This window comes from Coriobacteriia bacterium (genome assembly GCA_034370385.1).
GTDB lineage: Bacteria > Actinomycetota > Coriobacteriia > Anaerosomatales > PHET01 > JAXMKZ01.
Map to the genome: position 1 here is coordinate 1 of JAXMKZ010000006.1, position 43,006 is coordinate 43,006.

Consider the following 43,006-nt stretch of genomic DNA (forward strand, 5'->3'; position numbering starts at 1 on the left):
TGTGCATCGAGACGATGTCCACCCATTCCTCCAGTCGCAGCAAACTGACCCTCCTCGCACGGCGCCGCCATACGAGGAGCCTACAAGGGTGGTCAGTTTTCGACCGTCACAGGGTGTTCAGTATTGAGCCGTCAGCGACACGTACTGTCGCGTTGGCTATCGGACTGCTTGCGGCCGCCTACCCCGACAAGCTCTACTTCCTCTCGAGGGGTGCGGCCGACAGCATGGCCGTACCGCTGGTGCTTGGTGGACTTGGACTTGGACATAGTACCGCCGCGGCGGGGAGTCGATTGGCTGGGTCCATTGCGGTTACGTCTTTCTTGACGCGGGCAAGCCGAGACTCGTGCGCAGCAAGGGCACATGCGCGATAGAGCCCGCGATGGAGGCCGCGCACAAGAAGCCTCCGACCGTCAGAAGCAGCCAGTTAAGGTACCAAGTGAATACATCTGATGGGAGTGCTTGCGACAGTGCCTCCAGAACGGGCATGTGCGAAAGATAGACTCCGAGCGGCGCCAAGCAGGACTGCTTCGGGCAGGTGCATTGCGGCGTGTTGAGCGACGACGAGCACCACGGCCGTCAACCTAAGGAGATCAAGACTATCGAGGCGTCGCTTCATTGCGATCGCGATTCCTAGTTGGGGTTAACGAGCGGGCTGCTAGCCGACTATGGCCGTGATCTTGCATCCATCGATGCAGTTCGAGTTCATACAGCATCCGCGACTGCTTTCTGAGCGCATCGAGTACGACTCCTGTTGACAACGAGAGCAGACTACTTGTTCCCAGAGCAACAGCCACAATCAACGAGGGGTACCTGCGAACGTAGCCGGTCATCAGGTACTCATCGAGAGGTGGGATGAAGAGCACGATTGCTCCCACGAGCAGGACAGTGGCGATGATGCTTGAGAAGAGCAGCGGACGATAGTCCTTGAAGAGTGCAAAGACGGTCTTCAGCACCCGCAGGCCGTCTGGAATGGTCCTGAGCTTAGAGACACTTCCTTGGCAGCGATCTCGATACTCCATCGGCATTTGGGCAATGAGGAAATCCTTGTCAAGAGCGTGAATAGTCATTTCGGTTTCAATCTCGAATCCGCGGCTCATGACTGGGAACGTTTGAACGAATAACCTCGAAAAGGCGCGCGCGCCGGTCATGACATCGCCGATCTTTGCCTCGAATATCGTGTTGATGAGCCACCGGACCAGCATGTTTCCAGCTCCGTGTAGCGCTCGGCGGTTCTCCTCAAAGTAGGAGGAGCTGAGCCGATCGCCAACCACCATGTCTGCCTCACCATGAGACACCGGTCCCAGTAACGCAACCACACTCTCAGCGGAGTAGGTATCGTCACCATCGACGAGCAGATACATGTCTGCATCGATGCCTCTGAACATCGAGCGAATCACGTGACCCTTGCCCTGCCTACGCTCGCTGACTACAACTGCGCCCGCTCGAACAGCCAGCTCGGCGCTGCGATCTGTTGAGTTGTTGTCGTAGACGTAGACGACGCAATCCGGCAGCAGGCGCCGAAAGTCGGATACGACCTTCTCGATGGTTGCTTCCTCGTTATGGCATGGAACCAGAACTGCAGTGTTCATCTCACACCTCTGTAATCGAGTGTTTCGGGCGCTGATGCAGCTGCACTTCCACTAAGCGGTGAAGATAGTCGCTGCGAGCACCTGGATGTGAGTCGATTCAATGCGCAGGCGATCGCCACGTACAGGAACGGCATGAAGGGGTACACGTACCTGTGTAGGCCCAGGTAGTAGCTCGTCCCCACGGTGACGAGCAGTACACACAAGCCCATGAACACGAACTCGTACCTTGCATCGGATCTAATGGATAGCGCGAGTAGAGCGGCGAGTCCGAGCGCAGACATGACGGCATGAACCCGCAGAACCCAGTAGGAAGACGCGCCGAGCACAGTGTCCCAATAATGGGGCAGGAGCCAGGCCGCCGCTGGCTTCCCCAAGGCATAGGTGAAGACTAGGTCGAGCGGGTCAGTCCTCCATCGCTGCACGAGTCGCTGATGGGCGGCCCTCGCAAACAGGTGGCTCTTCTCTAGCTCGTTCCCCGTGAAGTTGCTAGTCAGTTCATCCATCTGCACAAATGCACCGCCGTGCTCTGGATACGGGTCAAACCTCTGATACGTGCCTTCCAGTAGCGGCGCCCCTTCGAACGAGGTGAACGGAACGAATGCGTCGAAGAGGCAGTAATTGCGAATCCACCAAGGCATCAACACCGCCACGATAACCATGATCGCTGCTGCGGTCTGCCGCCACAGAAGCTTGCGGGGGAATCTCCGCAAGAGCAGATAGATGAGCGCTGGCGGCAGCATCATCAGAGCCGCCTGGCGCAGGTAGATCGCGAGTATGAACACACCTAGCGACAGAGAGAAGTACTTCCACCCCGGTTCATCTCCAAGCCGGATGACGAGAAGGGCAAACGTAGTCACCGCCAAGGAGAAAGGATTCTCACTTAGCGTCAGCAATCCAGTGTAGATGTTCGGCATTGAGAAGGTGAGAAAGGCGGAGGCCACTAGCCCGACCCATAACCCGCCAACTCGACTTCCAAGCAAATAGACCATGTAGATGGTTGCCAACGACAGTAGAAGTAGTGTCGCTTTGACCAGCAAGTGCTCTGTGAACGGGCTCTCTGCTGCGGATAGGAGCAAGGCGAGGAATGCCGAATAGCCAGGCATCTGGTATGCCGACGATTCGGCGCCTGCAAAGGTGAACCTTCCGGACGCCGCAAGTTCACGTGCAGAATCCATGAATCGGACCGCATCGATGTACTGCCCGTCGTACGTGATTCCCACGTCGTAGACCGCTGCGATCCGTAGCACAGAAGCCAAGGCAAGCAGCAGGTAGATGCCCCTGTCAGGGTTTAGTAACCCCTTCATCCGAGAAACGCCTCGCTTTGCTACGACTTCATGGAGGTTCATAGTCCCTCTCAGTTCCAGAGACTGAAGCGCCCCGGGTTCCACGTCGGCTCGATTATGTGGAAGCCACGGTCTCCCGGGCGACTTCCTGATTGTAGCGGTCTAGAGCTTGTTGCGGCGTCAGCCGCCTGACCCTTCCGTCCTGACAGACCTTCAGCGAGCGGTGCTTGCGGCGGGCGTTGTACCAGCCGATGTAGGTCACGAGCGCGAGTTCCAGGTCGAGTCTCGTCCTCCACGTGTAGCGTTTGGTCAGCTCCCTCTTCAGTGTCGACATGATGCTTTCCGCCATCGCGTTGTCCAAAGCGGTGCCCGTGCGACCCCTGCTCGGGACGATGCCGACCCTCTTCAGACGCTCGGTGTACTCGTAGGATGTGTATTGGCTCCCGTTGTCCGTATGCACGATCAAGCCACCCTCGTGATGCAGCCGTGATGCTTCCGCCATGTCGAATGCGTCGGTGAATAGTGATTGCCGCATGTGGCTCGCGAGCTGCCAGCCCACGATGCGTCTCGTGTGCACGTCGACCACGACGGCCAGGTAGCTCCAACCCTCCCAGGTCCTGATGTAGGTGACGGGCCACGGGGATGCCCTCATCGTTGAGTTCATCCCAGATCTTGAGCTGGCCGTAGATGCCGGCGGAGCCAGCGTGCACGCGCTTGATCTGGGCAAGCAGATACTCGTCTCGCACGGTCCTGGCCGACGGTGGTCGGACACGTCGGGCGCGATACGCGCTCGCGGAAACCTCTATCTCCCGGCAGATCGGCTCGACCCCGAAGTGAACGCGATTCTTGTCGATGAATGCGCTCACCGCGGACGGGGTTGGTCGAGCTCCTTGGCGAAAAACACGCTCGCCGCCTTCAGGATCTCGTTGGAGCGCTTCAGGTCGCGGATCTCTTTGCGAAGCGCGGTGAGTTCCTCGCGCTCGGCTGTCGTCAGCCGATCGGTGCGCGTGCCGTCATTGGCCTCGTCCTGGCGCACCCACAGCCGCAAGGTGTCGGGGTGGATGCCCAGATTTCGTGCGACCTGAGTGATCGGCCGCTCGGATTCACGTGCGACTCGGACGGAGCGCTCTCGAAACCCGGGGGAGCACTTCGAACGTCTTGCCATGGGTCTGACTCCTTTCTCCAGGACCAAGTACTCCTGGAAACGGAGCCTCCGTCAAACAAGGGGCGCTTCAAAGCGGCAGTTCGGCTACAGAGGAAGGCGGGCCGAAGTGGGTCGCGGGGCCGCGAAGTGGGGATTCCCATGACAACAACAGGGCTGTCACAGATTCCACCCCGGCGTACTAGGCTGGGATGCCTCCGAAGTCAGCTTCTTTGGACGTCTACCGCCCTAGCGAGTCGGCTTCTAGTGCGCGATACTGTGCGATGGCTCAGCAGGTGACTGTAGGCCTCCTCAGGCGTACTGCCCATCAGAAGAACCGCTTCGCTACGATCAGGATGCCCTGTTTCCACGGCACTCGGTGCGAGACGCCGCTCTCGCCCGCGAAGTCATCGAGGTGCTCGACGTACCACACGTAGTTGCGTACCAGTGCGTCTTGGTTGGAGTACTTGGGCTGCCACCCAAGAACACGCTTCGCCTTGTCGATCGACACGAACGAGTCCTTCGAAGCAGTCTCATAGACCCACTTGTAGAGCGGGGAGAGCTTGAGTGCTTCGAGCACTCGGAGGGTCCAGATCATGGGTGCGGCCGGGAACCCCTTGATCTTCTTGCCGTGGCCCGCCCGGTCGAGCACAGCCTGGTAGTCCGCGCGCATCGTCGCGAACTCCTCGGCACCTATGTTGAACGTGTCGTTGACGACATCTCGCTGAAGCGTGCAGCACAGATAGACCGCGTCACACAGGTCCGCGACGTCGAGCAGCTGGTAGCGGTTGGTGCCGTCGCCGATCATGGGGAAGCCGTGACCCGTGTACGCCCAGTCGTAGAACAGCGCGAACACGCCCAGGCGCTCGGGGCCGATGAATGACTTGGGTCTGACTATAGGGACGCACATGCCGCGCTCTCGGTAGCGTAGGCAGACCTCCTCGGCAGCGATCTTGGCTTCACCGTAGGGGCCAACACCAATGAGGGGGTCGTCTTCGAGTAGCGGGTGATGGTCGGGTATGCCGTACACGGCGGTGGACGAGATCATCACGAAGCGGTCCACGCCCTGGAATTCTGCCGCTTCGAGAAGGATGCATGTGCCATCGACGTCTGTCGAGCGGATGTCCTCGGGGGAGTAGAGGGGCAGCGCAGCAGCGGTGTGCACGACGATGTCGACGTCGGCCATAGCGGCGCGAACCGTCTGCTCATCTCGGATATCGCCCACGATGGCTTCGACCTGGTCGACGCAGTCTGCGTAGTCGAACTCGATCAGGTCGAGGGAGCGGACCTGATGACCGTGGCCGAGCAAGGAGCGAATGAGGTTGATGCCAAGGAATCCGGAGCCACCGGTAACGAGGTAGCGCATGCGCTAGGCCTTTCTAGACGAAATAGAGGGTCGCGCCCACTGCGGCCAGCCACAGCAGGATGTTGATGATGAGGGGCCTGTCGGTGAGCAGGATCTCCTCTGGAGACCCTCCCAGATTGCGCTTGTGCACGAGGTACAGGTAGCGGAACAGGCCGTAGACCACGAATGGGATGCTGAGCATCAGGTAGCCGTGCCGCTGGCCGGTGCTCGAGAAGAAGGTGTAGAGCGCGTACGTCACTATGGTCGAGGCGGTGATGGCCGACAGCATTGAGTCGATCAGCGGTGCCGAGTAGTGCTCGAGGCAGGGCCGGTGGTCGCAGGCGACGTCTTCCGCCAGCGTGAGCTCGTGTCGGCGCTTGGCAAGACCCAGGAACAGCGCGAGTAGAGCAGCGCAGATGTAGAGCCAGGGAGACCCGCTCAGCCCTGTCACGACGGTTCCCGCGAAGGCCCGCAACACGAATCCGGCGGAGATCGCCATGACATCGAGGATCACTTCGTGCTTGAGCCAGAAGGTATACGCCGCCTGAAGCGTTAGGTAACCGGCGGAGACCAGTCCAAACTGCACTCCAAGTGCGAAGGCGCCTGCGAGAGACGTGACCACCAGCGCCGCCGTGGCGGTGACGGCGGTTCGAGGGTTGAGCTGTCCTGCCGCCAGTGGACGGAGACGCTTCGTTTTGTGGGTCCGGTCGCGCTCGAGATCCACCAGGTCGTTCGCGATGTAGACGGCACTCGACAGCGCGCAGAAGACCACGAAAGCCGCAACTGTGCGCAGGTTGTTCGAAGCGACACCAACTTGGCCCGCAAATATGAGCGGGGCGAAGACGATGAGGTTCTTGGTCCACTGGCGTGGACGCATTGTGACAAGCAAGGCGCGCACGGCAGACACTCGACGGTCTCCTTGCTGTTTGGTGCGGCAGAACGCGCATCATCATACCTGTGGGCGTGTTGAGTGTCAGCAGGAACCGGCCGTATGCGATTGCCGGGTCGAGGGTCGAGCTGGGTCAGCCTGTTCTCGTTTGCCCTCTCACGACGTATGCTTCCATGCAGTCGTTCAAGAAGGCGAAAGGGGGCTTGCGTGGGTGTCGTCCGGAGACTGCTCAGGCGTATGCGTGCCCTTCTCAGACGGGAGCCCTATCTGCCAAGCCATCTCGCTGTTGGTGCTAACGCCTACATATCTCGCTACGCCTACATCGACTGGAACCATGCGGCCCACATTGTCATCGAAGACCACGCGGTGCTGGCTCCCCGCTGTGCGATTCTTGCGCATGACTCGTCCAGCGCGATGTCGACTGGCCTGACGTGGGTGGCCCCAGTTCTGCTCAAGAGTTACTGCTACATCGGCTACGGGGCCATCGTTCTGCCCGGAGTCACCGTGGGAGCGCGCGCAGTCGTCGGTGCGGGTTCCGTTGTCACGAGCGATGTTCCGGATGGGGCCGTCGTCGCCGGAGCGCCCGCTCGCATCGTTGGCGAGGTGAACCGGCTGGACGCAGATCGTCTCGCTCTCGCGAAGCAGCAGGGCGGCGTGTTTCCGGCGGATCGTTTCATGAGGGCCGAGCATGATCCCGTACGTCTCGTGATGCTGCGCGAGGCGGTCGAAACGGGTGGCGGTTACTTCACGGGCGGCATCCGCGGGTCGGGCGAGGACCGCAGGTATCCGGTCGAGCTTGTGGAGACGATATGAGCGTGTCTCGCGTGCGCACGTGCTAAAATCCCTCGACTATTCGAGGCGTAAGGAGCACCCGTGAAGTTCACCGGCACCGCCCACAAGTACGGGCGTGACGTCGACACCGACGTCATCATCCCGGCCCGCTATCTCAACACGAGCGATCCGACCGAGCTGGCGAAGCACTGCATGGAAGACCTCGATGCCGGATTCGTGGGCAAGGTCGAGTCGGGGGACATCCTTGTCGCCGCCGAGAACTTCGGCTGCGGCTCCTCTCGCGAGCACGCGCCCATCTCCATCAAGGCTGCGGGCGTCTCGGTGATCATCGCCAAGAGCTTCGCGCGCATCTTCTACCGCAATGCCATCAACACGGGCCTTCCCATCATGGAAGCCCCCGAGGCGGTCGATGGAATCAGCGATGGTGACAGGGTGTCGGTCGACGCTGATGCCGGCGTGATTGTGAACGAAACCACGGGGCAGACCTTTGCCGCTCGGCCTTTTCCTCCGTTCGTGAAGGACATCATCGAGCAGGGCGGCCTGATCGAGTCGGTCAAGCACAAGCTCGGCTCGTAGGTTTCGTGGGCTAAGGTTGGCCTACAAACTGCACTTGCCCGTTTCGGTAAGCGGTGACGACGGGTGGCCGCGTGCCATCGGTCTGTTCTGAGTCGGACGTTCTCCGACGATTGGAGTGCACTTGGTCTCGAAGTCCAAGGGCGACAAGCGCCGCAATAGCCATGGTGGGGAACCGAATCGCCAAGGCACGGCTGTCCCCGGCGGGGGCGGCGTTGCCGCGTCACTCTCGCTGAGCGGCATGAGCGCCCCTCAGCGCATCGCCTGGCTCGCCTTGCTCGCGCTGGTCTTCGTGGTGCCTTTGGCCATGGGCCGTCTTGCGCTTCCCGGCGCTCAGACGCCGATCACCTTCGATCAGTTCGACCTGATCAAGACCTTCGTCATCCGAGTCTGTGTGTCGATAGGACTCGCGGCATGGGCGTGGCACATCCTGATCGAGGGCGGCCGACTGCGCCGATCCAAGGTCGACTACCTCATCGTCGCGCTGCTGGGCTGGGTTGCACTCACCACGATCACCTCAATCCATCCGCAGACCGCGCTCTTTGGCACCTATCGTAGGTACGAAGGGTTTCTCACGTACCTCACGTACGCAGGCACGTTCTTCTTGGCGATTCAGCTGCTCGACCGCGGATCGCGCATCCGCACGCTGGCCAAGACGTTCTTCTGGTCCGCCGCGGTCGTCAACGCGTACGCCGTGCTCCAGTACCTTGGTCTCGACCCGGTGGAGTGGGGCCCTCTGTCGTTCGAGGAGAACCGCGCATTCTCGTTCTTCGGCAACCCTGAGCTGCTGGCAGGCTACGTGGTGATGTCGCTGACCATCGCGCTATCGCTGGCCTTGGCCGAGGAGCGGACCTCATGGCGCGCGGTGTACTGGTCGGGCTTCGTGGTGGCTTTGGTGTCGTGGATAGCCACGTTCACGCGCGGCGCATGGATAGCTGGGGCCGTTGCGCTTCTCGTGATGCTCGTCGTCGTCATCATGACTGGCGTGAAGCTCAGAGGCGTCGACAAGGCATTTCTCGGAGCCGGTGGCGCGGCAGGCGCTGCACTGGTTGCCCTGAGTCTGAGTGCGACGAACGAGGTCATGAACGTGTGGCTGCGACTGAGTTCCATCCTCGACTTCAGCACCGGCAGCGCAGGCAACCGCTTCAGGATCTGGCAGTCAGCACTCGACGCGGTGGCCGATCGGCCGATACTCGGCTTCGGAGCCGACACGTTCAAGCTCGTCTTCCCGAAGTACCGACCTATCGACTATCTAGGGGACGGCTACCTCACCGTCGCCGACAACGTCCACAACTACCCTCTCCAGCTCGCAGTGGCGCTGGGAATCCCGGGCCTGTTGCTGGTGATTGCGGTGTTCGGCTACGCGGCGTACTCATCGGCACCCACCGTGTTTCTCCGCTCCGAGTCGGCCTCGGCAGACCGGCTGGTTCTGGCGGGGTTCTGGGCCGCGTGTGTGGGCTACCTGGCCCACCTGTTCTTCGCGCTGTCTATCACCAGCACTACGGTGCTGCTGTGGGTCGCTACGGCCGCGGTACTCGCGCCCTCCGCTCGCAGCATCCAGGTGGGGGAGCTGAGGTGGGGTCGTGCGGGAGCGGTGTCTGCCGCTGTGCTCGCAGCCGCTGTGGTCGTTGCCAGCTTCGTGCCCCTTCACGCGGACAACCTCTACGTGAAGTCGAAGCTGGCCCAAGGACAGGATCGCGTCGCGCTCGCCGAGAAGGCCGCCCGCGCACTGCCGTATGAAAGCGCCTACCGGTCCGAGATCTCCATTGCTCGCATGGACGTGTTCGTCGAGGCCCTTCTGCAAGTGGATGCCGTGAGAGGCACCGCTAGCGAGCAGGCGGCCCGGTCGGCCCTGCAAGGTGTGTTCGTCGACACGGAACGCGCGATGCTCGATGCCATGGAGCGCTCCCCCTGGGAGTTCGAGAACTACATCTTCTTGGCAAACCTCTACGCCGCAGCGGGCGACTACATCGACCCGACGTACTATGACCGCTCGATTGAAGTGGCTCGCACAGGGATCGAGGATAGAGGGTTCACCTACGATGCGAGGCTTCGCTTCCAGCTTGCCCGCGGCTTGCACGCACGGGGGCAGTCGCAGGAGGCCTTCGAGCACATCAAGCTTGCCGCCCAGCTCGCACCTGACTATCCCGAGGCACAGCTGCTCTTCGCCGAGATAGCGCGTGAACTAGGGGAACCGGCTGGCACTGGCTCAGTGCCGGACGAGACTAGGTGAAAACGGTCAGAGAAGGTTAGAGTGTCTCGCAAACCATCGTCGTGCTTCGGGAGGACATCGTGACCACCAGCTATCGCATCTGTCTGCTGCCCGGAGACGGCATAGGCCCTGAGATCACCGCCGAGGTGGTGAAGGTGCTCGACGCCATCGGCGCCAAGCATGACGTCGCGTTCACCTACGATGAGGCGCTGCTGGGTGGCGCGGCGATCGACGCCACCGGCTCCGCACTTCCCGAGGAGACGCTGGCTGTGGCCCACGCAGCCGACGCCGTGCTCCTCGCCGCGATCGGCGGCCCCAAGTGGGACACCACCGATCCGGCCAAACCCCGTCCTGAGCAGGGTCTTCTCGGCATACGCAAGGCTCTGGGTCTGTACGCGAACCTGCGGCCGGTCAAGATCTTCGACGCGCTGCGCGAGGCCTCATCGCTTAAGCCTGAGTTCCTCGAGGGTGTCGACATGCTCATCGTGCGCGAGCTGACGGGCGGCCTGTACTTCGGTGACCGCGCTCGCGAGACCGGCGTCGACGGCGCGGCGACGGGCGGGGGAGCCGGCATGCGCGCCTACGACACGATGATGTACTCCGAGTACGAGATCGAGCGCATAGCGCGCATCGCATTCGACGCAGCCCGCACGCGTGGCAACAAGGTCCACAGCGTCGACAAGGCCAACGTGCTCGAGTCGAGCCGCCTGTGGCGCGAGGTCGTGCACCGGCTGCACGCTGCAGAGTACTCCGATGTCGAACTCGTAGATCAGCTCGTGGACAACTCGGCGATGCAGCTCATTCGCACACCTAACCAGTTCGATGTCATGGTCACGGAGAACATGTTCGGCGACATCCTCTCAGACGAGGCATCCATGCTCACCGGGTCCCTCGGCATGCTCGCGAGCGCCTCCCTCGGCGACGGTACGGCGCTCTACGAGCCCAGCCATGGCTCGGCGCCGGATATAGCCGGTCAGGGCGTCGCGAACCCGCTTGCGATGCTGCTGTCCGTCGAGCTGATGCTGCGGTACAGCTTCGACATGCACGCGGCGGCCGACGAGCTCGCGGCAGCGATCGAGAAGGTGCTTGCGGATGGATGGCGCACCCGGGACATCGCCAGCGCCGATACCTCTGCAGACAGCATTGTCGGCACAGCTGCTATGGGCGACTTGGTGTTGCGCGCGCTTTCGGCCGCGTAGGCTCTCGATTCGGCACCCGGTCCAGCCCAAGCGTTGTTGCCGCTACGCCCTGTCCCGAGCCATGAAGCCCGGCTCCAACCGCTCGAGCACCTCATCGACGCCTTCGAGTCGACCCTGCTGGGCGTGGGCGATCAGGTCGCGGATGTCTTCGTCGAAGTGCGGCTCAGGAATCACGACGCGGTCGACACGCAGGATCTTCTCGGCTTCGGTGGGAAGCAGCGACTCGCTGTCGGTGATGAGCGCCTCGTGCAGCTTCTCGCCGGGACGAAGCCCGCTGAACACCACATCGGCTGGCACGCCCGAGAGGGCAATCATCTTGCGCGCAAGGTCGACGATCTTGACCGGCTCGCCCATCTCGAGCACGAAGATGTCGCCGGGCTCGCCAATCGCCTGTGCTTGCAGCACGAGGCGAGAGGCCTCCGGGATAGTCATGAAGTAGCGTGTGACGTCCGGGTGTGTGACGGTGAGCGGTCCGCCGTGGCGCAGCTGCTCCTCGAAGATCGGCACCACCGAGCCACGGCTCGCGAGCACGTTGCCGAAGCGCACCGCGACGGCGTGCAGTGTGCCGCGGCGCGTAGCGGCAAGCATCCCGCGCTCGGCAAGCGACTTGGTCAGCCCCATCACGTTTGCGGGCGCGACGGCCTTGTCGGTTGAGATGAGCACGAAGCGCTCGACGCCATGGCTCTCGCATGCCTCGATGACTTGCAGGGTGCCGAGCACGTTGGTCTTGACGGCCTCTTCCGGGGCAATCTCCATCAGTGGCACGTGCTTGTAAGCGGCGGCATGCAGCACCACCTGGGGCTGGTACTCCGAGAACACCGCGTCGAGCTTTCCGGCATCGCGGATGTCGCAGATCGTCATGACCGGCAGCTCAGGATCGATCAGGCGCAGCTCAAGCCAGAGTTCGTAGAGGCGAGTCTCGTCAACCTCGATCAGGACGAGCTTGGCCGGGGACATCGTCATGATCTGGCGGCACAGCTCGCTGCCGATGGAGCCGGCCGCGCCAGTCACCGCGACAACCTTGCCGGCGAGAGTGGCGCGCACCTGCTCGACGTCGATGCGCGTTGGCTCTCGGCCGAGTAGGTCCTCGACATCGACGCCGCGCAGGTCGCGCAGACTCACCGCGCCCTTCGCGATGACAAGCTCGGGCATGATACGCGTCTGGACGTCGGCGTCGGCGGCGGCATTGAGGATGCGCCGCACGGTCTCACGCGGCGCCGAAGGCATCGCGACGATGATCTCCTCGATGTCCCGGATCCCGACGATCCTGATCAGGTCGTCGGGTTGCCCCAAGACGGGGACACCGCCTATCGTGCGCCCTCGCAACTCAGGGCGCCCGTCGAGGAATCCCACGACCATCAGGCCCAGATCCGGGCGGCCTTGGATCTCGCGCAGTAGGAGCGAGCCGGCGCTTCCGGCTCCGACGATCAGCACGCGGCGGCCTGAGCCCGACCGCGATGAGCGGACGTAGGTGAAGACACGTGCCGCAAGCCGCGCAGCCGCTGCGCCGAGGAAGACGAGTGATGCCTGGATGAACACGACCCCATAGGGGACAGGCCGGTAGAGCCCATCGATGCGGACGAGAGTGTCGACCAGCACCAGGGCTCCCGCGCCGATCGCCACCGCCCCGGACAGTTTGAGGAGCGTGTCGACGCCTACGTAGCGCAAGACGAGCCGATAGAGCCCAAAGAGGGCGAACATCGTGATGTAGACGAAGACCGCCAAGGCGGTAAAGGGGGTCTGCCACGGCGCGAAATCGGGCTGGACGAGCCCCTCGAAGCGAGCGTAGTACGCTGCTGCGGTCGCAATCACAATGATGGCCGCGTCCAACGCGACGAGAACCGCGTTCCACAGCCGACCCGTGGCGCGGACCCGATCGAACGTGCTTCGCAGGCTCATCGGCTCGCCGCCTCGAAGACCTTGTGGACGGCGGTGATGGTGTCGTCGATATCGGCATCGCCCATGGTGGGGTGAACCAAGAATGCGAGTGAGGTCTCATGGACTTCGGCCGCGACCGGCAGACGATGAGCCGGGGCCAAGCCCGCCGAGGCGAACGCCTCCTCGCGATAGATTTCGGCGCATCCGCCGTACTGCGCCATTACGCCCTCGGCGGTGATCGCGGTGGCGATGCGGTCGCGACTCCACCCGGGCGCCAGGGCATCGGGTTCAACGTAGGTGTAGAAGCGGTAGAACGCGTGGGCGGTGTCGTCGGGGGGAAGCGGGACGCGCAGTGCAGGAATGCCGCTCAGACCTCGGGCGAGACGGAGTGCGTTGCGTGTGCGCTGTGCGTGCCAGTCCGGCAGCTTCGACAGGCCCACGCGCCCGACGGCTGCCGAGAACTCGTCTAGGCGCCAGTTCGAGCCGAAGCTGTCGACCGTCCACTTGAAGGAGGTTGAACCCGACATGAAATCGGGATCGTGCACCTTGCGATAGGACTTGCCGTGGTCCTTGTAGGACCAGGCGACCTCGTATGCTGCGTCGTCGTCGAGAACGAGCATGCCCCCCTCGCCGACGGGAAGCACCTTGTCCTGGCAGAACGAGAAGGCCGCAGCGTGGCTGCCGAGCGCCCCAACGGGTCGACCTCGGTAGGTAGCACCGTGAGCCTGCGCGCAGTCCTCGATGACGACTAGGTCACGCTCGGCCGCCAGACGCATGATTCCGTCCATGTCGACAGGCCAACCGCCCAAGTGGACAGGGATGATCGCCCGGGTCCTCTCGGTGAGCACGTCGGCCACGGTCTCTGCGGTCAGGTTCGAGCTGTCGCGGTCGATGTCGGCGCAGATGGGGACCGCGCCGACCGCAACCACCGCGCTGGCCGTCGCGATGAAGGTGCGGCTGGGCACGATGACCGCATCACCCGGGCCGATTCCGAAGGCGCGCAGACCGAGTTCGAGCGCGAGTGTTCCGTTCGCCAGCGCGATACCGTGCTGGCGTTCGAGCGATTGAGCGTACTCGGACTCGAAGATCTTGCCCTGTTCGCCTGTCCAGTAGTTGAGGCGACCTGAGCGCGCGACCTCGGCGACCGCCGCGATCTCCTCGGCACCCGGGGCAGGCCAGGTGGGGAGCGGGGCGGTCCTGACGGGTGGGCCGCCGTCGATGGCGAGCGGTGCGGTCACGCTACTCCTCTGAGGCGGTGATCGAGCGGGCAGGGACGCCGGCGTAGCGACCGTCAGCGGGAATGTCGCCGACGACGACCGTGCCGGCGCCGAGCACCGTCCAGTTACCCACCGAACGGGAAGGGATGATCGAGCAGCCTGCGCCGACCAGTGCGCCCTCACCGATGCTCACGCCGCCACACAGGCCCGTCATGGGTCCGATGTGGGCGTGATCGCCGATGACGCAGTCGTGGTCGACGGTCGAGCTGGTGTTCAGAATGGCGTTGCTGCCGATGTGCGCTCCGGTGTTGATCACCACGCCGGCGGCCACGAACGTCCCTTCGCCGATGACGACTCCGGGGGCGATGACCGCTGATGGGTGGATCACGGTGGCGGGTCTCAGTCCTGATGCGGAGTAGTCAGCGAACAGCCCGGCGCGGGTGAGGTTGTCGCCCACCGCGACGATGAACCCATCGGCGTCGGCACCCTTGGCCGAAGGTGAGACGGGCACACCGAGCACGTCGGAACGCCCACCAGGGTCGCCCACGACGCGCACCACGTCGATGCCCGCGAGCTGCGCCGCATCGACAACGACGCTTGCGTGCCCGCCCGCACCGATCACGAGTAGCCTCACGAGTCCTCCTGATCAGATTGGGTCGTCACGTTTCCGCCGAACGGCTCCATGGTCGCGTGCCCGGTTGCTGAGACGCCGTCTCGACGAAACACCGTCGAGACCGTTCTGGCCAGAATGCGGAAGTCGAGCAGGAACGACCTGTTGTCCACGTACCACACATCCATCGCGAAGCGCTCGTCCCACGACACGGCGTTGCGCCCATTCACCTGTGCCCATCCCGTGATTCCCGGCCGCACCTCATGCCTGCGAGCCTGCAAGTCATTGTAGCGCGGCAGGTACTCCACCAGCAGTGGTCGTGGCCCGACGATGCTCATCTGTCCGAGAAGCACGTTGACCAGCTCGGGCAGCTCGTCGAGCGAACTCGAGCGTAGGATGCGACCGAAGCGGGTGAGACGTTGTGCGTCCGACCCCACGGCGCTGACCGCGCTCTCGCCCAAGAGGGCGTCATGCATCGATCGGAACTTGTAGAGCGTGAAGACCCGACCGCCTCTTCCCGGTCTCTGTTGGGTGAACAACACCGGCGAGCCGAGCATCACCCTCACGAGCAGCGCCGTGATCAGGAGAACGGGGCTCAGCACGACGAGGAGCACTGCCGCAGTCAGGACGTCGAGGATTCGCTTCACGACGTCGTAAGCACGATGGGTGCGACTCACGCCGTGCCTCCCGGGAGAAATGCACTATCGGTGGAAAGGCGAGCGTCTCTGATCACGCGGATGGTCACCATTTTCGTCTGAGTGGTCAGCGGAGCACCTAGATACTCGGGCACCATTCTAACGTGCCGATTCTTCGGCCGAATCGCTGAACAGCTTCCTGAAGAGCGAAGGTCTCGTTGCGATCGCGATCCACCCCCAGGTGACCCCCCACCACAGCGTGGCGACACGGGTGATCATGGTAGCGGCACCTGCGCTCAAGGGGTCCATGCCGGAGGCGACCAGGATTCCCACCATCGAGGCCTCGGTCACACCGATCCCACCAGGCAGGAACGTCAAGGCGCCGATGATGGTGGCGATCGCGTGAATGGAGACCGCTCCCACGACGCTCAACTCGTGGTAGCCGAGCGCATTCAGGCACATGCTGAAACCGATGCCCTCAAGCCCCCAAGCGAGCGCGGACGCGGGGATCGACCATAGCATCGTGCGCCATCTCAGGGAGACTCGGATGGTTGCCGAGATGGCCGACGCTGCCGCATGGTGCTTCCTAGACCACTCATGGCGGCAGAGGAACGTGAGCGCGCGCTCGTGAAACCACGCCGAACTCGCCACCCAGGTACCGATGACAATGAGTGAAAGCGCCGCCACCAGTGCCCACACGCTGCCGCCTACCAGTGTCAGCGCGCCAAGTGAGAGAATGCAGACAGCGATGAGATCGGCCAGTCGCTCAGAGAAGACAAGGGCGATGCCGCGCGACATCGGCATGTCAGCCACGGCACTTGCAAGCCACGGCTTGAAGAGTTCGCCGATGCGCCCTGGCGTGACAGCCATCGCTTGACCGGAGAACTGCAGATACATCGCATCTCTTGTCGAGACGGGGAAGCCGATGACCCGCATGAGTGCGCCCCATCGCACTCCCCGAATCACGAAGCCAGCTGCGCTCAGCATGAGCATGACCGCGAATACTGCCGGAGGGAACGCGCGCAGTGCCGCCAGCATCTGGGAGGCGTCGGTGAGAAACGCGAGCACCACATAGAGAAGCGCGCTGGCAAGTGCCGCCAGCATCGTGCCAGCGACGATGCGTTTGAGGTTCATGGTTCCGCTCACGTTGCCCGTTGAATGTCGTGACCCAGACGATGCCGGACCCGTCCGCCGTTGCATGCACACCGAAGCGGATTATCGCACTGATGAACCCGCGCGAGGCACTGCGGCTCAGGCGACCTTGTCGGTGGACCGTCCTGAGAGCCTCGACGTTCGCGAGAGAAGCGCCTCGTCGTAGAGCCCCTCGTATGCCGAGATGATGGATGACAAGGCGAATCGGGACTCCACACGCTGACGAGCAGCTATTCCTCGGGCACGGACGTCATCGGGATTGTCCGCCGCGGCGTCGATGAGCCGGGCCAGTGCGAGCGCATCGTTCTTCGGCGCTATCCAGCCAGAGTCCTCACCAACTGCGTCAGTAATGCCCCGTGTAGCGGTCCCCAGAATCGGCCTCCCTGCGGCCATCGCCTCAAGGACCGCGCGGGGAAGCCCCTCTCTTTCGGACACAAGTATCAGCGCGTTCGAGGCAGCGAGAAGCGCCGGGACATCGTGCCGGTAGCCGGCGAAGCGCACACGCTCCTTGATGTGCCGTGCAACGACCTGTTTGCGGATACGGTCCTGGAGTGGGCCTTCGCCGACGAACACCACGACAACACGTCCGCTGGTGACGCGGGTGAGCGCGTCGACAAGATGAGCGTGACGCTTGACGCGGCCGAACTCCGCGACCATGAGTAAGACGAACGCATCGTCTGAGACATCGAGCTCGCGGCGTAGCTCGCGCGAGGCGTCTGTATCGGACGCCTCAGGCGAGAAGTCCTCAATGTCGACGCCGATGCCAGGTATGAGTCGTACTCGATCCGGCTCGATAGTCCCGAAACGTCGCGCAGCGTCGAAGTCCACCTCGTTGATCGTCACAAGGAGGTCGGTCCATCGTGCTGCGGCCCGCTCCATCGACCGGTACCCTGCGGCGATGACCGGGTTCTGACCCGGATAGAAGTGGAACCCGTGCGCGGTGTAGATGATGGCCGGCCGCGTCTTAGCAGGGAGCTTTCGCAGTGCGAATCGGGTCACGAAGGCGGCGATCGGGGTGTGTACGTGGACGATGTCGTAGCCGTTCTGCTCGACGATCTCCCGCACGCGGCCCGCGGTGCCGATCAGGTTCGATGGACTCAGCGGGTTACGCGACCATGCAGCGTCAAAACGCTCGTCGAACACACCGTTCAGTGCGCGTTCCGTGGTCGCGCCGTTTGACAGCGCATCGATGCGCCACCCCTTCATGCGAAAGTGGCGCGCGAAGGGGGTGAGGAACAGCCTGAGGGTGACCGGCACGGTCGTGACGGAGAGTGCGGATGGGCTCATGGCGCTTCCCTGTATCTCTCCTCGCTATCGGCAGCGAGCAGGTCGGCGATGCGCGTCGCCGCCTTCCCGTCGCCGAACGGGTTCGAAGCACAGGCCATTGACGCGTAGGCAGCCTCGTCCGTCAGCAGTCTGGTCACTTCATCGACGATTCGCGCCGAATCCGTTCCCACGAGCTTCGCGACTCCCGAAGCGATAGCCTCTGGACGCTCGGTCACGTCGCGAAGCACGAGAGTGGGGACACCGAGGGCGGGCGCTTCCTCCTGGATGCCCCCGGAGTCGGAGAGGATCAGCGTGGCTGCGTCCATGAGCTTGACGAAGGCGAGGTACTCCTGAGAGCCGACGAGTAGTACTCGATCGAGCTTGTCCAAAAGCTGGTGTGCGGTGTCGGTGACGATCGGATTGGGGTGTGTCGCGAAGAGCACCTGGACATCATCGAATCGGGTCACGATCTCGGCAATCGCGTCGCAGATTCCCCGGAGCGGGTCCCCCCAATTCTCACGCCGGTGTGCCGTCACCAAGATGATGCGTCGGCCGCTCGCCAGAGCGGTGGACAGGCGTCCCGGAGGGAAGGCGAATGGTCGGCTTCGCGTAGCGAGTAGCGCGTCGACCACGGTGTTCCCGGTCACGTGAACGTCGGAAGGATCGATGCCCTCTGCAAGCAGGTTCTCGCGTGCTCCTGGCGTCGCCGCGAAGTGCCATCGCGTCAGACGCGAGGTCATCTGACGGTTGCCTTCTTCAGGGTACGGCCGCATCAGATCGTGCGTACGGAGCCCGGCCTCGACATGTGCGACAGGAACCCGATGGTAGAACGCCGCCAGAGCCGCAGCGAACGTGGTGGTGGTGTCCCCTTGGACCATTATCACGTCGGGCCGCGATTGGTCTATCACCGGTGACAGCCCGCGCAGTGCGCGAGTTGTGACATCGGTGAGCGATTGCCCTGTCTGCATTATGTCGAGATCGTAGTCCGGCTGGACCTCAAACAGACTCAGAACCTGGTCCAGGATCTCGCGATGCTGCCCGGTGACTGCGACGATCGGGTCGAACGTGCCACGACGACTCAGGAGCTCGCCGACGACCGGCGCGAGCTTGATCGCTTCGGGACGCGTGCCGAACACCGTGAGAACGCGCACCAGACCAGGTCTCCTTTCGCGCGCGGTAATCGCGCTATGCTTGGTCGGTCCGTCTTCGGACGATCCCTCTGACGGGGAGGAACACCAGCGTGGCTGAGTCGTATCTTAGACGAAGACGGGAGGGGGTAGTCGCTGCGCCCGGGGCTGTGGCGTGGCCGGTCATCGTGCTGCTTGCGACGTGCCTGCTTGCTCTTGTCTCGACGCTCGGGGCCAGCCAGCAGCTCGATGCCGTCGACGGCGCCGCGGTGATGCTCGGCGTCGCCGCGCTGGTGGCGGCCTTCGGTCTTTCTTCGCGCCCCGAAGCGCTCGTACCGCGTACGCGGCTCGGATTCGCGTGGACCGCGTTCCTCGGTTGGGCCTTACTGAGTGCCGTGTTGTCGAGCCGGATCTGGGCGGCCCTCATGGGCGAAGTCACTAGCCTGCTCGGGTGGTTCACCCTCATGGCGGTCACGCTCGTTGCCGTTGCTGCCGCCCGCTTCGGGCGCGGTGCCCGGCTTGCGCTTGAGGTCGCCGCACCGGTCGTGGTGTTCGGCGAGGTCGTCGCCACCATCGTGCAACTCACGCTGGGCGATACGCCTCGCGGATCCTTGCCCAACTCCACCTACCTTGGCGAGGCGGTGCTTCTCCTGCTGCCCTTCGTCATGGCGGAAGACAGCGGTGCGCTTCGGCTCGAGCGCAGACACCGCCTATGGCTGGCGGGGTCTGCGGCGATTACGCTGGCGGCCGCTGGGTCTCGGGTCTCGGCGGTCGTGGCCATCGGCTGGTTCCTGTGGGTGCTCGCAAGCAGATCCGGCCTCAGCCGCTCGCTTAAGACCGCGGCGGCGGCAGCAACGATTATCGCTGTGGCCGTGGGCGCAATCACGTTCGCTCGTGCCGAGGTTCTCGGTTCATCAGGTGTCGAGACGCTCGGTCAGCGCCCGCAGATGTGGCGAACGGCGCTGGAGGCGACCACCACTCGCCCGCTCCTTGGCTACGGGCCCGACGGTTTCATGGCCGGGGGTGTAGCCGTCACCACGCCCGAGTGGGCCAGGCAGGGGGCCGCACTTGTGTTTCGCCCCGGCGCGGTCGATCCCCACAGCATCGTGATATGGGTGCTGGTGTCGGCGGGGGCGATTGGTCTCGCCCTGCTCGTGTGGGCGCTGGTCGAGCTTTGTTTCGCGTGGCGAGCGCGCGCACGCTTGGGAGCAGATGTTGCACCGGGGGTGTTCGCTGTCGTCGGAGCGCTTCTCGTGTTCCTGACAGCGCCTGCCGCCCTGCAGGTGCTGCCGCTGTTCGGCTTCGTACTAGGCGTGTCCCTGTGCGGCGACGATGGCGACCTCGATGGCAGCCCGCAGTCGTCGGCGGTTGGCCGGGTGATGCTTGTCCTCGCCACTCTTTCGGTACTGACCATGACCGTGAACGCAGCTACGCGCCTAGCGCTCGAAGAGCACGGCCCTGAGGTCTCACCTGCGAAGGTTCGACTCGCTCAGGCCGCAACCGACTTGTGGCGCTTTGACGCGCACCTGGCTTACCTGGCCTCACTGCACTGGGGCTGGGTGGCGGCTGCCAACCCTGCGGTGGCCTCGGCACAACCCGACTTGGTGGCCATCGAACGCGCGTACGCGGTTGACGGGCGCGACCCGTTCGTAGCGTTCGAGCGAGCGCGAACGCTACGCTTCTACGGCGCTCCGAACGAGACTATTGAGGCGGCGTTCCTCTCCACGTTCGACCGCTGGTCGCTCTTTCCACTCGCGCGCGCCGAGTACGCGGTCTTCCTTGCCCAGAACGGCCGTTTCGACGAAGCGCGGGAGCAGATTGCGATTGCACGGCTCGTTGATGATCCCGATATGCAGGCGACCAAGGCCATCGAGGCGGCGGAGGCCGAGATGGCAGCGGGCAAGTAGGGCGGCGGTTGGGGTTCGGTTGGAGACGGGCAAGGCGCAGCCGCAATCACCCTCGGCATCTTCGATGCGCCGGCCGACGAGGTCCGAGTCATCCGTTCGCACGACCCACGCGCTCGGGTACACTAGCCAGCACCTGTATCCGCCGCCTTCCGAGAGGGGTGCGTGATGTCACTGCCGACTGTGGACTACATCTGGATGGACGGCGAGTTCGTCGAGTGGGAGAAGGCGCAGATCCACGTACTCTCTCACGCGCTGCACTACGGCTCGGGCGTCTTTGAGGGCGAGCGGTGCTACGAGACCGCCGACGGCCCCGCCATCTTTCGCAGTCGCGAGCACGCCGAGCGCCTGCTGCGCAGCGCCAAGATGCTCTACATGGACCCGGGCTACTCGGCCGACGAGATCATGGAGATCAAGCGCGAGCTGATCCGCAAGAACAACCTCAAGAGCTGCTACCTTCGACCCGTCGTGTATCGCGGCTACGGCGTCATGGGTCTCGATCCGATCCCCGCGCCCACCCAGTTCTTCATCGCCGCGTGGCCGTGGGAGAGCTACCTGGGCGAGGACGGCCTCAAGAACGGTGTCGCCGTGGGCATCTCCAGCTGGCGTCAGCGCGGCATAAACGCCACTCCGCCCGCGATCAAGGCATGCGGACAGTATCTGAACAGCTCCTTCGCGCGTATCGAGGCCAACCGCCACGGTTACATGGAGGCCATCCTCTTGAACGAGGAGGGCAAGGTCTGCGAAGGCACCGGCGAGAACCTCTTCGTCGTGCGCGACGGCGTGATCTCCACCCCGCCGGTGTCCGACGGCATCCTTGCGGGCATCACGCGCGACTCGATCATGATCATCGCCGACGACCTGGGCTACCCGGTGCTCGAGGAGTCGATCGTCCGGACGGACCTGTACACCTGTGACGAGTTCTTCATGACCGGGTCCGCAGCCGAGGTTGTCCCGGTTCGCTCGGTCGACGGCTACGACCTGGGCGAACCCGGCCCCATCACCAAGGATCTCCAGGAGACGTACTTCCGCGTCGTGCGCGGCGAGGAGTCCGAGTACGAGGAGTGGCTCGACCGGGTCTAGGGGGAGCCGTGGGCGAACTCAAGCAGCAGCCGAACCGACGCCTCTACATCGAGACGCTTCGTCGCATGACGCCCGAGCAGAAGCTCCTCAAGGTCGATGAGCTGACTGAGACCTCTCGCGAACTGCTTCGGGCGGGTATCGCGGAGCGCCATCCGGAAGCGACCGAGGCCGAGCAGCACGCCATCTACCTCGAGAGGCTTGAGCGGTGTCGCAAACGCAGCTGCTGATAGACGCCGTCGATACTTTGGAGCGAGCACGCGTCGGATACCTCATGACGGGCTCTTTCGCCTCGAGCCTGCAAGGCGAGCCTCGGTCCACCCACGATGTGGATCTCGTGGTCGAAGTCGAGCCACGGATGGTCAGCGCGTTGGCCGAGGCCTTCGGCGCTCCCAGGTATTACTTCGATCAAGATGCTGCCCTGGACGCTCTGCGGCATCGAAGTATGTTCCAGTTGCTCGACACAAGTACGGGTGACAAGGTCGACTTCTGGGCCCTGACGGATGGGGACTTCGATGCAAGCAGATTCGCGCGTCGCGTCAGCGTTCAAGCGTTCGGCAGAAGCATGTGCGTATCCTCGCCAGAGGACACGATTCTGCAGAAGCTCAAGTGGGCCCAGGCTAGCGGGGGCAGCGAGCGTCACGTGCGCGACGCGACCGGGGTCTACGAGTTCCAGTCTCCCGATCTCGACGAGACGTACCTCAGTCTCTGGGCGGGCGCGCTCGGAGTCGAGAAACTGCTGGCCACCGTGCGCGAGCGAGCCACATCCGACGACGAGCGGGTAGAATGACCCCCATGGTCACCCTCTACGACACCACACTGCGCGACGGCACCCAGCGAGAAGGGATGTCGCTGTCCGCCGAGGACAAGCTGCGTATCGCGGCCAAACTCGACGTGCTCGGCGTTCACTACATCGAAGGCGGCTTCCCCGGCTCAAACCCCAAAGACATCGAGTTCTTCGAGAGGGCGCGCGACCTGAAGCTTGAGAACGCGGTTATCACAGCGTTCGGCTCCACGCGGCGCAAGGATATCGCGCCGGAAGCCGACGAGGGTCTGGCGGCACTGCTCGAAACCGGGTGTGCCGGGCTGTGCATCTTTGGCAAGGCGTGGGACGTCCACGTGACCGAGACGCTCAAGACCACGCTCGAGGAGAACCTCGCCATGGTCCGCGACTCGGTGGCGTACCTCAAGGCGGCCGGGCGCACGGTCTTCTTCGATGCCGAGCACTTCTTCGACGGCTACAAGGCAAACCCGGGCTATGCGCTTGAGGTCTGCCGCACGGCGCATGAGGCGGGCGCGGATGCCGTCGTGCTCTGCGACACCAACGGGGGCACGCTCCCGCACGAGATCATGCGGGCGGTCAACGAACTGTCGCTGGCGCTCGAGGTCCCCCTGGGCATCCACGCGCACAACGACGCCGGCTGCGCGGTGGCCAACTCGCTCGTAGCCGTCGAGGCCGGATGCGTCCACGTGCAGGGCACGGCCAACGGCTACGGTGAGCGTGCGGGCAACGCCGACCTGCTCTCGATAATCCCGTCGCTCGTGCTCAAGATGGGCGACGACTGCCTCACGCGCGAGCAGCTCAAGCTCCTCTCCGAGACGAGCCACTTCATCGCCGAGACCGCGAACCTTTCGCCCAATGCGCACCAGCCGTACGTGGGTGCCAGCGCATTCGCGCACAAGGGCGGCGTGCATGCGAGCGCGGCTGCGCGGCTCCCCGAGGCATACGAGCACGTCGACCCGACCACCGTAGGCAACCTGGCGCGCGTCGTCGTGAGCGAGCTAGCGGGGCGCGCCTCACTCACGATGAAGGCCAAGGAGCTCGGTATCGAGCTCACGGGCGATACCGCGGCCGAGGTCCTCGATTCGATCAAGGAACTCGAGCACCAGGGCTACAGCTTCGAGACGGCCGACGCTTCGCTCGCCATCATGCTCAAGAAGCGCATGGGCACCTATGAGCCGCTCTTCCGCCTGGAGTCCTTCCGCGTCATCGCCGAGAAGCGCGAAGACGGACGCGTGATGACCGAGGCCACGATCAAGGTCCACGTGAAGGGGCACCGCTACATCGCCACGGCCGAGGGTAACGGTCCCGTCAACGCTTTGGACAAGGCGTTGCGCATCGCCATCGAACGCTTCTATCCGGCGCTTGCCGACATTACGCTCGAGGACTTCAAGGTACGCGTGCTCGAGGACAAGAAGGGCACCGGCGCGGTCACGCGGGTCTTCATCGAGACCGGCGACCGGCACGAGTCCTGGGGTACCGTCGGCGTATCGGAGAACATCATCGAGGCCTCGTGGGAGGCGCTCGTGGATTCGGTGGAGTACGGGCTGTCGCGGGCCTCACGCCCGCCGCTCACGGAATGACCACACCAGGCGGGCAGGAGAACGGCATCGCTTATGGAAGATGAAAGCGAAACCGATTCCCTCAAGCGCGTCCGGGAGAGTGGTATGCGAGTTGTCCGGGTGCTTCACGAGGGTGACTGCCGCTACGGACTGGCTGACGAGGACACGGTCACCCTTCTGAGCGATGAGCCGTTCGCGGCGTGGGAGCCCGAGGGAATCCTCGCGCTTCACGAAGTACGCCTGCTGGCACCCACCCTGCCGACCAAAGTGGTGTGCGTCGGGCTGAACTATCGCGGCCACATCGCCGAGATGGGCCACGAGATGCCCACCGAGCCGGTCATCTTCCTGAAGCCGTCCACCTCGGTCATCGCGACCCAGCAGACCATTCCGCTGCCGCCGGGTGTCGGTCGCGTCGACTACGAGGCGGAGCTTGGGGTGGTCATCGGCCGCCGCACGCACAACGCCACGCGAGACGAGGCGATGGCGAACGTTCTCGGGTTCACGTGCGGCAACGACGTGACCGCACGCGATCTGCAGAAGCGCGACGGTCAGTGGTCGCGCGCCAAGGGCTTCGATGGGTTCTGTCCGCTCGGACCGTGGATCGAGACCGACGTGGACCCCGCCGACCTCGCGCTGGAGTGCTTGGTCAATGGCGAGATACGCCAGACGGCGCGTACCAGTGACATGCTCTTCGACCCCTACGAGCTGGTGAGTTTCGCGAGCACCGTCATGACGCTCGTGCCCGGAGATGTCGTGCTCACCGGCACGCCTGCCGGTATCGGCCCGCTCCACCACGGCGACGTGGTCGAGGTGCGCATCGAGGGCGTCGGTTCGCTCGTCAACGTCGTCGGAGAGCCCTGCTGACCGCTGGTGCCCACGCGTTGCCGCTTGTCGCGAACGGGCCACCGTTCGGCTATCCACAGGCACATCATGTCGTCCCTGCGTGCTATCCTCACCCCGACATCTTGTGGTTCACGCCGTTTCTTGGGGAGTAGTCAGTTCATGCCCGCAGACCGCCTTCGCACGCGCGAGGTGGAGCAGTTGCTCCGCGCGTTTCTCATGCTCGAGAGCCCCGACGACGCCTTTGCGTTGCTCGAGGACGTGTGCACCGTGCGCGAGCTTCAGGAGATGGCCAGCCGGCTTGAAGTCGCACGACTTCTGGACGCCGGAGAGCACTACACCGCGATCCAGGAGCGCACCGGCGCGTCGGCAACCACCATCTCTCGCGTCAGCAAGGCGCTCAACTACGGTGCCGATGGATACCGTCGCGTCCTCGACCGGCTCGCCGAGGCCTCAGGGCCTGACGCGCCGATGAAGTCGTAGAGGAGGGCACGATGTCCTTCGTTCACCTCCACACGCACAGCGAGTACTCGCTCCTCGACGGCGCGGCACGCGTCACCGACCTCGTCAAGCGGGCCGGGGAGCTTGAGATGCCGGCGCTCGCCATCACCGACCACGGCTACATGTATGGCGCTGTGGACTTCTTCCGCACGGCCACGGAGGCGGGCATCAAGCCCATCATCGGTTGCGAGGTCTACTTCATGCCGGAGCGGGTGCTGTCCGGCGGGCAGCCCGGTCTGTACCACCTCGTGCTGCTGGCGAAGAACGATATCGGCTATCGCAACCTCATGGCCATCGTCTCCGACGCCGCCGTCAACGGCTTCTACTACAAGCCTCAGGTCGACCTAGCCACGCTGCAGCGGCATGCCGAGGGCATCATCTGCACCTCGGCGTGCATGAGCGGCATCGTCTCGAAGTCCATCGAGCAGGGCTCTCCGGATGAGGCCCGGGTCTGGGCCGAGCGGTTCGCTTCCACCTTCGCGCCGGGCGACTTCTATCTGGAGATCCAGAACCAAGGCATCACCGCCAGCAACGGGGTCACGCAGGCGCAGCTGGCTGCTGCCATCGCGTCCATCGGGCGCGAGACAGGCATCCCGCTCGTGGCCACGAACGACATCCACTACTTGCGACGCAGTGATGCCGAGACGCAGGACCTTTTGCTGTGCATCGGCACCAACTCGACGGTCGATCAGCCCGGACGCATGAAGTTCTCCTGTGACGAGTTCTTCATGAAGTCTTCCGAGGAGATGGCTGCCGCGTTGCCCGAGTATGCCGAGGCGCTCGCCAACACCGTAGAGGTTGCCGAGAAGTGCAACGTCTCGATCGAGTTCGACAAGATCATCTTGCCGGGATTCACCGTGCCTGAGGGACACGATGTGGAGTCGTTCTTGCGCGCCGAGTGCATCACGGGTCTGCTCGAGCGCTACGGCGATCCCCTTCCCGATGAAGTGGTCGAACGTCTCGACTACGAGCTGGGGATCATCAACGACAAGGGCTTTGCCGCCTACTTCCTCATCGTCGCCGACTTCACCCGCTGGGCCAAGGAGCAGGGTATCGGCGTGGGCCCGGGTCGCGGCAGCGCGGCCGGCTCGATCATCGCCTACTCGCTCGGTATCACGGCGCTCGATCCCATCGAGCACGGTCTGCTGTTTGAGCGTTTCTTGAACCCCGAGCGCTCGGAGATGCCCGATATCGACATGGACTTTGACGACGAGCGTCGTCAAGAGGTCATCGAGCACGTGCGCGAGCAGTACGGCGCCGACAAGGTCGCCCAGATTATCACGTTCGGCAAGATGAAAGCACGCGCAGCCGTGCGCGATGCCGGACGGGTGCTCGGATACCCGTACGGGGTGCCGGACAAGATCAGCAAGATGATCCTCGAAGATCTGGGCGCCACCATCGAAGGTTCGCTGGCGGCCAACTCCGAGTTCAAGTCCGACTACGAGACCAATCCCGACACCAAGCGCATCGTGGATGCCGCCATCTCGCTTGAGAACATCACGCGCGGCGAGGGTGTGCACGCGGCCGGTGTCGTCATCTGCCGCGACCCGCTTCACCATCACGTGCCCATCAAGTACGACACCAAGGGCGGCGCGGTCATCACGCAGTACGACGGTCCGACCGTCGCCCAGATGGGTCTGCTCAAGATGGACTTTCTCGGGCTGCGCACGCTGACCGTCATCGCCAAGGCCGTCGGCAACGTCGCGCGCAATCACGGCATCACCCTGGTGCCCGACGACTTCCCGCTCGACGACCCGCAGACCTTCGAGTTGCTGCAGAAGGGTGACACCGCAGGCGTGTTCCAGGTGGAATCGGGCGGCATGCGCCAGCTGCTCAAGCGACTGCAGCCGACGTGCTTTGCCGACGTCGTCGCCATCCTGGCTCTTTACCGGCCTGGACCGCTCAAGTCGGGCATGGTGGACGACTTCGTCGACCGCAAGAACGGCAAGCGCGCCGTCACCTACTACGACGAGCGACTCAAGCCGCTGCTGGAGGACACCTACGGCGCCATCGTCTACCAGGAACAGGTCATGCGCATCTCCATGCTCATGAGCGGCTTTTCGGCCGGCAAGGCGGACAAGCTGCGCAAGGCCATGGGCAAGAAGCAGCTCGAGGCGCTCGAGGCCCTCGAGGGCGACTGGACCGAGGGCGCCGCCGCCAACGGCTACGACCCGGAAGTGGCCAAGAAGATGTGGGCCGACATCCTGCCGTTCGCCGAGTACGCGTTCAACAAGAGCCACTCCGCGGCATACGGCCTGCTCACGATGCAGACCGCCTACCTCCGGGCCCACTACCCGCTCGAGTTCATGGCGGCTGTGCTCACGAGCTACACCGGCAAGACCGACGAGATCGTGAAGTACGTGGCCGAGTGCAACCGCTCGGGCATGACCGTGCTGCCTCCTGATGTGAACTCCTCGGGTCGCGACTTCACCGCCGTGCCCGGCGAGGGGATTCGCTTCGGGCTCGCGGGCATCAGAGGCGTGGGCGAAGGAGTCGTCGAGGGCATCGAGGCCGCGCGCACGTCCGGGGGCGATTTCAAGTCCCTCCATGACTTCTGCGAGCGCGTCGATCTCAAGCAGATGAATCGCAAGACGCTTGAGGCGCTCGTCAAGGCGGGCGCGTTCGACTCCACGGGCTACTCGCGCCGTCAGCTCATGAACTTCGTTGAAGAGGGCGGCGTTCTTGAGGCGGCCAACAAGCGCCAGAAAGACCGCGATGCCGGTCAGTTCTCCATGTTCGACTTGGTGGACGCTGCGGATCACGGGTTCAACGACGAGGCGCCCGAGGCGGACGGAATCGAGTGGGATAAGCGCATCAAGCTCGGGTTCGAGAAGGAGATGCTCGGCATCTACGTCTCCGATCACCCGCTCCGCGAGATCGAGGAGATGCTGCGTGAGGCGCAAGACGCGTCCCTCGGCGACCTCGAGGGCCTGACTCCGGGGCGCGAGTCGTGGTTCGCCGGGCTGCTCAGCTCGGTGACCCGCAAGCCCACGAAGAAGGGCAACATGATGGCGATCCTGGGGCTTGAGGACCTCGAGGGCGCCGCCGAAGTCGTGATGTTCCCGCAGATCTACGAGCGCTTCCGTGATGCCGTCGAGGTGGATGCGGTGGTGCGGATCAAGGCGAAGGTCGAGACCGACGACCGCGGCCTGAAGCTCATCGCGTCCGACATCCAGCCCTTCGACGGCGCGGGCTTCAACAAGCCGCCCCGGCGCATCGTCATCAAGACCGACGGTGGCGCACTGGTCAACGGGCGTGCCACCTCGCTCAAGGAGATCCTGACCCGCTATCCCGGGCGCGATGTCGTCGAGCTGCGGGTGCACGATGACGAGAACGACAAGACGATCGTGTGCACGATGCCGGAGAGGGTCAACAGCGAGGCGAGCGCGCTGCACGCCGAGCTCAGAGAGCTGTTCGGCATCTCCGCGGTCGCTGCTGCCTGAGAGGGTCTGCGGGGGACGGTTGCACTCTAGCACTCTACTGTGATAGAGTGGTGCTCATCGGGTACCTGTGAGGGTCGGACCCGAGAGTTCCTTCGCCCAAGCCAACAGGAGTCGAGCACGTATGCGCCCAATCACCCCGCGGGGATTTCGTGATGTTCTGCCCGAAGAGGCCGCCGAGCGAGAAGCGGTCAGTGCTGCGATCGCCGCGGTGTTCTCGTCATGGGGCTACGACCCGGTCGAAACACCCGTCGTCGAGGTGTACGAGACGCTGTCCGCCGCCGCGGGCGACCTGCAGGGCACGGCGTTTCGCCTGTTCGATCTGGACGGGCGGCTGCTGGCGCTTCGCCCCGACGTGACGGTGCCCGTCGCCCGGCTGTATGCGGCTCGCATGGCGCACGACGCTGGCATCAGGCGATTCCGCTACCGGGCCGAGGTGTTTCGCGAGCACGAATCGCTGCGGGGTCAGAACCGCCAGTTCACGCAACTGGGGGTCGAACTGGTGGGTGCGGGAGGCCCGGCTGCTGACGCCGAGGTCGTCGCGGTCCTGGTCGAGGCGCTGGCCGCTTCAGGGCTCGCCGACTTCACCGTGGCGGTTGGCGACGTCGCGGTGCTGATCGCGCTGCTCGACGCGGCCGGACCCGGTGCGGGCGAAGCGTGGCGAGCCGACGTTCTGGCTGCCGCGCACGATCGCAACTTCGTGGCGCTTGACGCGCTTGCGGCACGCGTGGGCGGCGACGTCGGTACCGCGCTTGCGGAGGTCGTGCGCCTGCGCGGCGGCGTGGAAGCCATCGAGCGCTGCCGGGCCATCGTGGAGCCGGTCGTGGGTACGCGTGAGGTCGATGACTTCGCGCGGACCTGGCAGCTGCTTGAAGCCGCGGGGGTCACCGACCACGTCATGGTCGACTTCGGCGTCATCCGCTCCTTCGACTACTACACGGGACTCGTTCTCGAGGCCTACGCACCCGGGCTCGGCGTCGCGTTAGGCGGCGGGGGGCGCTACGACACGTTGCTCGCGGCCTATGATGCGCCGGCGCCCGCTGCCGGGTTCGCCATCGGGCTTGAGCGTCTCTCCATCGCGCTGGCGGACCAAGGCGTCGTCGTGCCGGTCCAGCCGAGCGCCGCGGTCGTGGGCGGTGATGCGGCCGCTGCGTTCACTGAGGCAGCGCGACGCCGCGCAGCCGGCGAGCGGGTGGCGCTTGGAGCAGAGGTATTCGCCGGCGAGGAGGTGGCGTCGTGATCGCGACCGCTCGCGGCAACGGCAAAGGCGGCGGCAGGCTACGCGTCGCCGTACCTAAGGGTGCGCTATTCCCCGGCTCGATCGAGGCCCTGCGCGACGCTGGGCTCGACGTGGAGGGGCTCGCCGATCCTGGCCGGCAGCTCATCGTGACCACGGCCGATGCTGAGTTCATCATCTCCAAGCCCACCGACGTGCCGGTCTACGTGGCCTACGGCGCAGCGGACTGCGGCATCGCGGGGCGTGACGTGCTCGTCGAGGCCGGGCTCGACGTGGTCGAGCTTGTGGACCTGGGCTTCGGCGGCTGTCGGTTCGTGGTGGCAGAGCGCGAGGACGCACCGGACCTCGCGGAGCGCTATCGCCACGTCGGCGTGATCCGCGTGGCCACCAAGTACCCGCGCATCGCCGAGATCCACTTCGCGTCCAAGGGCGTTCAGGTTGAGATCGTGAAGCTCTACGGCAACATCGAGCTGGCGCCGCTCATCGGCATCGCCGATGTGATCGTCGACATCACGGCAACGGGAACGACGCTTCGGGAGAACAAGCTGCGAATCGTTGAGGATGTGCTACCTTCCACCGCTCGGTTCATCGGTAATCCGGCCTCCACGCGCACCGACCCGCGCGTGGTCGACTTGGCTGACCGCTTGTCAGAAGGCTCGGTAGAATCCACGTAAGAACGTACGCTTCCCGCGCTCACGCGGGGATGAAGAACAAGCAAGGACGTAACGACGAAAGCGAGTGACCTGATGCTCAGAAGAATCGTGCTCAAGCCCAGCCAGCGTCTCACCGAGGCCGATCTCGCGCGCTCGGGCGGCGTGGACGCCGAGATCATCGGCGTGGCGGCGCGCATCGTCGACGACGTGCGGACGCGCGGCGATGAAGCGCTGCGCGACCTCACGAAGCAGTTCGATAAGTGCGACCTCGATGACTTCCGGGTGACCGAAGCCGAGATTGACGCTGCGGTCGCTCAGTGCGAGCCGGCGTTTCTCGATGCGATCACTGCGGCAGCCGCCGCAATCGAGGAGTTCCACGCTCGCCAGGTGCAGCAGTCGTGGTTCACCGCGCAGGAGGGTGGGGTGTTCCTGGGCCAGAAGGTCACGCCGCTGTGCCGCGTGGGAATCTACGTGCCCGGAGGCCGCGCGAAGTACCCGTCAAGCGTGCTGATGTGCGCGATTCCGGCTCAGGTGGCAGGGGTTGGCGATATCGCGATGGTCGTGCCGCCGGATGCCGACGGTAGCGTGAACCCGTACACGCTGGCGGCCGCAGCCGAGGCGGGCGTCACCGAGATCTACAAGGTCGGGGGCGCCCAGGCCGTCGCAGCGCTCGCGTACGGAACGGCGAGCATCCCGCGCGTGGACAAGATCGTCGGTCCGGGCAACGCGTATGTGACCGCAGCCAAGAAGCTCGTGATGGGCGACGTCGGCATCGACATGCTGGCCGGTCCGAGCGAGGTGCTCGTGCTGGCCGACGAGACCGCGATACCCGCCTTCGTCGCCATCGATCTGATGGCACAGGCCGAGCACGACCCGCGCGCGGCCACCTACCTCGTGACCACCGACCCCGAGCTTCCCGATCTGGTGGAAGAGGCGCTCGGGTTGCTTCTGGCCGAGTCTCCGCGTGGCGAGATCACCCAGCGCTCGCTCGTGGACAACGGCGTGGCCATCGTGTGCCCGGATATCGTCGCGGCGCTCGATACCGTCGACCTCGTGGCCCCGGAGCACCTGGAGATCCAGTGCTCTGACGCCTTCGACCTGCTCGGCAGCATCAACAACGCCGGCGCCATCTTCCTCGGGCACTGGACGTGCGAAAGCGTCGGAGACTACATCGCCGGCCCTAACCACGTTCTGCCCACGGGTGGCACGGCCCGCTTCTCCAGTCCGCTGTCGGTGGACGACTTCGTGAAGAAGTCGAGCGTGCTGTCCTATTCGTACGACGCGCTCGAGCTGGACGGCCCCACCGTGATCGAGCTGGCCGAGAAGGAGGGCCTGTGGGCCCACGCGCGGGCTGTCTCTTTGCGGATTGACGCCATCGAAGCAGAGCGGGCCGGCGAGTTCGACGAGGGTCTTGACGATGCCGAGGAGCGCTTGTGAACAGTTTTCGTGAACCACGCCCTGAGCTTGAGGGGCTCATATCGTATGACGCCAAGGATGTGCGGGCTGACGTCATGCTGGCCTCCAACGAGCACCCGCTGAACCTGCCCGCAGAGGTCGTGTCCAAGCTCAAGGAACGGTTGGCCGACTTCAACTTCAACCGCTATCCGGACCCCACTGCCACCGAGCTTCGCAAGCTGCTCGCCGAGGCCAACGGACTCGACCCGGAAAACGTCCTGATCGGCAACGGCGGCGACGAGCTCATCTTCGACCTGCTGCTGGCGTGGGGCGGACCCGGGCGAAAGCTGCTCGACACCCCGCCGACCTTCTCGATGTATGCCATCGACGCGACGGTCACCGGCACCGAGGTGGTGCGCATACCGCGCCAAGCCGACTTCTCGCTTGATGAAGCGGCGATTCTTGCGCGGGTGGCCGAGGGCGACATCGATCTCATCATGCTCGCCAACCCCAATAACCCCACGGGCAACCTTATCGACGAGGGCTTCCTGATCGACCTGCTCAAGGCGACCGATGCCATCGTGCTCGTGGATGAGGCGTACTTCGAGTTCAGCCGCCACACGATGCGCCCGCACATGACGAGGCACCCCAACCTCGTGCTGCTGCGCACGTTCTCCAAGGCATTCTCGCTTGCCGGACTGCGGGTGGGCTACCTGCTGGGCCACGCGGACGTGGTCCGGGAGCTCATGAAGGTGCGGCAGCCTTACTCGGTCAACGCATTCTCGCAGTGGGTGGCCTCGGTCGTGTTCCGCGAGCGTGTTGCGTTCGAGCAGTCCATCAGCGAGATCATGCGCGGCCGCGACCAGCTCATGCACGGGCTCGATATGTTCTCTGAGGTGGAGGTCTTCCCGACCGAGGCGAACTTCGTGCTGTTTCGCGTCGAGCACGCGAGCGCCCTGTGGCGCGACCTGCTGCACAGCTATTCGGTGCTGGTGCGGGACTTCACGCGTTCGCCGGGGCTTGAGAACTGCCTGCGTGTGACGGTGGGGACGCACGAGGAGAATCAACTCTTCTTGGAGGCAATGGACCAGGTGCTCGCCACGCGGCGTGCATCAGATCACTTCGGCGAGAAGGCGACGGCTGCTCGTCACGGCTGAGACCGTGACCACAACGGAAAGGCGATGCGATGGGCCGCACGGCGACGATGACCCGCACGACGGGGGAGACCGACATCACGCTGACACTGGACCTCGATGGGACGGGGAAGACGTCGGTTCAGACCGGTGTGCCGTTCTTCGACCACATGCTCGATGCGTTCGGGCGGCACGCGACGTTCGACCTCGCGGTGGCGGCCACCGGCGACGTGGAGATCGACGCGCACCACACCGTCGAAGACGTCGGCATCGTGCTGGGTAGCGCGCTCTCCGAGGCGCTTGCAGACAAGGCCGGAATCACCCGCTTCGGCGACGCGGTGGTGCCCATGGACGAAGCGCTTGTGCTCGCGGCGGTGGACGTGAGCGGTCGCGGGCAGCTGCACTACGCCGTCGAGCTGCCCATCGAGATCATCGGCACGTTCGATACGACGCTGGCCAAGGAGTTTCTGGTGGCGTTCGCGTCGAGTGCGGGCCTCACGCTGCACGTGCGCTCCTTCACCGGCGAGAACGCCCACCACATCATCGAGGCGGTCTTCAAGGCGGTCGCGCGCGCGGTGCGCACGGCGGTCTCCATCGACCCGCGCGTGAGCGGTGTGCCGTCGACGAAGGGCTCCCTGTGATCGCGATCGTCGACTACCGCATGGGCAACCTGCGCAGCGTGCAGAAGGGTTTCGAGCACGCTGGCGTGGCTGACGTCGTTGTGACCGACGATCCGACCGTGGTCGAGCGAGCCGACGGAATCGTGCTGCCGGGCGTCGGCGCCTTTCGCGACGCCGCCGCCAATCTGCGCCAGAGCGGCTGCGAGGAGGTCATGCTCCGCCGCGTGCGCGAGGGCACGCCGTTCCTCGGCATCTGCCTGGGACTGCAGTTGCTTGCTGATGTGGGGCTTGAGGATGGCGAGTGGGAGGGCCTGGGCCTGGTGCCGGGCACCTGCGAGCGCCTTCCCGGCGGCGTGAAGATCCCGCACATCGGCTGGAATACCGTCGAGTACCCGCGCGAGAGCCCGCTCTTTGAGGGCATCGACGAGTCGACGGCCTTCTACTTCGTGCACAGCTATCGGATCGTGCCCGCCGATGAGAGCGTCATCATCGGGTCGACCGAGTACGGCGTGCGCTTTGCAGCGGCCGTGCAGGTGGGGCCGGCCGCGTTCGCCGTTCAGTTCCACCCCGAGAAATCGTCGACGATGGGCTTGAAGCTGCTCGCCAACTTCGGACGAATCGTGAAAGGGGCACGCGCATGATCGTTCTACCGGCCATCGACCTGCTGGGCGGGCGCGCCGTACGGCTCGCGCAGGGCGACTACGAACGCGTGACGGTCTACAACGAGGATCCGGTCGCCCAGGCGCGCGAGTTCGCTGAAGCGGGAGCCGAGTGGATCCACGTCGTGGACCTCGACGGCGCACGCGACGGCGTTCCGGGCAACACCGAGGTCATCGAGCGGATCGTCGCCGAAGTGGGCATCCCGGTGCAGACGGGCGGCGGTATCCGGACGCTTGAGACCATGGTTCGTCTCGTGGGCGCGGGAGCAAGTCGCCTTGTGCTCGGAACGAAGCTTGCGACGGACCCGGCCTTCGTGCGCGAGGCGGTGGCGCGCTTCGGCGACCGCGTCGCGGCCGGCATCGACGCGCGCGACGGGATGGTCGCGGTGCAGGGCTGGCGAGAAGGCACGGCGACACCGGCCGCCGAGCTCGTCGCTGAACTGCGCGACCTGGGCGTGGGGCACCTCGTCTACACGGACATCTCGCGCGACGGCATGCAGACCGGCGTGAGCGTCGATGCCTACGAGCAGATCGCCGAGACCGCCGGGTTCCCGGTGATCGCGAGCGGCGGCGTGTCCACGCTCGACGACTTCCGCGAACTGGCAGCGCTCGGCCCGGATGTCATCGCCGGCGCCATCACCGGGCGCGCGCTGTACGAAGGCGCGTTCAAGCTCAAGCACGCGATCCTGGCCGCGCGGGGCCAGTACTGATGCTGATGAAACGCGTCATACCCTGCCTCGACGTACATGAGGGGCGCGTGGTCAAGGGCGTCAACTTCGTGAACCTGCGTGACGCCGGTGACCCGGTGGAGATGGCGGCGATCTACGACAAGGCCGGCGCCGACGAGGTCGTTTTCCTCGACATCACGGCGAGCCACGAGGAGCGCCCGAGCATGCTCGACGTGGCCACCCGCACCGCCGAGGAGTGTTTCATCCCCTACACCGTCGGTGGCGGCATGCGCTCGTCCGCCGATATCCGCGCGATGCTCAAGGCGGGCGCGGACAAGATATCGCTGAACTCCGCTGCGGTGAGGGCGCCTGAGCTCATCACCGAGACGAGCCGCATCTACGGCGCTCAGTGCATCGTCACCGCGATCGACGCACGGCGTGTTCCCGGCTCCTCGCCGGCGCGCTGGGAGGTCTTCATCAACGGCGGGCGCATCAACACCGAGATGGACGCGGTCGCGTGGGCGGCGGAGGCTGAGCGGCTCGGCAGCGGCGAGATCCTGCTCACGAGCATGGACTGCGACGGCGTCAAGGATGGCTACGACATCGACCTGACCCGGGCCGTCACCCGTGCCGTGAACGTGCCGGTCATCGCCAGCGGGGGAGCGGGGGAGCTCGACCACTTCGCCGAGGTTGTCATCGAGGCCGACGCCGATGCGGTGCTGGCCGCGAGCGTCTTCCACTTCGGGACGTACACCGTCAAGCAGGTCAAGGAGCACATGCGCGCCGCGGGCATAGCGGTGCGGGTGTAGGGGCGATAGACTGCAGTTGAGCGCGAATAGGGTTGTGCGAAGGGGGCTTTGCGATGCGTGCGGTAGTTGCATACCACCTAGACATCACGAGGCGATTGAGGCGCGCTGTGGTCAGGTGGCAGGAATCGTGAGGTTTGCGATTTGGACGGTGCGACTCTGCTGCATCTTCGCGGCAGCGTCTGCGATCTGCCTACCCGATTCCGCCATCGCAGTTGAACCGAGTGAACTTGTCCTCGCTACGACGCCGGAGCTGAGTGACACGGGACTGCTCGACGTTCTGATTCCTGCATTCGAATCGCAGAACCCGCACTACTCTGTCCGGACTGTCGTGGTTGGATCAGGCGCTGCTATTGCACTCGCCAACGCGAGAGACGTCGACGCCCTGCTGGTCAACACCACCCAGCAGTCGGAATCCCTTTACTACAAGGGTGTCGCGGTGTGGCGCCTGCCATACTTCAGCTTCGACTCAGTCTTGCTCGGTCCGGAGTCCAATCCTGCGGGAGTGCTTCGAAGTGAATCCGCCACGCAGTCGTTTGACAGGATCGCGCGAGCCGGAGGGCTCTTCGTTCCGCGAAGCGACGGCTCGCCATGCGACCTGAAGGAGTTGGAGATCTGGAAGGCGTGCGGAAATCCGCAGTTGGGGAAGCCGTGGTATCTGTCGACGGCAACGAGAGACGCCACCGGGGCGATCCTAATGGCAGAATCGCTGCGAGCCTACACCCTGACGGAACGCCACGTTTGGCTCAGGGCAAGGGCGTCGGGGGCTATGCCTGATTTGGAAGTCGTGAACGAAGGGTCACCTGCGTACGTGGTGCCGTGCAGTCTGCTTGGGGTATTCGGAGCACGGAACCGAGAGGCCGCATCCGCCTTCGGGATCTGGATGGCCGGTATACCCGCTCGCAACCTCGTGGCGCGGTTCGGAAGGGCGGACTGGGGCTACGAGGTCTTCAAGGTGAGTCCGGGAAATCGGGATGTCCGGCTCGTGGGTGCTCAGTCAAGGACCGTGTCGTATGGACGCACGGTCTCCATCATGGCGGAGGTATTTGAACACGAGGCCATCGGTCGTCCGATCCAAGTGAGTCTTACAACGAGGGACTCATCGCGCACCGTTGACGCGTACTCAGCGGGGGGCTTCGCGAAGTACGTGTGGGCGCCGACCTCCCGCACCACCGTGCGAGCGCGGACTGCCGACTCGAGTGCGGCCCCAGCCGGCACATGGTCTGAGCCCGTCGAGGTCCGGGTCGCACACGCCGTCTCAGCGCCGACGGTCTCGGCGTACTCGGTCAAGCGCATGCAACGGATCCGCATCTCTGGCAAGGTGGTGCCCAAGCATGCTGTGGGCACGAAGGTGCGCGTCGAGGTCAAGAACCCCAAGGGTGTCGTGAAGACCTACACCACGAAGGTGACCTCGACCGCGTCGGGGTCCTGCACCTGGGTGCTCAACGGCGCACTGGACCTCAAGGGTACCTGGCGTTTCCGCGCGACCCTTGCGGGCGACCCGGCGCACGCAACAGGAACCAGCGGTTGGAGCAGGGGAGTGGTGGTGCGGTGAGGCGGGCGGCACACCTCATCACGAAGGCGATGGCCGGCCTGGCGTTGATCGCGTTGTGCTTGGCAGGAGGAGCCTTCGTGCCCGCCTCCGCGGCGGCTATCCCGCAGCTGCTCAACGTTGCGGGCGATTTCAACGCCGACGGCCTGACTGACCTAGCGCGCTGCGTCGACGCCGGCGGAGGGACCTTCAACATGTGGTTCTTCATGTCGGACGGCACGCAGTTCCAAGTGAAGAAGTCGAGTCTCGTCGCTGGCTGGGGTTACACGCTCGCGCACTGGCTTGCGGGTGATGTCGACGGCGACGGGCGCGATGAACTGGTGGCCTTCTATAACTACGGTGGTACGAGCTGCGCGATCTGGGTCTTCGAGGTTGACGGTACCAGTCTCTCAGGCAGTAGGCCTTGGTACGTTCCGAGCGGGTGGGAATGGGCCCGCGTGAAGCCCTTCATTGGCGACATCGACGGGGATGGTCGCGATGAGATTCTGGCTGCCTACGACCACGGCGGGGACTCTACAGGCATCTGGACTTGGGACATCGATGCGGCCAGCGTCACTCCAAGGCGCGACTGGTACACCGCCTCGAGCTACAACTGGAGCAACTCGAACTACCTGTGCGGTGACGTCGATGGCAACGGCGTCGATGAGATCATCTCCTACTACAACTACTCCTTGGGCAGTACCGGAATCTGGCTGTTCAGCCGCCAACCAGACGGATCGATCATCACGCTTGGCCGGAAGTGGTTCGTCTCCAGCGGTTGGGACTACAACGCGGTCAAGCCGGTAGCCGGTGATGTCGACGGTGACGGCCGCGATGAGATCGCGCTGCTGTACAACTACAACGGCTGGAATGGCTGGGCTATCGGGTTGTGGACGAAGGATGCCGAGACCAACCCTATGACCCCGACTCAGCGCCCTTGGACGCCTCCATCGGGGTCATGGTCCTGGGATCGCGTGTCCACGGTCATAGGGGACGCCGACGGAGACGGCAAGGACGAGCTGATGGGCTTCTACGACTACGGTTCCGAGTCGTGGGGTCTGTTCTGCTGGCGGCCGGATCGTGACAATTGGTGGGCTTTCAAGTTCTGGAACAAAGGCGCTGGCGCATGGTCCGAGGCCGCCATGCCGATGCAGACATCTTCCTTTGCGATTGTCGATAATCTCGCTCCCACGACGCTCATCTCCGGAGTTGCAGCCGGATGGTCAAAGACCCCGGTGACGTTCACGTTGAGGGCCAGTGACGGCACGGGTGGACGTGGGGTCAAGGCAGTCAACTACCGCCTTAACGGGGGTGCACAGGTTCTGTATGCGAACCCGGTGACCGTCGCCACGGAAGGCGAGACAACCGTCGAATACTGGGCGACGGACGTCGTGGTGCCACCGAACACCGAGACGGCGAAGTCCGCAGTGATCAAGGTCGATATGACGCCACCCGTGACCGCGAGCGATGCAGTCCCGTCGTACCAGCGGTCGGCCTCGATTCGACTGACCGCAGCAGATGCAAGATCCGGCGTCGCGACTACCCAGTACCGATTGGATGGGGGGAACTGGGTTACGGGAAACGTAGTGAGCACGGATGTGGGCGGATTGCACACCCTGGGCCTACGCTCCACCGACGTGGCGGGCAACGTCGAGAACGAGCGCACGGTCACCTTCACGGTCGAGATGTTCCCCGCTTCGATTTCCTTCTCGGTCACCTCGGCATCCCCGCGCGCGGGCGATTCCGTTACGGTGTCGGGGCGGCTTACGGCAGCGAACGGATCGGCGCTCTCAGGTGTGGCGGTGAAACTGCAGCGCTCTTCGGACGGCTCGGTCTGGACTGATGCCGCCAACGCGACGACCAACGCGTCAGGCGACTTCTCGATCGCCGTCACGCCGTCGGGGGCCACGCATTACCGTGTCACGAGTGCCTCGACCGCGACGCACGGGTCGGCCACGTCGCCCGGCACTCTCGTGACTCCGGTGCTGCGCTCGACCACGCTCACCCTTGCGGGTCCGGCGAGCACCCCACGCGCCGTAGCCTCCTTCACGCTGTCGGGGCGGCTCACCGAGTCTCCCTCCGCCGGGGTCTCGGGGGCGGCGGTGAAGGTCCAGCGCTCGACGGACGGCTCGACGTGGACCGACATCGGCACGGCGACCACGAACGGCGCGGGCGACTTCACTTTCTCCGCCTCGCACGCAGCAGGCGCCTTCTACCGCGCGCTGTTCGCCGCCACGGCAACGCATGCCGCATCGAGCGCGAACGCGGTGCGAGTCGGTGTCTCGGAGCCCGACGACGAGCCTTCCGGGGCCAGCGCGCCCTCCGTATTCCCGCTCTCGGGTTCGATCCGTGACGGCGATGACGTCCGCGACGTCTACCGCATCACCACCGACGGTTCCGGACATCCCGTCGACCTCGGACTCACCGGCCCCGCCTCAGCGGACTTCAGGCTCGCGGTCTATTCGGCGTCCGCGTCCTCGCTGGACGGTACCTCCGCGCTCATGCGCTCGGGCGGCACCGTGTGGCCACGCGGTGTGCGCCTTCCCAACGCCGCAGCCGAGGAGCTGCTGCTCGTCGTCGAGCGCCACAGCGGCTCCGGCTCCTACGCTGTCGCGCGCACCGATCACCTCTCACCCGAGGTGGAGAGCGACACGGCCTCGCCGATCACGGTTCGCTACGGTTCGACCACCCGTATCTCCGCATCGGTGATCGAGCGTCCGTGGATGGCGGGATCCATGCCCGTGCAGGTGCGGGTCGTCGCAGCCGGAAAGGCCCGCTACTACTCCGCGACCGCACTGGGCGGCGTCATGGCCTTCTCCTTCAAGCCGACCGCGCGCTCGGTGGTGTCGATGCGCTCGGCTTCGAGCCCGAACTCACCGGCCGGCGCGTGGTCGGCTCCTGTCGAGGTGCGGGTGGCACACGCCGTCTCAGCGCCGACGGTCTCGGCGTACTCGGTCAAGCGCATGCAACGGATCCGCATCTCCGGCAAGGTGGTGCCCAAGCATGCTGTGGGCACGAAGGTGCGCGTCGAGGTCAAGAATCCCAAGGGTGTCGTGAAGACTTACACCGCCAAGGTGACCTCGACCGCGTCGGGGTCCTGCACCTGGGCGCTCAACGGCGCACTCGATCTCAAGGGCACCTGGCGCTTCCGCGCGACCCTTCCAGGTGACTCGGCGCACGAACAGGGCACGAGCGGTTGGAGCAGGGGAGTGGTGGTGCGGTGATGCAGGTGGCTCTCGTCCTACCAGAATCGCGTGCCGTCGGTGCTGCCGCCTCCGCTTGAGCCCGTGCTCGTGCGAGGGGCGCTTGCTCTCGGCTTCGGCGCGGCCTTGACTGCGACGGTCTTGGGCGCGCTGAAGCTCTTGGTGAAGTAGGGCGTTGCGGCGAAGAGCGCGCGCACGTAGTACGAACCGGTGCTCGATGGCTTCCAAGGAACGGTGACGCTACCGTTCTCGTCCGTTGCGCCCGTCTTGATGTCCTTCCACGTCTCTTTGTCCTTCGACCACTGGAAGGTGATCTTCGCCTTCCCGACGCGGTCCGTGGTCTCGGCGTTGCGCAACACCGCGATGAGCATGGCGGACTGGCCTGCCGTCAGTTTCTGGTCATCGATGTCGAGGGCCACAGACGTCGGTTGCGGACCGGTTAGGGTGACGGCGATTCTGGTCCCGGTGGCCGCGCGGGAGCCTGCTGCGGGGTCCTGCTCCAAGACCTTGTATCCTGTCGCCGGCTCAAGCGGTGCGCCGCTGGTGTCGACCGGCGTCAGCTCAAACTTCGCATACTCAGCAATCTCGGACGCGGACGCCCAGGTCTTTCCGGTCAGCTCCGGCACTTCGATTTCATTCGGCGATTCTGCTTGGGTCGTCGGTGCGCTCTGGGCATCCGAACTGCGAGAGCCCATCGCGAATACGCCCACAGCGATCAGCCCGAGGGTTGCGATGGCGACGACGACTGCAATGGTCCTTCGCGTTCGGGATGGTGCCGGCACGTTGTCACGCGCTACCTTCTGCTCGGGTACGGGCATCACGTGGGTCGTGGTCGACTTTCGCACCGGGGCTCGCAGCGCCGACGCGGGACTAGGTGGCGCCGCCGGCGTCGCTTCTGACGTCGGCGTCTTCTGCGAACGGGCCTCAAGCCCTGGAATCAGCGCAGTAGATTCGGCTGACGGCGCGGAGTCCTTGGGCGGACGCGCAGCCTCTTTGATCGGGGAGACACTTGGTCCGATTGCGGCCAGTGGACCCGCGACCCCGGCGCTATCCGCCGTGTCGCTATCCGGCACATCGAACACGGTGGCCTCGGCCAGGTCGACGATGGTCGCGTCGACGAAGTCAACGGAGTCCGCCGATCTGAGCACCGCGGGCACAGCGTTCCACGCCGCGCGCATCTCCGACGCGCTCGAGTAGCGGGCGTCGGGATCCTTCTCCAGCGCGCGCATGATCACGGCTGACACTTCGGGCATCAGCTGCGGGTTCACGTCATCGGGCGCGACCGGCTGCTCGTGGGCGACCCGGTACAGGATTGTGGCCACACTCGTGTCGCCCGAGCCCGAGAAGGGGCTTACTCCCGTCAAGAGCACGTAGGCGAGCACGCCGATGGAGAACAGGTCGGTTCGGGCGTCGATGGCCGCACCCCGCACCTGCTCCGGAGACATGTAGGCCGGCGTGCCGAGTACCGTTCCCACGGTCGTGAGCGTCTCGTTAGAGGTGAGATGTGCGACGCCGAAGTCCGCGAGCTTGATGTGATTCTCCGGAGTGACGAAGATGTTGTCGGGCTTCAGGTCTCGGTGGATTACGCCCCGGCTGTGGGCGTATCCGACGGCGTCGAGCAGCTCGTCGATGATGCGCACACCGAGGTCGGGAGACACGCGCGTGCGCCGGATGAGGTCGGTGAGAACCTCGCCCTCGACAAGCTCCATGACCATGCCCGGACGTCCGTCGAACACCCCCGCGGCGTGCACTGTGACGATTCCGGAGTGCTTCAGGCGGGCGACGGCTTTGGCCTCGCGGACGAACCTCTCTTGGTACTCGGACACGACCCGCTCGCTGGCCCCGTGCGGCATGACGGGCTCTTTGATCGCGACCTCGCGGTCAAGGGCTGGGTCATACGCGCGCCAGACAACCGCCATGGCGCCACGTCCGAGCTCCCCGATGGCTAACGTCCCCGGTAGTGGTGTACGAGTTCCCGAGGGTCGCCTGACAAACAGGCGGCCACTGCTCCATCCTTGAGGTCGACCAAGACCCGAACCAAGGAGGAGACAGTGACCAAGGACAAGATGGACCGCCTGACGTGGC

Annotated in this window: 36 protein-coding genes and 1 other annotated feature; of the genes, 22 read left to right on the top strand and 14 right to left on the bottom strand. The window is 64.6% G+C overall.

All coding sequences use genetic code 11. The annotated features are described in order from the left end of the window. Positions 1-596: 596 nt before the first annotated feature. From U1E26_02390 to U1E26_02415, 6 genes are all read right to left on the bottom strand, one after another. A complete protein-coding gene (locus tag U1E26_02390; protein ID MDZ4168492.1) occupies positions 597-1,589 on the bottom strand; it encodes a glycosyltransferase family 2 protein in 993 nt (330 codons plus the stop codon). Next, the gene (locus U1E26_02395; protein ID MDZ4168493.1) at positions 1,586-2,977 is read right to left on the bottom strand and encodes a glycosyltransferase family 39 protein; all 1,392 of its coding nucleotides are present in this window, start codon (positions 2,975-2,977) and stop codon (positions 1,586-1,588) included. Before U1E26_02395 ends, U1E26_02390 begins: the two co-directional genes overlap by 4 nt. A gap of 10 nt (positions 2,978-2,987) precedes the next feature. Further along, positions 2,988-3,524, bottom strand: coding sequence for an IS3 family transposase (locus U1E26_02400; GenBank protein MDZ4168494.1), 537 nt, complete (start codon positions 3,522-3,524; stop codon positions 2,988-2,990). Positions 3,525-3,663: 139 nt separating this feature from the next. Beyond that, positions 3,664-3,777 (bottom strand) — a sequence feature (AL1L pseudoknot). After that, positions 3,735-4,037 (bottom strand): transposase, encoded by a 303-nt coding sequence (locus U1E26_02405; GenBank protein MDZ4168495.1) that lies wholly within the window; start codon positions 4,035-4,037, stop codon positions 3,735-3,737. Its footprint overlaps the feature before it by 43 nt. 304 nt (positions 4,038-4,341) lie before the next feature. Beyond that, positions 4,342-5,379, bottom strand: a complete 1,038-nt coding sequence (locus tag U1E26_02410) for an NAD-dependent epimerase/dehydratase family protein (protein ID MDZ4168496.1) — start codon at positions 5,377-5,379, stop codon at positions 4,342-4,344. Between the two features lie 13 nt (positions 5,380-5,392). Next, a complete protein-coding gene (locus U1E26_02415; GenBank protein ID MDZ4168497.1) occupies positions 5,393-6,265 on the bottom strand; it encodes a decaprenyl-phosphate phosphoribosyltransferase in 873 nt (290 codons plus the stop codon). A gap of 189 nt (positions 6,266-6,454) precedes the next feature. On the opposite strand from U1E26_02415, the gene U1E26_02420 reads away from it, so the two are divergent. The 4 genes from U1E26_02420 to leuB all read left to right on the top strand — a co-directional run bounded on the left by U1E26_02420 (position 6,455) and on the right by leuB (position 11,023). Then, positions 6,455-7,060, top strand: coding sequence for an acyltransferase (locus U1E26_02420; protein ID MDZ4168498.1), 606 nt, complete (start codon positions 6,455-6,457; stop codon positions 7,058-7,060). Between the two features lie 60 nt (positions 7,061-7,120). Further along, the gene (gene leuD / locus U1E26_02425) at positions 7,121-7,615 is read left to right on the top strand and encodes a 3-isopropylmalate dehydratase small subunit (protein ID MDZ4168499.1); all 495 of its coding nucleotides are present in this window, start codon (positions 7,121-7,123) and stop codon (positions 7,613-7,615) included. A gap of 121 nt (positions 7,616-7,736) precedes the next feature. Then, complete coding sequence (locus U1E26_02430) at positions 7,737-9,845, top strand: O-antigen ligase family protein (GenBank protein ID MDZ4168500.1); 2,109 nt, start codon at positions 7,737-7,739, stop codon at positions 9,843-9,845. A 59-nt stretch (positions 9,846-9,904) separates the two neighbouring features. Beyond that, complete coding sequence (gene leuB / locus U1E26_02435) at positions 9,905-11,023, top strand: 3-isopropylmalate dehydrogenase (protein ID MDZ4168501.1); 1,119 nt, start codon at positions 9,905-9,907, stop codon at positions 11,021-11,023. 42 nt (positions 11,024-11,065) lie between these two features. Here the strand turns inward: leuB and U1E26_02440 are convergent, their stop codons facing one another. The 7 genes from U1E26_02440 to wecB all read right to left on the bottom strand — a co-directional run bounded on the left by U1E26_02440 (position 11,066) and on the right by wecB (position 18,932). Further along, positions 11,066-12,922, bottom strand: coding sequence for a nucleoside-diphosphate sugar epimerase/dehydratase (locus U1E26_02440; GenBank protein MDZ4168502.1), 1,857 nt, complete (start codon positions 12,920-12,922; stop codon positions 11,066-11,068). Next, complete coding sequence (locus tag U1E26_02445; protein MDZ4168503.1) at positions 12,919-14,139, bottom strand: DegT/DnrJ/EryC1/StrS aminotransferase family protein; 1,221 nt, start codon at positions 14,137-14,139, stop codon at positions 12,919-12,921. The genes U1E26_02440 and U1E26_02445 overlap by 4 nt, the downstream gene beginning before the upstream one ends. A gap of 1 nt (position 14,140) precedes the next feature. Continuing rightward, positions 14,141-14,752: an acetyltransferase gene (locus U1E26_02450; GenBank protein MDZ4168504.1), complete on the bottom strand. Its 612-nt coding sequence runs from the start codon at positions 14,750-14,752 to the stop codon at positions 14,141-14,143. Continuing rightward, the gene (locus U1E26_02455; GenBank protein ID MDZ4168505.1) at positions 14,749-15,405 is read right to left on the bottom strand and encodes a sugar transferase; all 657 of its coding nucleotides are present in this window, start codon (positions 15,403-15,405) and stop codon (positions 14,749-14,751) included. Before U1E26_02455 ends, U1E26_02450 begins: the two co-directional genes overlap by 4 nt. A gap of 117 nt (positions 15,406-15,522) precedes the next feature. Next, complete coding sequence (locus U1E26_02460; protein ID MDZ4168506.1) at positions 15,523-16,509, bottom strand: lysylphosphatidylglycerol synthase transmembrane domain-containing protein; 987 nt, start codon at positions 16,507-16,509, stop codon at positions 15,523-15,525. 105 nt (positions 16,510-16,614) lie between these two features. Further along, entirely contained in the window at positions 16,615-17,802 is a 1,188-nt protein-coding gene (locus tag U1E26_02465; protein MDZ4168507.1) for a glycosyltransferase family 4 protein, read from the bottom strand. Then, positions 17,799-18,932 carry a UDP-N-acetylglucosamine 2-epimerase (non-hydrolyzing) gene (gene wecB / locus U1E26_02470; GenBank protein MDZ4168508.1) on the bottom strand — a complete coding sequence of 378 codons (1,134 nt, stop codon included), beginning with the start codon at positions 18,930-18,932 and terminating at the stop codon, positions 17,799-17,801. The genes U1E26_02465 and wecB overlap by 4 nt, the downstream gene beginning before the upstream one ends. Before the next feature lie 89 nt (positions 18,933-19,021). On the opposite strand from wecB, the gene U1E26_02475 reads away from it, so the two are divergent. The 18 genes from U1E26_02475 (at position 19,022) to U1E26_02560 (ending at position 40,942) form a co-directional block, all read left to right on the top strand. Further along, complete coding sequence (locus U1E26_02475; protein MDZ4168509.1) at positions 19,022-20,815, top strand: hypothetical protein; 1,794 nt, start codon at positions 19,022-19,024, stop codon at positions 20,813-20,815. 165 nt (positions 20,816-20,980) lie between these two features. Next, positions 20,981-21,895 carry a branched-chain amino acid transaminase gene (locus U1E26_02480; protein MDZ4168510.1) on the top strand — a complete coding sequence of 305 codons (915 nt, stop codon included), beginning with the start codon at positions 20,981-20,983 and terminating at the stop codon, positions 21,893-21,895. Between the two features lie 8 nt (positions 21,896-21,903). Continuing rightward, positions 21,904-22,122 (top strand): hypothetical protein, encoded by a 219-nt coding sequence (locus U1E26_02485; GenBank protein MDZ4168511.1) that lies wholly within the window; start codon positions 21,904-21,906, stop codon positions 22,120-22,122. Further along, positions 22,101-22,682 (top strand): hypothetical protein, encoded by a 582-nt coding sequence (locus U1E26_02490; GenBank protein MDZ4168512.1) that lies wholly within the window; start codon positions 22,101-22,103, stop codon positions 22,680-22,682. Before U1E26_02485 ends, U1E26_02490 begins: the two co-directional genes overlap by 22 nt. After that, entirely contained in the window at positions 22,679-24,256 is a 1,578-nt protein-coding gene (gene cimA / locus U1E26_02495) for a citramalate synthase (GenBank protein MDZ4168513.1), read from the top strand. The genes U1E26_02490 and cimA overlap by 4 nt, the downstream gene beginning before the upstream one ends. Before the next feature lie 84 nt (positions 24,257-24,340). After that, positions 24,341-25,099 carry a fumarylacetoacetate hydrolase family protein gene (locus U1E26_02500; GenBank protein MDZ4168514.1) on the top strand — a complete coding sequence of 253 codons (759 nt, stop codon included), beginning with the start codon at positions 24,341-24,343 and terminating at the stop codon, positions 25,097-25,099. 138 nt (positions 25,100-25,237) lie between these two features. Further along, entirely contained in the window at positions 25,238-25,558 is a 321-nt protein-coding gene (locus U1E26_02505) for a YerC/YecD family TrpR-related protein (protein MDZ4168515.1), read from the top strand. Positions 25,559-25,569: 11 nt separating this feature from the next. Then, positions 25,570-29,019: a DNA polymerase III subunit alpha gene (dnaE, locus tag U1E26_02510; protein ID MDZ4168516.1), complete on the top strand. Its 3,450-nt coding sequence runs from the start codon at positions 25,570-25,572 to the stop codon at positions 29,017-29,019. Positions 29,020-29,140: 121 nt separating this feature from the next. Next, positions 29,141-30,256 carry an ATP phosphoribosyltransferase regulatory subunit gene (gene hisZ, locus U1E26_02515; protein MDZ4168517.1) on the top strand — a complete coding sequence of 372 codons (1,116 nt, stop codon included), beginning with the start codon at positions 29,141-29,143 and terminating at the stop codon, positions 30,254-30,256. Continuing rightward, positions 30,253-30,927 (top strand): ATP phosphoribosyltransferase, encoded by a 675-nt coding sequence (gene hisG, locus U1E26_02520; GenBank protein ID MDZ4168518.1) that lies wholly within the window; start codon positions 30,253-30,255, stop codon positions 30,925-30,927. Before hisZ ends, hisG begins: the two co-directional genes overlap by 4 nt. Positions 30,928-30,999: 72 nt before the next feature. After that, entirely contained in the window at positions 31,000-32,343 is a 1,344-nt protein-coding gene (hisD, locus tag U1E26_02525) for a histidinol dehydrogenase (GenBank protein ID MDZ4168519.1), read from the top strand. Continuing rightward, positions 32,340-33,458 (top strand): histidinol-phosphate transaminase, encoded by a 1,119-nt coding sequence (hisC, locus tag U1E26_02530; protein MDZ4168520.1) that lies wholly within the window; start codon positions 32,340-32,342, stop codon positions 33,456-33,458. The genes hisD and hisC overlap by 4 nt, the downstream gene beginning before the upstream one ends. A gap of 29 nt (positions 33,459-33,487) precedes the next feature. Then, positions 33,488-34,075, top strand: a complete 588-nt coding sequence (gene hisB / locus U1E26_02535) for an imidazoleglycerol-phosphate dehydratase HisB (protein MDZ4168521.1) — start codon at positions 33,488-33,490, stop codon at positions 34,073-34,075. Continuing rightward, complete coding sequence (gene hisH, locus U1E26_02540) at positions 34,072-34,695, top strand: imidazole glycerol phosphate synthase subunit HisH (GenBank protein MDZ4168522.1); 624 nt, start codon at positions 34,072-34,074, stop codon at positions 34,693-34,695. The genes hisB and hisH overlap by 4 nt, the downstream gene beginning before the upstream one ends. Then, on the top strand, positions 34,692-35,423 hold the full coding sequence (hisA, locus tag U1E26_02545) for a 1-(5-phosphoribosyl)-5-[(5-phosphoribosylamino)methylideneamino]imidazole-4-carboxamide isomerase (GenBank protein MDZ4168523.1): 732 nt from the start codon (positions 34,692-34,694) through the stop codon (positions 35,421-35,423). Before hisH ends, hisA begins: the two co-directional genes overlap by 4 nt. After that, positions 35,423-36,190: an imidazole glycerol phosphate synthase subunit HisF gene (hisF, locus tag U1E26_02550; protein MDZ4168524.1), complete on the top strand. Its 768-nt coding sequence runs from the start codon at positions 35,423-35,425 to the stop codon at positions 36,188-36,190. The genes hisA and hisF overlap by 1 nt, the downstream gene beginning before the upstream one ends. 127 nt (positions 36,191-36,317) lie before the next feature. Continuing rightward, the gene (locus tag U1E26_02555; GenBank protein MDZ4168525.1) at positions 36,318-37,742 is read left to right on the top strand and encodes a hypothetical protein; all 1,425 of its coding nucleotides are present in this window, start codon (positions 36,318-36,320) and stop codon (positions 37,740-37,742) included. Beyond that, complete coding sequence (locus tag U1E26_02560) at positions 37,739-40,942, top strand: FG-GAP-like repeat-containing protein (GenBank protein ID MDZ4168526.1); 3,204 nt, start codon at positions 37,739-37,741, stop codon at positions 40,940-40,942. Before U1E26_02555 ends, U1E26_02560 begins: the two co-directional genes overlap by 4 nt. Before the next feature lie 17 nt (positions 40,943-40,959). Here the strand turns inward: U1E26_02560 and U1E26_02565 are convergent, their stop codons facing one another. Beyond that, a complete protein-coding gene (locus U1E26_02565; protein MDZ4168527.1) occupies positions 40,960-42,918 on the bottom strand; it encodes a protein kinase in 1,959 nt (652 codons plus the stop codon). Between the last annotated feature and the right edge of the window lie 88 nt (positions 42,919-43,006).

What these genes read in the sequence shown, in the direction of transcription:
- hisZ (MDZ4168517.1), top strand. Translation starts at nt 29,141, where the DNA reads ATGCGCCCAATCACCCCGCGGGGATTTCGTGATGTTCTGCCCGAAGAG.
- cimA (MDZ4168513.1), top strand. Translation starts at nt 22,679, where the DNA reads ATGACCCCCATGGTCACCCTCTACGACACCACACTGCGCGACGGCACC.
- U1E26_02500 (MDZ4168514.1), top strand. Translation starts at nt 24,341, where the DNA reads ATGCGAGTTGTCCGGGTGCTTCACGAGGGTGACTGCCGCTACGGACTG.
- hisF (MDZ4168524.1), top strand. Translation starts at nt 35,423, where the DNA reads ATGCTGATGAAACGCGTCATACCCTGCCTCGACGTACATGAGGGGCGC.
- U1E26_02440 (MDZ4168502.1), bottom strand. Translation starts at nt 12,922, where the DNA reads ATGAGCCTGCGAAGCACGTTCGATCGGGTCCGCGCCACGGGTCGGCTG.
- hisD (MDZ4168519.1), top strand. Translation starts at nt 31,000, where the DNA reads ATGCTCAGAAGAATCGTGCTCAAGCCCAGCCAGCGTCTCACCGAGGCC.
- U1E26_02465 (MDZ4168507.1), bottom strand. Translation starts at nt 17,802, where the DNA reads ATGAGCCCATCCGCACTCTCCGTCACGACCGTGCCGGTCACCCTCAGG.
- hisB (MDZ4168521.1), top strand. Translation starts at nt 33,488, where the DNA reads ATGGGCCGCACGGCGACGATGACCCGCACGACGGGGGAGACCGACATC.
- U1E26_02480 (MDZ4168510.1), top strand. Translation starts at nt 20,981, where the DNA reads ATGTCACTGCCGACTGTGGACTACATCTGGATGGACGGCGAGTTCGTC.
- U1E26_02405 (MDZ4168495.1), bottom strand. Translation starts at nt 4,037, where the DNA reads ATGGCAAGACGTTCGAAGTGCTCCCCCGGGTTTCGAGAGCGCTCCGTC.
- U1E26_02505 (MDZ4168515.1), top strand. Translation starts at nt 25,238, where the DNA reads ATGCCCGCAGACCGCCTTCGCACGCGCGAGGTGGAGCAGTTGCTCCGC.
- dnaE (MDZ4168516.1), top strand. Translation starts at nt 25,570, where the DNA reads ATGTCCTTCGTTCACCTCCACACGCACAGCGAGTACTCGCTCCTCGAC.
- hisA (MDZ4168523.1), top strand. Translation starts at nt 34,692, where the DNA reads ATGATCGTTCTACCGGCCATCGACCTGCTGGGCGGGCGCGCCGTACGG.
- U1E26_02390 (MDZ4168492.1), bottom strand. Translation starts at nt 1,589, where the DNA reads ATGAACACTGCAGTTCTGGTTCCATGCCATAACGAGGAAGCAACCATC.
- U1E26_02410 (MDZ4168496.1), bottom strand. Translation starts at nt 5,379, where the DNA reads ATGCGCTACCTCGTTACCGGTGGCTCCGGATTCCTTGGCATCAACCTC.
- U1E26_02400 (MDZ4168494.1), bottom strand. Translation starts at nt 3,524, where the DNA reads ATGAGGGCATCCCCGTGGCCCGTCACCTACATCAGGACCTGGGAGGGT.